The sequence below is a fragment of the Kineococcus sp. G2 genome (assembly GCF_037154035.1).
Lineage (GTDB): Bacteria > Actinomycetota > Actinomycetes > Actinomycetales > Kineococcaceae > Kineococcus.
On the sequence record NZ_JBBBEM010000030.1, the window covers coordinates 1 to 57,671 of the forward strand.

The following is a 57,671-nucleotide window of genomic DNA, read 5'->3' on the forward strand; positions in this document are numbered from 1 at the left end:
GTGACGGCGCGACGAACCCCCGCCCGGGGCACCCGGGCGGGGGTTCGTCGCGTTCACCCGCCGGCCCGGCCGGTGGCCGGGTTCGGCAGGGGTTGCTCAGCCGTGCTCGACGGCGCGGCGCGCGTCGGGGTTCAGCACGCCCCAGGCGATGAACTCGTCGCACAGGGTGGTGGCCGGCACGTCGTAGATGACGGCCAGGGTGCGCAGGTCGTCGGCGCGGATGCTCAGCACCCGGCCGTTGTAGTCGCCGCGCTGGGACTGGATGGTCTTCGCGTAGCGGTCGAGGGGCCCGGCCTTCTCGGCGGGCACCTCCTGGAGCCGCTCGAGGTCGAGCACGAGCCGCGCGGGCGGCTCGGTGCTGCCCTGCGGGGCGCCTTCGGGGAGGAGGGCCGAGACCGGGACCCCGTAGAAGTCCGCGAGCTCGGCGAGCCGCTGGACGGTCACCGCACGGTCGCCGCGCTCGTAGGAGCCGACGACGACGGCCTTCCACCGTCCCTCGGACTTCTCTTCGACGCCGTGCAGGGACAGCCCCTGTTGGGTACGGATCGCGCGGAGGCGCGATCCGAGTGCGCGGGAGTAGTCCGATGCCATACGAGAATGCTCACGGAGCGTGAACACCTTCGTCAAGCTGACCCGCCGTCTCCTGGGCCTGTCCAGGGACTTTCCACTCTCTCGGCACCAAGTTCATTACTCCGTGTGAGCGTTTGACCTCACAACGACAGTGCGGGTGGGCGGGTCCGCGGCCCCGCACCGGCCGCAGGGGCGCACGCGCGCCACCTGTAGGGTGGCGCTGACCGCGGCCCGCTCCGGCGCGCCGCGCCAGACGTCCTTTAAGGATCCGTCCCGTGAGGCGGGGAAGGAGGTCGGTGGTGACTGCTGCCCGGCGTGTCCTGCTCGAAGGAGCGGACGTCCAGCGGGCGCTGACGCGCATCGCCCACGAGCTGCTCGAGGCCAACAAGGGGGCCGCGGACCTGGTGCTGCTGGGGATCCCGCGGCGCGGGGTGCCCCTGGCGCGGCGCCTGGCCGCCCGCATCGCCGAGGTCGAGGGCGTCGAGGTCCCCGTCGGCTCGCTCGACGTGACCATGTACCGCGACGACCTGCGCCGCCACCCCACCCGCACCCTGCTGCCCACCGAGCTGCCCGCCGGCGGCGTCGACGACAGGGTCGTCGTGCTGGTGGACGACGTCCTCTTCTCCGGCCGCACCGTGCGCGCCGCCCTCGACGCCCTGAACGACCTGGGACGCCCCCGCGCCGTGCGCCTGGCCGTCCTCGTCGACCGCGGCCACCGCGAGCTGCCCGTGCGCGCCGACCACGTCGGGCGCAACCTGCCCACCTCCTCCGCCGAGCGCGTCGGGGTCCTGCTCACCGAGACCGACGGGCGCGACGCCGTCGAGATCAGCACCCCCGGCGCGGCCGGGTCGGGGGGTGCGCCGTGATGCGCCACCTGCTGTCCGCGGCCGACCTCGACCGCGACGCCGCCGTGCGGGTCCTCGACGTCGCCGAGCAGATGGCGCTCACCCAGCGCCGCGAGATCAAGAAGCTGCCCACCCTGCGCGGGCGCACCGTGGTCAACCTCTTCTTCGAGGACTCCACCCGCACCCGCACCTCCTTCGAGGCCGCCGCCAAGCGCCTGTCGGCGGACGTCATCAACTTCTCCGCCAAGGGCTCCAGCGTCTCCAAGGGCGAGTCCCTGAAGGACACCGCGCTGACCCTGCAGGCCATGGGGGCCGACGCGGTCGTCGTGCGGCACCCCGCCTCCGGCGCCCCGCACCGCCTGGCGCACGCCGGCTGGACCCGCGGCGCCGTCGTCAACGCCGGCGACGGCACCCACGAGCACCCCACCCAGGCCCTCCTGGACGCCTACACGGTGCGCCGGCACCTGCGCCCCGGCCCGGGCGGCGCCGGGCTCGGCGAGGACCTCGCCGGCGTGCACGTCACGGTCGTCGGCGACGTCCTGCACTCGCGGGTCGCCCGCTCCAACGTGCTGCTGCTGCACACCCTGGGCGCCCGCGTCACCCTCGTCGCCCCGCCCACCCTGCTGCCCGTGGGCGTGGGCACCTGGCCGTGCGCGGCCTCCCACGACCTCGACGACGCGCTGCGCTCCGGCGCGCCGGACGCGGTGATGATGCTGCGCGTGCAGGCCGAGCGGATGACGACCGGCGGGGGAGGCTTCTTCCCCTCCGCCCGCGAGTACAGCCGCCGCTACGGACTGGACCGCCGTCGCGCCGCCCTGCTGCCCGACCACGCCCTCGTCATGCACCCCGGCCCGATGAACCGCGGGCTGGAGATCTCCGCCGACGCCGCCGACAGCGCCCGCTCCACGATCGTGGAGCAGGTCGGCAACGGCGTCGCGGTGCGCATGGCCGTGCTCTACCTGCTGCTGGCCGGCGAGGCGCCGGACGGCCGGACCGACGGAGGCGACTCGTGAGCTGCACCCTCATCACCGGAGCGCGCCCCCTGGGCGGCGAGCCCACCGACCTGCTGCTGCGCGACGGCACCGTCGCCGAGGTCGGCACCGGCCTGGCCGCCCCCGAGGGTGCCGACGTCGTGGACGCCACCGGCCTGATCGCCCTGCCCGGCCTGGTGGACCTGCACACCCACCTGCGCGAACCCGGCCGCGAGGACGCCGAGACCGTGGAGTCCGGCACCCGCGCCGCCGCCGCCGGCGGCTACACCGCCGTCTTCGCCATGGCCAACACCTTCCCCGTCGCCGACACCGCCGGCGTCGTCGAGCAGGTGCAGCGCCTGGGGGAGGAGGCCGGCTGGGTCCAGGTGCGGCCCGTCGGCGCCGTCACCACCGGGCTGGCCGGGCAGCAGCTCGCCGAGCTGGGCGCCATGGCCGACTCCGCCGCGGCCGTGCGCGTCTTCTCCGACGACGGCCACTGCGTCTCCGACGCCGTCCTGATGCGCCGGGCGCTGGAGTACGTGCGCGCCTTCGACGGCGTCATCGCCCAGCACGCCCAGGAACCGCGCCTGACCGAGGGCGCGCAGATGAACGAGGGCGTCGTCTCCTCCGTCCTGGGCCTGCGCGGCTGGCCCAGCGTCGCGGAGGAGGCGGTGATCGCCCGCGACGTGCTGCTGGCCGAGCACGTCGGCTCCCGGCTGCACGTGTGCCACCTGTCCACCGCCGGCTCCGTGGAGATCGTCCGCTGGGCCAAGGCCCGCGGCGTGCAGGTCACCGCCGAGGTCACCCCGCACCACCTGCTGCTCACCGACGAGCTGGTGCGCGGCTACGACCCCGTCTACAAGGTGAACCCGCCGCTGCGCACGCGGGCCGACGTGGAGGCCGTGCGCGAGGGCCTGGCCGACGGCACCATCGACGTCGTCGCCACCGACCACGCCCCGCACCCGGTGGAGGCCAAGGACTGCGAGTGGGCCGCCGCCGCCATGGGCATGACCGGCCTGGAGACCGCCCTGCCGGTCGTGCAGGCCACCATGGTCGACACCGGCCTGCTCACCTGGGCCGAGGTCGCCGACCGGATGTCCACCGCGCCGGCGCGCATCGGCCGCCTCACCGGGCAGGGCGAACCGCTGGCCGCCGGCAGCACCGCCAACCTGGTGCTCGTCGACCCCGCCGCCCGCTGGACGGTCGACCCCACCGCGATGGCCACCGCCGGGCGCAACTCGCCGTTCCGCGGCACCGAATTGCCCGGCCGGGTCGTGGCCACGTTCTTCCGCGGGCGGCCCACCGTGCTCGACGGGCGACCGGTGCACCGCGACGGGCGGGGGGCGACGCCGTGAAGATCGTCTGGACCATCCTCCTGCTCATCGCCCTGCTGCTGCTGTGGCGCATGATGTTCACCGGCTACCGCGGACGTGCGCTGCGGCAGAAGACCCTGCCGCGCCCGATCGGCTCCAAGGACTGGCAGGGCCTGCGCGACGCGGTCGAGGGGATCTACGTGTCCACCACGGACGCGGAGAACTCCCTGGACCGCATCGCCGCCCACGGCCTGGGCACCCGCAGCGCCGTCGCCGTCGGCTTCGTCGACGAGGGCGTCGGGTTCCTGCGGCAGGGCGCCCGCTCGTTCGTGGTGCCCACCGCGGACATCGTCGGCGTCGGGCACGGACCCGGCATGGTCGGCAAGTGGATGGGCCGCGGAGACGGCCTGGTGATCCTGCGCTGGCGGCTGGGGGACCGCGTCGTCGACACCGGCGTCAAGCCCCGCCACCCCGAACAGGGGGCGCGGTTCGCCGAACAGGTGGAGGAGCTCGTGCGCGCAGCGCGCCGGGGCGAGGACAACGGAGGTGCTCAGTGACCACGACGGACAGGCAGGAGCGGGGGACGCGCGTCCCCGCGGTCCTCGTGCTCGAGGACGGACGCACCTTCCGCGGCCGCGCCTACGGCCGCGTCGGCGAGACCGTCGGCGAGGCGGTGTTCTCCACCGGCATGACCGGGTACCAGGAGACCCTCACCGACCCCAGCTACCACCGCCAGGTCGTCGTCATGACCGCCCCGCACGTCGGCAACACCGGCTACAACGACGAGGACCAGGAGTCCTCGCGCATCTGGGTCGCCGGCTACGTCGTGCGCGACCCCGCCCGCGTGCCCTCGAACTGGCGCTCGCAGCGCTCCCTGGAGCAGGAGCTGGACGCCCAGGGAGTCGTCGGCATCTCCGGCGTCGACACCCGCGCCCTGACCCGGCACCTGCGCGAGCGCGGCGCCATGAAGGTCGGCGTCTTCTCCGGCGAGGCGGCGCAGCGCCCCGAGGCGGAACTGCTGCGCGCCGTGCACGAGGCCCCGGACATGGTCGGCACCGACCTCGCCTCCCTCGTCAGCACCCCCGAGCCGTACACGGTGCCGGCCCTCGGCGAGCGGCGCTTCACGGTGGCCGCGGTGGACCTCGGCATCAAGTCGATGACCCCGCAGCGCCTGGCCGAGCGCGGCGTGGAGGTCACCGTGCTGCCCTCCACCGCCTCGCTGGAGCAGGTGCTCACCTCCGGCCCCGACGGCGGCGCCCCCGACGGGGTGTTCTTCTCCAACGGCCCCGGCGACCCCGCCGCGGCCACCCACGAGATCGAGGTCCTGCAGGGCGTGCTCGAGCGCCGCATCCCGTTCTTCGGGATCTGCTACGGCAACCAGCTCCTCGGCCGCGCCCTCGGGTACGGCACGTACAAGCTCAAGTACGGCCACCGCGGCATCAACCAGCCCGTGATGGACCTGGCCACCCGCAAGGTCGAGGTGACCGCCCACAACCACGGCTTCGCCGTGGACGGGAAGGCCGGCGAGGTCCGCGACACCCCGTACGGCCGCGCCGAGGTCAGCCACGTCGGCCTCAACGACGGCGTCGTGGAGGGCCTGCGCTGCCTGGACGCGCCCGCGTTCAGCGTGCAGTACCACCCCGAGGCCGCCGCCGGCCCGCACGACGCCTCCTACCTGTTCGACCGGTTCCTCGCCCTCATGGAGGGCGTGCCCGCCGCGCAGCTCGTGGACGACACGGGCGTCGCGGACACCACCGAGAACCCCGCCGCCACCGGCGCCACCGAGAAGGACGCCTGATGCCCCGCCGCACCGACATCTCCTCGGTCCTCGTGATCGGGTCCGGCCCGATCGTCATCGGCCAGGCCGCGGAGTTCGACTACTCCGGCACCCAGGCGTGCCGGGTGCTCAAGGCCGAGGGCCTGCGCGTGGTCCTGGTCAACTCCAACCCCGCCACGATCATGACGGACCCGGAGATGGCCGACGCCACCTACGTCGAGCCCATCACCCCCGCCACCGTCGAGGCGATCATCGAGCGGGAGAAGCCCGACGCGCTGCTGGCCACCCTCGGCGGGCAGACCGCGCTGAACACCGCCATCGCGCTGTTCGAGTCCGGTGTGCTGGACAAGCACGGCGTGGAGCTCATCGGCGCCGACGTCGACGCCATCAAGCTCGGTGAGGACCGGCTGCTGTTCAAGGGGGTCGTGGAGCGCTGCGGCGCCGAGTCCGCCCGCAGCCACCTGTGCCACTCCATGGACGAGGTGCTCACCGCCGCGGCCGACCTCGGCTACCCGGTCGTGGTGCGCCCCAGCTTCACCATGGGCGGCCTCGGCTCCGGCTTCGCGTACGACGAGGAGGACCTGCGCCGCATCGCCGGGCAGGGCCTGCACCACTCCCCGGTCACCGAGGTCCTCCTGGAGGAGTCCATCCTCGGCTGGAAGGAGTACGAGCTGGAGCTCATGCGCGACCGCGCCGACAACGTCGTGGTCGTCTGCTCCATCGAGAACTTCGACCCCATGGGCGTGCACACCGGCGACTCCATCACCGTCGCCCCCGCCATGACGCTGACCGACCGCGAGTACCAGCGCATGCGCGACATCGGCATCGCCGTCATCCGCGAGGTCGGCGTGGACACCGGCGGCTGCAACATCCAGTTCGCCGTCAACCCCGACGACGGGCGCATCATCGTCATCGAGATGAACCCGCGCGTCTCGCGCTCGTCCGCCCTGGCCTCGAAGGCCACCGGGTTCCCCATCGCGAAGATCGCCGCCCGCCTGGCCGTGGGCTACACCCTCGACGAGATCCCCAACGACATCACCCGCTCCACGCCCGCCAGCTTCGAGCCGACGCTGGACTACGTGGTCGTCAAGGTGCCGCGGTTCGCGTTCGAGAAGTTCCCCGCCGCGGACCCCACCCTGACGACGACGATGAAGAGCGTCGGCGAGGCCATGGCCCTGGGCCGCAACTTCACCGAGGCGCTGCAGAAGGCGCTGCGCAGCACCGAGAAGCGCGGGGCGGCGTTCAGCTGGGCCGGCGACCCCGGGGACCTGCGCGACCTGCTGCGGCGCGTGAAGCAGCCCACCGACGAGCGCATCGGCCTCGTCATGCGCGCGATCCGCGCCGGTGCCACGCCCGAGGAGCTGTTCGAGGCCACCCGCATCGACCCGTGGTTCCTCGACCAGCTGTTCCTCCTCGACGAGATCGCCGTGGAGGTCCGCGAGGCCGACGAGCTCACCGCCGACCTGCTGCGCCACGCCAAGCGGCACGGGTTCTCCGACGTCCAGATCGGCGAGCTGCGGCACATGGACGAGGCCGTCGTGCGCGGCGTGCGGCACGCGCTGGGCGTGCGGCCCGTCTACAAGACCGTCGACACCTGCGCCGCGGAGTTCGCCGCCGCGACGCCGTACCACTACTCCAGCTACGACGAGGAGGACGAGACCCGCCCGCGCACCAGGCCGGCGATCGTCATCCTCGGCTCCGGCCCCAACCGCATCGGGCAGGGAGTGGAGTTCGACTACTCCTGCGTGCACGCCAGCTTCGCGCTGCGCGAGGCCGGGTTCGAGACCGTCATGGTCAACTGCAACCCCGAGACGGTCTCCACCGACTACGACACCTCCGACCGGCTGTACTTCGAGCCGCTCACCCTCGAGGACGTCCTGGAGGTCGTGCACGCCGAGACGCGCTGCGGCCCCGTCGCCGGCGTCATCGTCCAGCTCGGCGGGCAGACCCCGCTGGGTCTGGCGGCGAAGCTGGAGGAGGCCGGCGTCCCGATCATCGGCACCTCCCCGGCCGCCATCGACCTCGCCGAGGAGCGCGGCGCGTTCGGCCGCGTCCTGGAGCAGGCCGGGCTGGTCGCCCCCAAGCACGGCACCGCCGCCTCCTTCCCGGAGGCCAGGGCCATCGCCTCCGGCATCGGCTACCCCGTGCTCGTGCGCCCCAGCTACGTCCTCGGCGGGCGCGGGATGCAGATCGTCTACGACGAGGCGTCCCTGGAGGAGTACATGGCCACCGCCACCGAGGTCTCCCCGGAACGGCCGGTGCTCGTGGACCGCTTCCTCGACGACGCGATCGAGATCGACGTCGACGCCCTGTTCGACGGGGAGGACACCTACCTCGGCGGGATCATGGAGCACATCGAGGAGGCCGGCATCCACTCCGGCGACTCCGCGTGCGTCATCCCCCCGGCCACCCTGGGCCGCGCCGAGCTGGAGCGGGTGCGCCGCGCCACCGAGGCCATCGCCCGCGGCGTGGGCGTGCGCGGCCTGCTCAACGTGCAGTTCGCCCTCGCCGCCGGCGTGCTGTACGTGCTGGAGGCCAACCCGCGCGCCTCGCGCACCGTGCCGTTCGTCTCCAAGGCCACCGGTGTGCCGCTGGCCAAGGCCGCCGCCCGGCTCATGGCCGGCACCCCCATCCGCGAGCTGCGCGCCGAGGGCCTGCTGCCCGCGCGAGGCGACGGGGGAGTGCTGCCGCCGCAGGCGCCGGTGTCGGTGAAGGAGGCCGTGCTGCCCTTCGCCCGGTTCCGCACCGCCGCCGGGCACGTCGTGGACTCCCTGCTGGGGCCGGAGATGCGCTCCACCGGCGAGGTCATGGGCATCGACGTGGACTTCCCGACCGCGTTCGGCAAGGCCCAGACCGCCGCCTACGGCGGGCTGCCCGCCTCCGGGACCGTCTTCATCTCGGTCGCCGACCGCGACAAGCGGGCGATGATCTTCCCCGTGAAGCGCCTGGCCGACCTCGGGTTCACCCTGCTGGCCACCGAGGGCACCGCCGACGTGCTGCGCCGCAACGGCATCGCCTCCACCGTGGTGCGCAAGCACTCCGAGGGCACCGGCGAGCACGGCGAGCTGACGATCGTGGGGCAGATCGCCGCCGGCCAGGTCGCGATGGTCGTCAACACCCCCTCGGGCAACCAGGCCCGCGCCGACGGCTACGAGATCCGCGCCGCCTCCACCGCGGTCGGTGCGCCCATCATCACCACGGTGCAGGAGCTGGCCGCCGCGGTGCAGGCCATCGAGGCGCTGCGGGCCGGGCAGGGCACCTCGGTGGCGCCGCTGCAGGAGCACACCGCGAGGCTGGCCGCCGCCTGGGACGGGTTCCGCGCGTGAGCGGTGCCGCGGCGGCCGGGGTCGCGGCGGGGGAGCGCTTCGGCGCCCGCCTCGCCGCGGCCGTCGCCGAGCACGGCCCCCTGTGCGTCGGGATCGACCCCCACGCCCCGCTGCTGGCGGCGTGGGGGCTCGACGACGACGCCGCCGGCGTGGAGCGCTTCGCCCGCACCGTCGTCGAGGCGCTCGCCGGCCGGGTCGCCGCGGTCAAGCCGCAGGTGGCGTTCTTCGAGCGGCACGGCTCGTGCGGCGTCGCGGCGCTGGAGCGGGTCGTCGCCGACGCCCGCGACGCGGGGCTGCTGACGGTGGTCGACGCCAAGCGCGGCGACATCGGCTCCACGATGGCCGCCTACGCCGACGCGTTCGCCGGCGACTCCCCGCTGGCCGGGGACGCCGTGACCGCCTCCCCGTACCTGGGGTTCGGTTCGCTGCAGCCGCTGCTGGACGTGGCCGCCGAGCACGGCCGCGGCGTGTTCGTCCTGGCGCTGACCTCCAACCCCGAGGGCCCCGGCGTGCAGCACGCGCGCGGCGCCGACGGGCGCTCGGTGGCGCGCGCGGTCGCCGAGGCCGCCGCCGCGGAGAACGCCGGCGTGCCGCCGATGGGGGACGTCGGCCTCGTCGTCGGCGCCACCGTGGGCGCCGCCGTGCGCGACCTCGGCATCGACCTGGCCGCTGTCAACGGGCCGCTCCTGGCGCCGGGAGTGGGGGCCCAGGGCGCCACCGCCGAGGACCTGCGCACCGTCTTCGGCGACGCCCGCCGGTACGTGCTGGCCGCCAGCTCGAGGGAGGTGCTGGCCGCCGGCCCGGACCCGACCGCGCTGCGCGAGGCGGCGCGGCGCTCGGCCGAGGCGGTGCGCACCGCGCTGGCCGACGGCTGACGGTGATCGGTGGTGCCCCCGTCGGCCGCCCGCCCGCTGATTCGATGTAACTTCTGCTTATCGCGGGTAATATTGATCAAAAACCAGAAGCTCCGTCCGCTGCGCGGAACAGCAGTCAGGCACCACCCGTCCCCGGTGACCCGTGCACCAGCACCAGGACGAGGCCTCCGACGCCCAGCACCGTGCAGGCGCCGGCCGTCAGGGCCAGCAGGCCGCCCGCGACCCCGGTGTCGTCCAGGTCCCCTTCGCGCAGCAGGCGGGAGGTCTGACGCCGGGAACGGCGCAGGGCCAGCACGTGCACCGCGACGCCGACGCCGATCCCGGCCAGCGCCAGAGCCACGGCGCCCGGTCCCAGCGCAGGCGGCAGCAGGCGGGCGGCGGCCAGCGAGACGACGACGAGCGAGAGCGCGGTGCGGCGCCAGGCCAGGGCGGTGCGCTCGGGCTGCAGGCCCGGGTCGAAGACGGCGGGCCGGGGGCCGTGCGGCGTCCGTGCACCGGGAACGGCGGCCGGGTCACCGTGGGCGGGGCCGGTCACCGCAGCAGCACCCCCAGCAGCACGAGCACCCCGGCTGCGGCGGTGCCGGCGGCCAGCGGCGCAGCCAGCGCGGGAGCGGCCAGCGGCCGACCGAGGCGCATGGCGCGCTCGTCGCGCGCCCAGCCGCGCCACGCCTGCAGCGGAGCGGTCAGGCCCAGCACGATGAGCAGGACGGAGGCGGCCAGGCGCAGCTGCGGCTGCAGGGGCAGCGCCAGCCCCTCCAGCGCGACACCGGCCGCGAGCAGGGCCAGCGAGGTGCGGATCCACGCCAGGAACGTGCGCTCGTTGGCCAGGGAGAAGCGCGGGTCCGGTTCGGTGCCGTGCTCGTACACCGAGGCGGGGAAGCGGGAGCGGCGCCGTCGCTGAACCATCGGGCCCCCTCCTGCGGTGCGGTCGCGCCGATGCTACGGACCGGTGCGCTTCCCAGCCGCCCCGGGGACGGGTGGTGCGCTCCCGCGCTGGGGCGGGCGCGGTTAGGGTCGCCTCCCGTGACCCCCTCGCGCCGGCTGCTGGCCGACGTCCTGCGCCGCCGCCGGCGCCCCGCCCTCGTCGGGTGCCTGGCCTCCACCGTGCACCAGACGTGCGAGGCGCTCGTGCCCGTCGCCATCGGCCTGGTCGTCGCCCGCGCCGTCGCCACCGGCGACACCACCGCGATCGCGTGGTCGGTGGCCGGGGTGCTGGCCCTGTTCGCCGTGCTCACCACCGCCGGCGCCTACGCGTTCTGGACGATCGAGGGTGCCCAGCTGCGCGAGGCGCACCACCTGCGGGTGGCGGTCCTGCGCGCGGTCCTGCACCGCCCGCCGACGGCCCCGGAGCTGCGCGACGGCGACGTCCTCAGCGTCGCCACCTCCGACACCCGCCACACCGGCGCGGTCCTCGCCCTGCTGGGGTACCTCATCTCCGCCAGCGTCGGGATGGCCGTCTCCGCGGTGGTGCTGCTGCGCGTGGACGCCCTGCTGGGGCTGGGGCTGCTGGTGGCGGTGCCGCTGCTCGTCCTGGGCCTGCAGCGCCTGGCGCCGCGGCTGGAGCGGCGCGTGCGCACCCGGCAGGAGGCCGCGGGGCTCGCGGCGGCCACCGCCGCCGACCTGCTCGCCGGGCTGCGCCCGCTGCGCGGCTTCGGCGGCGTGCCCGAGGCGGTGTGCCGCTACCGCACCGCGAGCCGGACCTCCCGGGACGCGGCGGTCGGCGCCGCCGGCGCCACGGCCGCGGTCGTCGGCGCCGGCACGCTGGCCACCGGCCTGCTGCTGCTGGGCACCGCCGCGGCAGCCACGGCGCTGGCCGTGCGCGGGCGCATCGGCATCGGCGAGCTCGTCACGGTCGTCGGTGCCGCCGCGTTCCTCGCGGACCCGGTGCGCACCATCACCTCCTGCGTGCAGGGCCTGGCCGTCAGCCGCGCCAGCGCCGCGCGCGTGGCCGCCCTGCTCGCCGACGGGCCCGGCGACGTCCCGGGACCGCGCACCGCGACCGGCACCGGGGAACCCGCCGCGCCGGGCCCGGCCGCCCCGCTGGTGCTGGAGGGCGTCAGCGCCGGCCCGCTGCGCGGACTGGGCCTGACGGCCGCCCCCGGCGAGCTGCTCGGCGTGGTCACCACGGACACCGCGCTGGCCGACGCCCTCACCGGTGTGCTGGGCGGTCGGCGCACCCCCGAGGAGGGCACCGTGCGCCTGGGCGGGCTCGACCCCGCCCGCGACCCGGCCACCGCCGGCAGGCTGCTCGTCGAGCCGCACACCGTGCACCTGCTGGGCGGCACCCTGCGCGAGGCCCTGAGCACCGGCGCCCCCGGTGGTCGAGGTGGGCCCGGCGGGCGGGGACCGGCGCTGCTGGAGCGGGCGCTGACCGCCTCGGCCGCCGACGAGGTCGTGCGCACCCGCCCCGCCGGGCTGGACGCCGAGCTCCTCGAGCGCGGGGCGAACCTGTCCGGGGGGCAGCAGCAGCGCCTGGCGCTGGCCCGGGCGCTGGCCGCCGACCGGCCGGTGCTCGTCCTGCGCGACCCCACCACCGCCCTGGACGCCCTCACCGAGGACGCCGTCGCCGCGGGCCTGCGCACCCTGCGCCACGACCCGGGCGGCCCCGGGGACCGCACCACCGTGGTGCTGACGACCTCCCCGCTGCTGCTGGCGCGCTGCGACCGCGTCGTGCTGCTCACCCCGGCCGCCCCCCGCACCGGCGCCCTCAGCGGCACCCACGCCGAGCTGCTGGCCGAGCCCGCCTACGCGGCGGCGGTGCTGCGGTGAGCGCCGCTCCCGGCGCCGGCGCCGCGCTGCCCGTCGCGACCGCCCGGCGCACCGGCGCCGTCCTGGTGGCCGCCGCGCGCGCCCACCGGCGCACCCTCGTCCTCGCGCTGGTCACCACCACCGTCGCCAGCGCCGGCCTGGTCCTGGTGCCGCTGCTGCTCGGGCGCGTCGTCGACGCCGTCACCGTCGACCTCGGCGTCGCAGGGGGAGCGGGGCGGCAGGGGCGGTTGTGGCTGCTGTTCGGCCTGCTCGCCGCGGCAGCCGCCGGCACCGCGGTCTTCGCCGCCCTCGCCCGGGCGCAGAGCGAGCGCCTGGGCGTGGAGGTCGCCGCCGACCTGCGCGAGCAGGTCGTGGACCGGTCCCTGCGCATGGACGCCGAGCGCCTCGAGCGCGCCGGCGGCGGCGACGTCGCCTCGCGAGTGACCGAGGACGTGGAGCTGTTCACCTCCTCCACCGAGCTGGTCGCCACCGTGCTGACGTCCCTGGTGACCGTCGTGCTCGCCGCGGCCGGCTTCGCCGCCCTGGACTGGCGCCTCGCCCTGGCGTTCTGCACCGTCTTCCCCGTCTACGCGCTCGCGCTGCGCAGCTACCTGCCGCGCGCGGCCCCCCTGTACGCGCGCGAGCGCGCCGTGGCGGCCGAGCGCTCCCGGGTGGTGCTGGAGTCGCTGCACGGCGTGCGCACCGTGCAGGCGTACGGCGCCCAGGACCAGCAGACCGCCCGCGTCGGGGTGGCCTCCGAGCGCGGGGTCGGTGCCGCGCTGGACGCGCTGCGCACCTTCACCCGGCTGTCGGTGTCCATGAACGCGGCCGAGGCGATCGGCCTGTCGGCGCTGCTGCTCACCGGTTTCCACCTCGTGCGCGCCGGTGCCGTCAGCGTCGGCGACGTCACCGCCGCGGCCCTGCTGTTCCACCGCCTCTTCGGCCCGCTGGGCGTGCTGCTGCTCAGCTTCGACGACGTCCAGCGCGCCGGCGCCGCCCTGGCCCGCCTCGTCGGCGTCGCCGACACCGAGCCGCCGCCCGTGCAGCCGCGCCGGGACGTCCGCCACCCCGCGGCGCTGAGGGCGCAGGGCCTGGTCCACGCCTACGCGCAGGGCGCGCCCGTGCTGCAAGGCGTCGACCTGGAGGTGCCCGCCGGCGGCACCCTGGCGGTGGTGGGGGAGTCCGGTGCCGGCAAGTCCACGCTGGCGGCCCTGCTCGGCGGGGTGCTGGCGCCGGCCGGCGGGCGCGTCCTGCTGGACGGGGTGGACCTGGCGCTGCTGGACCCGCAGCAGGTGCGCGAGCACGTGGCCGTGGTCACCCAGGAGGCGCACGTGTTCACCGGCACCCTGCGCGAGGACCTCACCCTGGCCGTTCCCGCCGCCGGCGACGCCGAGCTGGTGGCGGCGCTGGACGCCGTGGGCGCCGGCGCCTGGGCCGCCGCGCTGCCGCACGGGCTGGACACCCGCGTCGGCGCCGGGGCGCACCCGCTGACCGCCGCGCAGGAGCAGCAGCTCGCGCTGGCCCGGGTCGTGCTGCGCGACCCGGCGCTGGTGGTGCTGGACGAGGCCACCGCGGAGGCCGGCAGCGCCGGTGCGCGCGAGCTGGAGGACGCGGCCCGCGCCGTCCTGACCGGTCGCACCGCCGTGGTGGTGGCGCACCGCCTCACCCAGGCGCGCACCTGCGACCGCATCGCGGTGCTGGAGCGCGGCCGGCTGGTGGAGCTGGGCACCCACGAGGAGCTGGTCGCCGCCGCCGGGCGCTACGCGCGGCTGTGGCGCACGTGGAGCGCGAGCGGTTCCGCGGCCGAGGCGGTGGGGAACCCGCGCGTCACCTGACGTTCACCTGCGGCGGTGCCCGTGCGAGGCGTCCCGTCGCCGGGGGCGGTTAGCTTCTGCGGGTCCGTGTGCCCGTCCGGAAGGATCCCCCGTGCTCCACCGCTCCCGCGCGACGCGCCTGACCGGCGGCTGCGCCGCCCTCGGTGTCGCCGGCGCCGCGCTCACCGCGCTCGGTCTGCCCGCCGCCTCCGCCGCGGAGCCGACCGCTGCGTTCGTCTCCGAGATCCACTACGACAACGATGGCGACGACACCGGGGAGTTCGTCGAGGTGCAGCTGCCCGCCGGCACCAGCTCGGCGGGGCTGTCGATCGTCGCCTACAACGGCAACCGCGGCACGCAGTACGGCGCGCGCGCTCTGCCGTCCGTCACCGCTCCTGCCGACGGCCCGGCCGTCGCCGTCGTCGAGTTCCCCGGCCTGCAGAACGGCGCGCCGGACGGCATCGCCCTCGTGCGCGGCGACGAGGTGCTCGAGCTCCTCTCCTACGAGGGGACGTTCACCGCCGAGGACGGCCCCGCCGCCGGCCTGACGAGCACCGACATCGGTGTCAGCGAGGCCGGTGGCACACCGGCCGGGCAGTCGCTGCAGCGCGCCCACGACGCCGCCGCCGACGCACTGGTGTGGTCCGGCCCCGCGGTCGCCAGCCGCGGCGCGGTGAACGGTTCGCCCCCCACCGACCCCGCGCCGCCCGCACCGGGGGAGCCGGTCGAGATCGGCGCGGTCCAGGGCACCACGGGCACGAGCCCGTTGGTGGGGCAGCGCGTCACCGTCACCGGCGTGGTCGTCGGCGACACCCCGGGCCTGGACGGGTTCTACCTGCAGGACCGCGACGGCGACGGCGACGCCGCCACCTCCGACGGCGTCTTCGTCCTCAGCCCCGACGCCGCCGTCGACCTCGGCGACACCGTCACCGTGACCGGCGAGGCGCAGGAGCACTACGCGCAGACGCAGGTCTCCGCGCCCGGCGCCGTCACGGTCGTCACCGAGGGCGACGCCTCGGACCTGCCCGCCCCCGCCGCGCTGGACCTGCCCGCCGGCGACGACGCCCGCGAGCGCCACGAGGGGATGCTGGTGGCCCCGGCGGACACCCTCACCGTCAGCGAGGTGTACGCGCTGACGACCTACGGCGAGCTGACGCTGTCCGAGGGCGGGGTGCTCGTGCAGCCCACCGAGCTGGCCCGCCCCGGGGACGCCGCCGAGGCGATCGCCGCGCAGAACGACCGGCGCAGCATCGTCCTGGACGACGCGTCGACCGCCCGTCGCAGCACGGGCGACCGCCCGTACCTGAGCCCGGACAGCCCCGTGCGCGTCGGCGACGAGGTGACGTTCACCGAGCCGCTGGTGCTCGGGTACGGGTTCGGCGCGTGGCGCCTGCAGCCGGCCGACGGCAGCGCCGACGGCGTGTTCGCTGCGCAGGACACCCGCCCGGCCGCGCCCGAGGACGTCGGCGGCGACGTGCAGGTCGGTGCCTTCAACGTCCTGAACTACTTCCTCACCTTCGGCGGCGTCGGTCGCGGCGCCCCGGACCAGGCCGAGCTCGAGGAGCAGGCCGGCAAGATCGTGCCCGCGATCCGCGCGCTGGGCGCCGACGTCGTCACCCTCATGGAGATCGAGGACACCGACTCCACCGGCCTGACCCCCGGGAACGCCGACACGGCGCTCGCGGACCTCGTGCGGCGGCTGAACGCGGCCGCCGGGAGCGAGGAGTGGGCGTACGTGCCGATGCCGGACGAGCTGTACGCGGTGGACCGCGACGTCATCCGCAACGCGATCATCTACCGGGAGGACGTGGTGCAGCCCGTCGGGGACCCCGTCGGCCTGGTCGACGAGTCGGTGTGGTCCAACGCCCGTGAGCCGATCGCGCAGACGTTCGTCAAGGACGGCGACGCGTTCACCGTGGTGGCGAACCACTTCAAGTCCAAGGGCGGCGGGGACGACGCCAGCGGTGACAACACCGACACCGGGCAGGGCGCCTACAACGGCGACCGCGTCCGGCAGGCGCGCTCCCTGGCGGAGTTCCTGGAGCGGCTGCGCGAGCGCAGCGGCGACGCGGACGTGGTGGCGCTGGGCGACTTCAACGCCTACACCCAGGAGGACCCGATCGAGGTCCTGCGCGACGCGGGGCTGACCGACCTGGGCAGCGAGTTCGACGAGGGCCGCTACAGCTACGTCTTCGACGCGCTGTCCGGTTCCCTGGACCACGCGCTGGCCACCGCGGAGCTGACCGCGAAGGTGACGGACGCGACCCACTGGAACATCAACTCGGTGGAGTCCTTCGCCTACCAGTACGCCGGTGACCCGGCGCTGTACGCGGCGAACCCCTACCGCTCCAGCGACCACGACCCGATCGTGGTCGGCATCGACCTGGACGAGCGCTGCCAGGGCCTGGTGCCCACCATCCGCGGCACCGCCGGGAACGACGTGCTGAAGGGCACGAACGGCCGCGACGTCGTCGTGGGCCTGGGCGGGGACGACGTCATCACCGGCGGCAACGGCGAGGACGTCCTGTGCGGCGGCGCCGGTGACGACCGCCTCGCCGGCGGCAACGGCGACGACGCGCTGCTCGGCGGGTTCGGCGCGGACCGCCTCGCCGGCGACAACGGTGCCGACACCCTCGTCGGCGGCCCCGGCACCGACGCCCTGGACCAGGGGCGCGGCAAGGGCAGCGAGGAGCAGGGCGGCGCGGAGTCCTGATCCGGCGAACCCCCGGCCCCGGGGGGCGCGGCACTGCACCGGTGATCGGCAGCACGTCGGGCGGGTGGGTGGCCGTCGGGCCACCCACCCGCTCCGCCATCGGCTCGCCGGGGCGTGTCCGCGACGTGGAGCGGGAGTCGCCGCACAGCCCCGACCTGCCCCGTCGGGTCGGGGCGCGGACTCGCCGGCGCCCGACTCCCGTGCGGGATGAGCGCCGTCCTCCCTGCGAGCGGTGGACGGGTTCCTCAGCGCGTCGACCCGCCACCGATCACCTCGCGAGCTCGCGCCGGCAGCGCTGGACCCGTCGGAACGGTCAGCACCGGACGGGCCAGTCGCACCGCCAGGGCGTGCACCGTGGGGAACGGCAGCAGGTGTTCCACCGACAGGCCTTCGTCGGCCCGGCAGACCACCACGTCGGCGCGCGCCACCGCGCGGGTCGTCCCCTCGCCGCCGGTGCGGACCAGCTGCGACCGCCCGCCGGTGCGCGCCAGCTCAGGGCCAGGGCGGTCTCGTCCCAGCCGGCCGCCCACTCGTGCCCGGGCCCGCGCGCGCCCACCGTCAGCAGCCGCGCGCCGCGCGCAGCCGCCAGCACCGCCGGCAGCACCGGGCCCGGGGCGAGGGGCAGCACCGTCGCCGCCGCCGGGGCCGCTTCGCGCACCTCCTCCTGCGCGGCGTCCAGGAGCAGCCCCACGGCGGTGGTGCCGCCACCCGGCGCGGCCGGGGGCAGCACCACCACGTGCACGTCCGAACCGGTGCGCGCGGCGTCCAGCGCCCCCAGCCGCAGCGCCGCGGCGCTGTCGGGGGAGCCGTCGTGCACCACGACCACCGGGCGCGCGTCGTCCCGCGCCGCCGGGGACGACCGGCGGGGACCACCCAGCGGGGTGGTGCACCGGGTGTCGGGGCGCGGGGCGCCGCGTCGACGCGTGGGTGCTCGCCCGGTGCCTCGTCGCGGTGCGCTCCTGCGCGGGGTGTCCTGTCGCACGGTGCCCTCCCGGCCGCCTCGTCCTGTCCTCCCAGCACACCCCCGAGGCGCCGGTGGTCCCAGGGCCCTGGGTCCCGCTGTCGCCGGGGTGCCGCGCGCGGCACCCTGGGAGCACAACGGGCGAGGAGGCGGTGGACGTGAGCGGCGGCGACGGGGGTGTCGGCAGCGGGGGCGTCGGCGACGCGGGGGAGCGCTCGCGCGGCGCGGTGGTGGTGGGGGTGCAGGAGGCCGCCGAGTCCGCACCGGTGGTGCGCTGGGCCGCCGCCGAGGCCGCCCGTCGCGCGGTGCCGCTGCGCCTGGTGCACGCCGAGCAGTTCCCGTTCGGCGCGGACGCGGTGGGGGCGGGCTGGGCCGGTGAGCTGACCGAGCAGCTGGACCGCGAGGCGCTGGAGGGCCTGCGGGAGCTGGCGCAGCTGGCGCGCGCGGCCGTGCCCGGCCTGGACGTGCGCACCGAACTGGTGCACGACCACCGCCGCCACGCGCTGCTGCGGGCCGCCGAGGGGGCGTGCCTGGTGGTCACCGGCCCGGGGCGGTGCGGCGGTGCGCTGGGGGAGGTGCTGCTGGGCTCCACGAGCCTGTTCCTCGTGGCGCACGTGCCCTGCCCGGTCGCGGTGGTCCGCGAGCGGCCGGCCGGGAGCGAGGGTGCCGGTGTGGTGGTGGGTACCGACGGCTCCTGCGCGGCGCGGGCGGCGGAGCACTTCGCGGCGGCCCACGCGCGGGCCACGGGGCAGGAGCTGACGGTGGTGCGCGCGTGGTGCGCGCCGGCGGCGGGGCGCCACCAGGTGCGGGTCCAGGCGCTGGACCGGGTGCGGGAGGAGGCCGGGCGGGGGGTGGCCGAGACGGTGCGGCGCGTGGGCGAGGGGCACCCGGAGCTGCTCGTGCGGCAGGTGCTGGTCCAGGACCCCTCGCCGGCGGCGGCGCTGCTGGCCGCCGGCGCCGGGGCGCGGCTGCTCGTCCTGGGTTCGCGCGGGCGCGGTGCGTTCGCCAGCGCCCTGCTGGGCTCGGTCAGCCACGAGGTGCTGCACCGCGCCGCCGGCCCGGTGGTGGTCGTCCCGGACGCCCGCAGGCACCACCCGGTGCGGGAACCCGTGTGAGCAGGGGCACACGCGGCGCAGGTGGTCAGCCTCCGGTCAGGGAAGGCTAAGCTTGCCGGTGTCGGCCCTCGTGGTTCCACGGGTGCCGTCCTCCCGTTCCTGCGTGAAAGGCGTTGCCGTGAACCACCTCCTGCCCCGGCGCACCGCGGCCGGTCTGGCCCTCGGACTCGTCGCGTGCCTCGGTCTCGCGTCCTGCTCGAGCGAGGCGGAAGCGGACACCGAGGCGGGCGCCGCCGAGACCCGCACCGTGCAGACCGCCGACGGTGCCGTGGAGATCCCGGCCGAGCCGGTGCGCGTGGCCGCTCTGGACAACACCTCCTTCGCCACCCTGAAGGCGTTCGGCATCACCCCCGTCGCCGTGCCCAAGCCGCTGCTGCCCTCCGAGGGCTACGACGACTGGGCCTCCGACGAGTCCATCGCCGACGCCGGCAGCCACCGCGAGCCGGTGCTGGAGGCCGTCAGCGAGGCCGACCCGGACCTCATCATCGGCGGTTACCGCTTCGCCGAGCAGACGGAGGAGCTGTCGAAGATCGCCCCCACCATCGACATCTCCCCCTCCGCCGAGGCCGAGGGCGGATTCGTGGAGAGCCTGAAGACCCAGACCACCACCCTGGGCGAGATCTTCGGCGAGGAGGAGAAGGCCGCCGAGCTCGTCGCCGCGCTGGAGGAGGCGCAGGAGAGCGCCGCCGCCGAGACGGACGGGGAGTCGGTGTTCCTCGCGGTGGCCAGCGGCGGGCACATCGACAACGGTTCCGAGCGCCTGGGCCGCATCACCGAGCCGCTGGGCCTGACCAACGTGCTCGAGGCCGAGGGCGACTCCATCCACAACGACTCCGGCCTGGCGCCGGAGACCATCGCCCAGCTGAACCCCGACTGGATGATCGTCCTCGACCGCGACGCCGCCACCGGCACCGAGGGCGCCTCCCCGGCGCAGCAGCTGGTCTCCGAGCAGGAGGCGTGGAAGGACACCACGTTCATCACGCAGGACCACGTGATCTACCTGCCGGCGATGTTCTACGTCACCGAGGGCATCCAGGCCTACACCGAGGTGTACGGGCAGATCGCGGACGCGTTCTCCGCGGCGTGAGCACCCCCACCCGCCCGGCGGGCACGGCCGCACCGGCCGTGCCCGCCGGGCCGCCGCCGCCGCGCCGAGCACCCCTGCGCCGGGTCCCCCTGGCCGCGGGGGTCGTCGTCGTGCTCGCCCTCGTCGCGGTGTCGCTGGCGGTGGGCGGCTACGACATCACCGTCGAGACGTTCCTGCACGACGAGGCCGCGCGCGAGATGTTCTTCATCAGCCGCGTCCCGCGCACCCTGGCCCTCGTGCTCGCCGCCGCCGCCATGGGCGTCTCCGGCGTCGTGATGCAGGTCCTCGTGCAGAACAGGTTCGTCGAGCCCACCACGACCGGGTCCAGCCAGTGGGCGGCCCTGGGCATCGTGGTGCTCGCCGTCGTGCACCCCGGCGCCCCCACGGTCGTGCGCATGGTGGTCGCGAGCCTGCTCGCCCTCGTGGGCACCCTGGTGTTCCTCGGCGTCCTGCGGCGCGTCTCGCTGCGCTCCTCGGTCGTCGTGCCGCTGGTCGGCATCATGCTCGGTTCCGTCGTCGGCGCCGCCACCACCTACCTCGCCTCGGACAACGACCTGCTGCAGATGCTGGCCGCGTGGCGCTCGGGCGGCTTCAACGACATCGTGCGCGGCCGGTACGAGCCGCTGTGGATCGTCGGCCTCGTCGTCGTCGCCGTGTACGTCACCGCCGACCGCTTCACCATCGCGGGCCTCGGCCGGGACGTGGCCACCAACCTCGGCCTGCACCACGGCCGCGTGGTGTTCACCGGCACCGCCATGGTGGCGCTCGCCACCGGCGTGACGACCGTGGTCGTCGGTTTCGTGCCGTTCCTGGGCCTGGTCGTGCCCAACGCGGTGTCCCTGCTGCGCGGCGACGACGTGCGCCGCAACCTGCCGTGGGTGGTGCTGGCCAGCGTGGCGCTGATGGTGGTGTGCGACCTCGTCGGCCGCACCGTCGTGTTCCCGCTGGAGGTGCCCGCCTCCGTGGTGCTGGGGGCGGTGGGCGCCACCGGGTTCGTCGTGCTGGTCCTGCGCCGGAGGGGGTCGCTGCGTGGCTGAGGACACCACCGTGCGGGCGGTTCCCGCCCCGCGCCCCGCGCGCACGGGGAACCGCCCGCACCGGGCGGTGCGTCGCGACGGCGCTGTGCGGACGCCCCGGACCGCGCGCCCCTGGCTGCGCGTGGCGGTCGTCGGGGCCCTGGCCGCCGTGGCCGTGCTGTGCTACCTGTTCCTGTTCCTGCGCGGCTCCTTCGAGTTCGCGATCGAGCGGCGCCTCACCGCCGTGGGCGCCATGGTGCTCGTCGCGTTCACCCAGGGTGTGGCGACCCTGCTGTTCCAGACCGTCACCCAGAACCGGGTGCTCACCCCGTCCATCATGGGTTTCGACTCCGTGTACACGCTCGCCCAGACCGCCATGGTCGTGGCCTTCGGCGGTGCGGTGCTGGCCGCCACCGACGGCGTGGGCAAGGTGGTGGCCCAGACGCTGCTCATGGTGGCCTTCGCCACGTTCCTGTTCCGCTGGCTGTTCTCCGGCCGCCACGCCAACCTGCACGTGCTGCTGCTGGTCGGTGTCGCGATCGGCATGGCGTTCGACAGCGTCGCCACCTTCGGCCAGCGCGTCCTGGCACCCGCCGACTACGACCTGCTGTCCGCGCGGCTGTTCGGCCGGCTCACCGCCGCCGAGCCCCACGTCCTGGCGCTGGCGGCGGTGGTGTGCGTGCTCGTCGGGATCGTCGTGGTGCGCCGGCACGCCCGCCTGGACGTGCTCCACCTGGGCCGCGACGTGGCCACCAACCTCGGCGTCGACCACCGCCGCGAGCTGACCGTGGTGCTGGTGTGCGTGTCGGTGCTCGTGGCGATGTCGACCGCCGTCGTGGGGCCCCTGACGTTCTTCGGGTTCCTCGTCGCGGTCCTCACCCACCAGGTCGCCGGCACCCACCGGCACGCCGTGCTGCTGCCCATGTCGTTCCTGCTGGGCGTCCTCGTCCTGGTGGGCGGGCAGTTCGTCATGGAGCACGTCTTCTACGCCACCGGGATGCTCACGGTCGTCCTGGAGTTCGTCGGCGGCACCGTCTTCCTCGTCCTGCTGCTGCGGAAGGGCACCCTGTGATCACCGTCGACGCCGTCACCAAGGCCTACGGCGACACCCCCGTCCTCGGCCCGGTCAGCGAGGTGCTCGCCGACCGCGGCATCACCTCCGTCATCGGGCCCAACGGCGCCGGCAAGTCCACCCTGCTGACCATCGCCGGTCGCCTGGCCGAACCGGACTCCGGCGCGGTGCGCGTGCGCGACGGCGACACCGCGGGTGCCGCCGAGCTGGACGTGCACCGGGCCCGCTCCGCCGACGTCGCCAAGCTCGTCGCCGTGCTGCGCCAGGAGAACCACTTCACCGCCCGGCTCACCGTGCGTGAACTGGTCTCCTTCGGCCGCTTCCCGCACAGCCGCGGCCGCCTGACCCCCACCGACGTCGCCGCCGTCGACGAGGCGCTCGGGTTCCTGGACCTGACCGGCCTGCAGGAGCGCCACCTCGACGAGCTCTCCGGCGGGCAGCGCCAGCGCGCCTACGTCGCCATGGTCCTGGCCCAGGGCACCCGCCACGTCCTGCTCGACGAACCCCTGAACAACCTCGACATCCGCCACGCGGTGCGGATGATGCGGCTGCTGCGCCGCGTCGCCGACGACCTCGGCCGCGCCGTCGCCCTCGTCGTGCACGACGTGAACTTCGCCGCCGCCTGGTCCGACCGCATCGTCGCGGTGCGCGACGGCCGCGTCGTCGCCCAGGGCACCCCTCAGGAGGTCGTGCGCGAGGACGTGCTGCGCGAGGTGTTCGACACCCCGGTGCGCGTGCACGTGCTCGACGGGGTGCCCACCGCGGTGTACTTCCGCTGAGCCGGTGCCCCGGACGCGGGCCGGTCGGCAGGCTCAGTAGGAGGGGCGTTCCGCCTCGTCGCGGGCGGTGGTCGTGAACTCGGCCGCGAGCGCCTCCGATCCCCGGGCGACGAGGGCGACGTCCGCTCCCACGAGCACGAACCGGGCGCCGGCGTCGACGTAGCCGCGGGCGACGGCGGGGTCGAACGCGTTCACGCCCACCGGAGTGCCGGTGGTGCGGACGGCGTCCAGGGCGCGCCGCACCGCGGCGACGACGTCCGGGTGACTCTGCCGGCCCAGCAACCCCATCGACGCGGCCAGGTCGCTGGGGCCGACGAAGACGCCGTCGATCCCCTCGGTCGCGGCGATCGCCTCCGCGTTCTCGACGCCCTCGACGGTCTCGACCTGCACGAGCACGCACACGTGCTGCGCCGCGTCCGCCAGGTAGCCCTCGACGCGGTTCCAGCGGGCCGAGCGCGCGAGCGCGCTGCCGACGCCGCGGCGCCCCCGGGGCGGGTACTGCGTCGCCTCCACCACGGCCCGCGCCTGCTCGGGAGTGGAGACCATGGGGACGAGCACCGTCTGGGCGCCGAGGTCGAGGACCTGCTTGAGCACGACGTCGTCGGCGGTGGGGACCCGCACGACCGGGGTGACGGGGTACGCGGAGACGGCGTACAGCTGGGCGAGGGTGGACTCCAGACCGTTGGGCGCGTGCTCCATGTCGATGAGCACCCAGTCCAGGCCGGACCCGGCCATGACCTCGGCGACGACGGGGGAGCCGGAGCAGATCCAGCCGCCGAACAGGGCGCGGTCGCTGCCGGCGAGGCGCTCGCGCAGCGTGGGGTGCAGGCGAGTCACTGGAAGCGGCACGAGATCGTCCCCAGCCTTCCGTAGTCGGCGAGGACGGTGTCCCCGGGGTGGACCCACATCGGCCGGGTGAACGAACCGGCGAGGACGACCTCTCCGGCCGCCAGGTGGTCGTCGTGCTGGGCGAGCTTCTGCGCCAGCCACGCGACGCCGCTGGCCGGGTGGTTCAGGACGGCCGCCGCGACGCCCGACTCCTCGATCGTCTCGTTGCGGTAGAGCAGCGCCGAGACCCAGCGCAGGTCGACGGCGTCGGGGGCCACCGGGTTGCCGCCGACCACCATGCCGCCCATGGCGGCGTTGTCGCTGATCGTGTCGACGATGGTGCGTCCCTGCATCTCGATGCGCGAGGAGAGGATCTCCAGGGCGGGGACGACGTACTCGGTGGCGCGCAGCACGTCGAAGATCGAGACGTGGGGTCCGGAGAGCGGCTCGCGCAGGACGAACGCGAGCTCGACCTCGATGCGGACGTTGGAGAAGCGGGCGTGCTCGATGACGCTGCCGTTCTCGAACACCATGTCGGCGAAGATCGCGCCGTAGTCGGGTTCGGTGATGCCGGTGGCCACCTGCATGACCTTCGACGTCAGGCCGATCTTGCGGCCCACCGGTCGCCTGCCCGCCGCGGTGCCGCGGCGGCGCCACTCGTTCTGCACGGCGTAGGAGTCCTCGACGGTCATGCCGGGGTGGCGGGCCGTGAGCAGGGGCACCGTCGTGCGATCGCGTTCGGCGGCGGCGAGCTCGTCCGCGATCGCGGTGATCGTCTCGGGGGGCAGCATCGACGTTCTCCTCGGGGTCGGCGTTCGGGGGACCGGCCGGATCAGCCCTGCCCGTCGCGGGCGGCGTACTTCGCGCGCCACTCGGCGTCCATCGGGAAGAGCCCGTGCACCGGGTGGCCCGCCGCGACCTGCTCGGCGATCCAGGCGTCCTCCTCCTCCTGCGCGAGGGCGGCGTCCACGACCTCCTCGACGAGGGCGCGGGGGATGACGATGACGCCGTCGGAGTCGCCGACGATCACGTCCCCCGGCTGCACCGCGGCGCCGCCGCAGGCGATGGTGACGTCGACGTCCCACGGGACGTGCTTGCGGCCCAGGACGGCGGGGTGGGGCCCGCGGGAGTAGACGGGCAGGCCCACGGCGGCGACGGCGTCGTGGTCGCGGACACCGCCGTCGGTCACGATCCCCGCCGCTCCCCGGGCGTGGGCGCGGATGGCGAGGATGTCGCCGAGCGTCCCCGAACCGGCCTCGCCCCGGGCCTCGATGACGAGGACCTCGCCGGGCTCGACGGCGTCGAAGGCCCGCTTCTGGGCGTTGAAGCCACCGCCGTGCGAGGCGAAGAGGTCCTCGCGGTTCGGCACGAACCGCAGCGTCTTCGCCGTGCCGACGAGCTTGCGCTCCGGGTGGTTCGGGCGCACGCCGTCGATGCTCACGTTGTTCAGGCCGCGCTTGCGCAGCTGCGCCGACAGGGCGGCCACCGGGGCCCGCTCCAGCTTGGCGCGCAGGTCGTCGCCGAGCCCGGGCGGGGCGGCGGGTTCCAGACCGGCGGCCTCGCGCGAACCCCAGGCCTCCTCGCGCTGCTGGTCGTCGACGGCGGGCAGCGAGCCGAGGTCGGCGTCGAAGGCGTGCTCGCCCTGCACCACCGTCGTCACCAGCCGGCCGGAGGTGGCGCCGGCCCGCGCACCGCTCACGACGTCGACCTCGACCTCGACGACGTCACCGGGGACGACGACGCTGGAACCGGCGGGCGTCCCGGTGAGGACCACGTCCCCGGTCTCGAGCGTGAAGTGCTGGGAGAGGTCGGCGACGATCTGCGCCGGCGAGAACAGCACGGCGGCGCTCGTGTCCTCCTGGACCAGGGTGCCGTTCACCCACGTGCGCACCCGCAGCGCCGCGGGGTCGACGTCCGAGGCGTCGATGAGCTGCGGCCCGAGGGGGGTGAAGCCGTCGCCGCCCTTGGAGCGGACGTTCGACCCCTTGTCGTTGGCGCGCAGGTCGTACAGGCCGAGGTCGTTGGCGGCGGTGACGTGCGAGACGTGGCGCCACGCCTGCTCGAGGGGCACGCGTCGAGCGGGTTCGCCGATGACGAGGGCGATCTCACCCTCGAAGGCGAGGAGTTCCGTGCCCGCCGGTCGCTCGACGGTGCCGCCGCCGGCGGCCACGGAGCTGGAGGGCTTGAGGAAGTAGGAGGGCGCGGCGGGGCGCCGACCGCGCTGGTCCGCCCGGGAGGCGTAGCTGAGGTGGACGGCCACCACCTTGCCGGGGCGACCGGCGGGCAGGGCGGCGAAGCGCGGGTCCTGGTCGGGCTGGGTCATCGTCGACTCCCTCTGGCGTGGTATTCAAAACTGTATACGATCCGCGATCGAGGCGTCGAGGCCCTTGTCGGGACGCTCTCGCGGGTCTACGGTGTACGTTAAGATATATGATCTAGAGCCCGCTGGCTGCCCTGACGATGACGTGGAGGCGACGCTGATGACCCCTGGACCCGTGGCCGGTGCCGCCACCTCCAAGGTCGAGGCGGCGTACCAGCTCATCCGCGAGCGCATCCACTCCGGGGAGTACACGCCCGGGTACCGCCTCGTCCTGGGGGCGCTGGCCAAGGAGCTCGGCTCCTCCTCCGTCCCGGTGCGCGAGGCGATCCGGCGCCTGGAGGCGGAGCACCTCGTGGAGTTCGAGCGCAACGTCGGAGCGACCGTCCGCGGACTGGACCCGGTGGAGTACCGCTGGACCATGGAAACCCTCGCCGTCGTCGAGGGAGCGGCCGTCGGGCAGGCCGTCCCGCTGCTGACCGCCTCCGACCTTCAGGAGGTGCGCCGGCTCAACGAGCTCATGCGCGCCGAGCTGCACGGGCTGGACCGCGGCGACTTCGACACCCAGCGCTTCAGCCAGCTCAACCAGCGCCTGCACCGCGCGCTGGCCGCGCCCTGCCCCAACCCGCACCTGCTCGACCTCGTCGACCGCGGGTGGCGCCGCCTCAGCACGCTGCGCACCAGCGTCTTCTCGATGGTCCCCGAACGCACCCACCAGTCCGTCGCCGAGCACGACGGGCTCATCGGGCTCATCGCCTCCGGGGCCGATCCCGCCGCCGTCGAGCAGGCCGCCCGCGCGCACCGCACCGCCACCCTCGCGGCGGTGCTCGCCCACGAGGCCGCCCAGCCCCTCGACGGCTCCCCGCGCGGCTGACCGGCCACCACCACGACGATCCCCGACGACCAGGAGGAAACCGTGACCACCACCGCGTCCGAGGCGACCACCCGCCACGTGCCCGACGGATTGCCCACCCACCTGCAGCACTTCATCGACGGCGAGCTGCGCGACTCCGTCGGCGGTGAGACCTTCGACGTGCTCGACCCGGTCTCGAACGAGAACTACGCCACCGCCTCGGCGGGGCAGGCCGCCGACGTCGACGCCGCCGTGCGGGCCGCCGGCCGCGCCTTCGAGGACGGCCCCTGGCCGACGATGGCGCCCCGCGCCCGCGCTCGCGTCCTGAACAGGATCGCCGACCTCGTCGAAGCGTCCGACGCCCGCCTGGCCGAGCTGGAGACCTTCGACACCGGCCTGCCCATCACCCAGGCCCTCGGGCAGGCGCAGCGCGCGGCGGAGAACTTCCGCTTCTTCGCGGACCTGATCGTCGCCCAGACCGACGACGCCTACAAGGTGCCCGGCAGGCAGGTCAACTACGTCAACCGCAAGCCGGTCGGCGTCGCCGGGCTCATCACGCCGTGGAACACCCCGTTCATGCTGGAGAGCTGGAAGCTGGCCCCCGCCATCGCCTCCGGGTGCACCGTGGTCCTCAAGCCCGCGGAGTTCACCCCGCTGTCGGCGAGCCTGTGGGCGCAGATCTTCACCGAGGCCGGACTGCCGAAGGGGGTCTTCAACCTCGTCAACGGGATCGGCGAGGAAGCCGGCGACGCGCTCGTCAAGCACCCGGGCACCCGCCTGATCTCCTTCACCGGTGAGACCACCACCGGGCAGCTGATCTTCCGCAACTCCGCGGCCCACCTCAAGGGCATGTCGATGGAGCTGGGCGGCAAGTCGCCGGCGGTCGTCTTCGCCGACGCCGACCTCGAGGCCGCGCTGGACTCGACGCTGTTCGGGGTCTTCTCCCTCAACGGCGAGCGCTGCACCGCCGGCTCGCGCATCCTGGTCGAGCGCAGCGTCTACGACGAGTTCGTCGAGCGCTACGCCGCCCGGGCGAAGAACATCGTCGTCGGGAACCCGCACGACCCGGCCACCGAGGTCGGCGCGCTGGTGCACCCGGAGCACTACGAGCGCGTCCTGGGGTACGTCGAGGTCGGCAAGACCGAGGGCCGCCTCGTCGCCGGCGGTGGCCGCCCCGAGCACCTGCCCGTCGGCAACTACCTGGCGCCCACCGTCTTCGCCGACGTCCCCTCCACGGCCCGGATCTTCCAGGAGGAGATCTTCGGCCCCGTCGTGGCGATCACCCCCTTCGAGGACGAGGCCGACGCGATCCGTCTGGCCAACGACGTCAAGTACGGCCTGGCCGGGTACGTGTGGACCTCCGACCTGCAGCGCGGGCACCGCGTCGCGCACTCCATCGAGGCCGGCATGGTGTGGCTGAACTCCCACAACGTGCGCGACCTGCGCAGCCCCTTCGGCGGGGTCAAGGCCTCCGGGCTCGGCCACGAGGGCGGCTACCGATCCATCGACTTCTACACCGAGCAGCAGGCCGTTCACATCACCCTGGGCGACGTGCACACCACCCGCTTCGGCGCCCGCGCCGCCAGCGAGATCGACTACTGAGACCCCCCTTCTCGACGAGGAGAAACCCGTGAACGACGCCCTGCCCACCCCGCCCGACGTCATCCGCTGCGCGTACGCCGAGCTGGTCGTCACCGACCTCGAGCGCTCCAAGTGGTTCTACACCGAGCTGCTCGGCCTCGTGGTGACCGCCGAGACCGAGGACGCCCTGTACCTGCGGGCCTTCGAGGAGTACCTGCACCACTCCCTGGTCATCCGCAAGGGGCCCGTCGCGGCGTGCGCCAAGCTCGCCTACCGGGTGCGCACCCCGCAGGACCTCGACCTGGCCGAGGACTACTACCGCGCCCTGGAAGTGCCGGTGCGCCGCGTGCCGGCCGGCACCACCAGGGGCATCGGCGAGGCCGTGCAGGTGGTGGACCCGCTGGGCTTCCCCGTGGAGTTCTTCCACGACGCCGAGCACGTCGAGCGCTTCACCCAGCGCTACGACCTGCACGGCGCCGGTGCGATCTCCCGGCTGGACCACTTCAACGTCGTCACCCCGGACGTGCCTGCCGCGCGGGAGTACTACGAGGGCCTCGGCTTCAAGGTGTCCGAGGACATCGAGGACGAGGAGGGCACCGTCTACGCGGCGTGGATGTACCGCAAGCCCACCGTGCACGACGTGGCGCTCACCGGTGGCGACGGCCCCCGGATGCACCACATCGCGTTCGCCACCCACGAGCGCAGCCAGATCCTGCACCTGTGCGACCACCTCGGTGCGGTCCGCCGCTCCGACCAGATCGAGCGCGGCCCGGGCCGGCACGGCGTCTCGAACGCGTTCTACCTGTACCTGCTCGACCCGGACGGGCACCGCATCGAGATCTACACGCACGACTACTACACCGGTGACCCGGACAACCCGGTCGTCACCTGGGACGTGCACGACAACCAGCGCCGCGACTGGTGGGGCAACCCCGTCGTGCCCTCCTGGTACAGCAACGCCTCCACGGTGCTCGACCTCGACGGCGACCCCCGCGAGGTCGTCGAGCGCGAGGACGACCGCGAGGCCGACGTGACCATCGGCGCCGACGGGTTCTCCTACACCCGCAAGGACGAGGTCGAGCAGGGGTTCAAGGTCGGCCACCAGGTCTGAGCAGCGGCGCAGGGCGCGAGGAGGAGGACGCATGACGAGCACGACGACGGGCGGCGCGACCAGCGGTGCGGGCAACTCCGTGAGCGGTGGTGCCGAGCGCGAGCAGCGGCTGCTGCGGGACGTGCCGACGCAGCTGTTCATCGGGGGCACCTGGCGCGACGGCAGCGCCGGCACGCTGACCGTGGAGGACCCCTCCACCGGGCAGGTGCTGACCGGCATCGCCGACGCCTCGGTCGAGGACGGCACCGCCGCCCTCGACGCCGCGGTGGCCGCCCAGCACGACTGGGCGCGCACCCCGCCGCGGCAGCGCGCGGAGATCCTGCGCCGCGCCTTCGACGCGGTCACCGAGCGCGCGGAGGACTTCGCGCTGCTCATGACGCTGGAGATGGGCAAGCCGCTGGCCGAGGCCCGCGGCGAGGTCGCCTACGGCGCGGAGTTCCTGCGCTGGTTCTCCGAGGAGGCCTCGCGCATCTCGGGGCGCTACGCGCAGAACCCGGCCGGTGGCTCACGGATGCTGACGATGAAGCAGCCGGTGGGCCCCTGCCTGGCCATCACGCCGTGGAACTTCCCGCTGGCGATGGGCACCCGCAAGATCGGCCCCGCCCTGGCGGCGGGCTGCACCGTCGTGGTCAAGCCGGCCACCCAGACGCCGCTGACGATGCTGGCCCTGGCGCGGGTGCTCCAGGAAGCCGGTGTGCCCGACGGGGTCCTCAACGTGGTCACCACCTCGCGCACCAGTGAGGTGATGGCCCCGCTCATCGCCGACCCGCGACTGCGCAAGCTGACGTTCACCGGCTCCACGCCGGTGGGGCAGGCACTGGTGCGCCAGTCGGCGGAGCGGCTGCTGCGCACCTCCATGGAACTGGGCGGCAACGCGCCCTTCCTCGTCTTCGACGACGCCGACCTGGACGCGGCGGTCGAGGGCGCGATGGCCGCGAAGATGCGCAACATGGGCGAGGCGTGCACCGCCGCGAACCGCTTCTACGTCCAGCGCGGCGTCGCGGAGGAGTTCTCGCACCGCCTGGCCGAGCGGATGGGGGCGCTGCGGGTCGGGCGCGGCACCGAGGAGGGCGTGCAGGTCGGCCCGCTCATCGACGCGCGCGCCTGCGAGGACGTCGCCGGCCGCGTCAGCGAAGCCGTGCAGGCGGGTGCGCAGGTGCTCACCGGTGGCCGGGGCGTGGGGGAGGCGGGCTACTTCTACGCCCCCACCGTCGTCACCGGCGTGCCGGCCGGTGCCCGGCTGCTGACGCAGGAGACCTTCGGCCCGGTGGCCCCGGTGGTCGCCTTCGACACCGAGGAGGAGGGCGTGGCGCTGGCCAACGACACCGAGTACGGCCTGGTCGGCTACGTCTTCACCGAGGGCTTCTCGCGCGGGATGCGGGTGGCCGAGGCGCTGGACACCGGGATGGTGGGCCTGAACGCCGGGGTCATCTCGAACGCCGCCGCGCCGTTCGGCGGGGTCAAGGCCTCCGGGTTCGGCCGCGAAGGCGGCTTCGAGGGCATCGAGGAGTACCTCGAGACCAAGTACGTCGGTTTCCCGATGTGATCGACTCGGGCCCGATCGACCGGGAGGACCCCGTGAGCACTGACGCGGACGGTGTGCCGACCACCCCCGCGGGTGTGGTCGCCGACCTGGTTGCGGCGATGCCGCACCGGGTGCGGACCTCGCCGGCGGTGCTGGAGCAGTACCGCCGGGACCGCTCCGGCCGGGTGAGCGACGGTGCCCCGCTGTGCGTCGTCGAGGCCGGCTCGATCGCCGACGTCCAGCACACCTGCCGCACCGCCAGCGCCCACGGCGTCCCCGTGGTCACGCGCGGGGCGGGCACCGGCCTGGTCGGCGGGGGGATCGCCGGGCCCGGGGAGATCGTGCTGTCCACGCGCGCCATGGACCGCGTGCTGCGGGTCTCACCGCAGAACCGCCTGGCGGTGGTCGAGCCCGGTGTCCTCAACGCCGAGCTGAACCGCCTGCTGGCCGGGGAGGGGCTGTGGTGGGCCCCCGACCCGGCCAGCCGGGAGATCTCCACCGTCGGCGGCAACATCGCCACGAACGCCGGCGGTCTGCTCTGCGCCAAGTACGGCGTGACCCGCGACGCCGTGCTGTCGCTGAAGGTGGTGCTGGCCGACGGCCGGCTCATCAGCGTCGGTCACGACACCGTCAAGGGGGTCACCGGCCTGGACCTGTGCGCGCTGCTGGTCGGCTCCGAGGGGACGCTCGGGGTGATCGTCGAGTGCACCCTGAAGCTGCGCCCGCTCGTGCGCGGCGAGGTCGCCACGATCAGCGCGTCCTTCCCCTCCGTCGAGCGGGCCGCGGCGGCGGCCGCGAGCGTCGTGGCGGCCGGGTGGACGCCGGCGGTCATGGAGCTGATGGACCGCCGCACCCTGGAGTGCGTCAGCCGGTACAGCGGCGTCGACCTGCTCTCCCGCGGCGACGCGCTGCTGCTGGTGCAGACCGACGGCACCGGCGCCCTCGAGGAGGGACAGGCGGTCCTGGACCTCGCCACCGCCGGCGGCGGCGACGCGGAGCTGACGACGGACCCCGAGCGGGGTGCCCGGCTGATGGCCGTGCGCCGGCAGGCGTTCCCGGCCATCGAGACCCTGGGGACGTTGCTGGTGGAGGACGTCGCCGTCCCGCTGGAGGCGATGAGCGCGGTGTTCGCGCGGGTGCGCGAGCTCGAGGAGCGCTACGGCCTCGTCATCCCGACCGCCTGCCACGCCGGGGACGGCAACCTGCACCCCACCTTCGCCTTCCGGGGCGAGGAGGTGCCCGAGGCGGTCTGGCGGGCGGCCGGGGAGCTGTTCGAGTTCGCCCTCGAGGTGGGCGGGACCCTGTCCGGCGAGCACGGCATCGGCCTGCTCAAGCGCCGGTGGCTGGGGGACGAGCTGGGTGCGGACCAGCTCGACCTCCAGCGGCGGATCAAGGAGGTCTTCGACCCCGCGGGCATCCTCAACCCGGGCAAGGTCTTCGCTCCGGAACCCTGATCCGGTGAGGGCGCGCGACCGGCACGACCGCTCCCGACGGGCTTCCCGCGCGCGGGTTCCCGTCCTAAGGTGGTGCCGTCCGGGTGACGTTCCCGGTGCCCGCAAAAGGGGCACGAAGCGGTGGTGCCGCGAGACACACATGGAAACCTCCCGCACCGTCGCCCCGGAGTCCACGTGTCCACGACGTCCGCCCTGGTCGCCCACACCCTCGCCCCGCACGTCACCGACGCCTTCGGCCTGATGGGCAACGGCAACGCCCGCTTCATCGACGCCCTGCACACCGCGGGACGGGTGCGGTTCACCGCGGTGCGCCACGAGGCGGCCGCGGTCGCCGCGGCCGACGCGTACTGCCGCGCGAGCGGCCGGATCGCCGTCGCGACCACCACGTACGGCGCGGGTTTCACCAACGCCGTCACCCCGCTCGCCGAGGCGGCGCAGGCGCGCGTCCCCCTCGTGCTCGTCGTGGGCGAGCAGCCCACGACGGGTCCGCGACCGTGGGACGTCGCCCAGGGGGCGATCGCCGCCGGGGTCGGTGTGCGCACCTTCACCGTGAGCCCGGACGACGCGGTCGCCGTGACGACCGCGGCGTTGCAGCACGCCCTGAGCGAGCGCACCGCGGTCGTCGTGGCGATCCCCTACGACGTCGCGGCGCGGGAGGCCGGTGGGGCGCCCGGTGCCGGGGAGCTGCCGGCGCTGGAACCTCCGGTCCCGGTCGACGTGGACCTCGTCGCGGCCGCTGCCGCGGCGACGGACCTGGCCTCCGCCCGGCGACCGTTCCTGCTGGCCGGGCGCGGTGCCGTCCTGGCCGGAGCCGGTGCCGCCCTCGGGGAGCTCGCGCAGGCCCTCGGTGCCGTCACGGGCACCACGGCGACGGCGCGCAGCGTCTTCCCCGACCCGCGCTTCGACCTGGGCGTCACCGGGGGCTTCGGCGACGAGGAGGCGATGGCGCTGGTGGGCGAGGCGGACGTCGTCCTCGTCGTGGGTGCCGGCCTGAACCAGTTCACGACGCGTTTCGGTCGCCTCTTCGGTGCCGGCACCCGGGTCGTGCAGATCGACGAGGCGGAGGAGCCCACGCACCCGGTGGTGACGCGGTTCGTCCGGGGCGGTGCCGCCGGTGCCGTGCGGGCCGTGCTCGACGCCCTGCCTGCTCGGACGAACGCGGTCCCCGGGTGGCGCGCCGCGGCCGCTGCGCTGACGCGCCGCGGACTGCACCGCCGGCACCCGGGTTCCGGGCTCGCGCCCGACGGGCGGTTGGACCCCCGCAGCGTGGCCGCGCGCCTGGCGGAGGTGCTGCCCGAGGACCGCGTGGTCGTCTCCGACGGCGGGCACTTCATCGGCTGGGCGAACACGTACTGGCCCGTGGCCGAGCCGCACCGGATGCAGATGGTCGGCACCGCCTACCAGAGCATCGGTCTGGGCCTGGCCAGCGCCGTCGGCGCGGCACGCGCCTGCCCGGGCTCCACGATCGTCCTGTCGACGGGCGACGGCGGCTGCCTGATGGCGCTGGCCGACCTGGAGAGCGTGGTGCGCACCGCGCGCCGGGGCGTGGTCGTCGTCTGGAACGACGCCGCGTACAACGCCGAGGTGAGCCTGTACGGCTCGCAGGGCCTGGCGCTGGAACCGATGCTGATCCCCGAGGTGGACTTCGCCGGCCTGGCCCGCGCCGTGGGTGCCGAGGCGGCGGTGGCACGCACCGTGGAGGACCTGGAACGCCTGACCGAGTGGCTCGCCTCCGGGCGCGAGGGCGTCTTCCTCCTCGACTGCCGGATCAGCGCGAGCGTCGTGGCGCCCTACCAGGAGGAGATCATCGCGGTGAACACGGCCGCGAAGTAGGCCAGGAGCACCGGCCACCGTCCCGAGCGGGGCGGTGGCCGGTGCCGGGTTCAGCCGCGGTGGGTCACCGGCAGGCGCAGCAGCGGCGCGAAGTAGGCCGCCAGCTCCGCGTGCGCGTCCAGCGGCAGCACGTTCGCCACGTACTGGTCCGGGCGCACCACGACGACGGCGCCGCCGCGGTCCACACCGCGCAGCTCGAAGACGTCCGACGCCGGATCGGCCGCGTACACCTTCTCGTAGTCGATCAACCCGAACGGGCCGGTCCGGGGCTTGAACACCTCCGGGACGGCGGTGATGTCGACCTCCGGGTGGGCCTGCTGGTAGACCACCTTCACGTCGAACCACGCGTCCAGGTCGGCGTCCGGGGGAGTGGCGGCCAGCGGGGAGCCGGCGGCGTCGGTGAGCCACTGCGCGAGCCGGTCGGTGGCCGAGCCCTCGCCGGGACGGGCCGCGTCGGCGAAGACGTAGATCCGCCAGCGCCCGTCGGCCGTGGCGTGGTGGCCGAGGTGGACGGGGTTCCCGTCGCAGACGCGGACGACGGGCGCGGACTTGAAGCGCCTGCCGACGGGGAAGCCCGCGGCGAGCTGCTGGTGGACGGGTTCGGCCACCAGTTGCGAGGGGGCGTACTGGACCGCGAGACCGGCGAGGTTCTCGGCGGTGCGGACGTAGTACCTCTCCAGCTCGCCGGGGTCCGCCATCTCCTCGGGCTTCTTGGCCATGAGCGTGGACCACTCGCGGTCGAAGTCGATGAGGGCCTGGGCGGCGACCTGCCGCTCGGCCGAGTAGGTGCTCAGCAGGTTCTCCGGGCTGCGGCCCTCCAGCACGTGCCCGAGCTTCCAGGCCAGGTTGAAACCGTCCTGCATGGACACGTTCATGCCCTGCCCGGCCTTGGCGCTGTGGGTGTGGCAGGCGTCGCCCATGATGAACACGCGCGGGCTGCGGCTTCCCGCCTCCTCGGGCAGGACGTCGTCGAAGCGGTCCGTCAGGCGGTGGCCGACCTCGTACACGCTGTGCCAGGCGACGTCGCGCACGTCGAGGGTGTACGGGTGCAGGATCTCCTGCGCGGTGGCGATGATCTGCTCGATCGTGGTGCTGCGCACCGCGCTGCTGCCGCCCTCGGGGACCTCGCCGAGGTCGACGTACATGCGGAACAGGTGCCCGCCCTCGCGCGGGATGAGCAGGATGCTGCCGCCGGTGGCGGACTGGATGGCGCACTTGCGCCGGATGTCGGGGAAGTCGGTGACGGCCAGGGCGTCCATGACGCCCCAGGCGTGGTTGGCCGCGGCGCCGGCGAGCGTGCAGCCGATCGAGGCGCGCACCTTGCTGCGGGCGCCGTCGGCACCGACGACGTACTTCGCCCGGACGGTGCGGGTTCGACCGGCGCGCTCGCCCGCCGTGTGGACGAGGGTGACCTCGACGGGGTGCTCCCGGCCGTCGTGGACCTGCAGGTCGCTGAACTCGTAGCCGTAGTCCGGGCGCATCCGGGTCGGTGAGTTCGCCATGAACTCGGCGAAGTAGTCCAGCACCCGGGCCTGGTTGACGATGAGGTGCGGGAACTCGCTGATGCCCGAGGGGTCGTCGGGCGTCAGCGCGGTGCGGGTGATGCGGGCCGGGTCGGCGGGGTCCGGCTTCCAGAACGCGGTCTCGGTGATCCGGTACGCCTCGGCGGTGATCCGGCCGGCGAAGCCGAACGCCTGGAACGTCTCCACGCTGCGCGCCTGGATGCCGTCGGCCTGGCCGATGGCGAGGCGGCCGTCGCGCCGGTCGACGATCCGGGTCACCACGCCGGGGAAGCGGGAGAGCTGCGCCGCGGTGATCATCCCGGCCGGGCCGGTCCCGACGATCAGGACGTCGACCTCGTCGGGCAGGTCGTCCGGGCGGTCGAGCCCGACGCCGGCTGCCGGCTGCACCCGGGGGTCCCCCGAGACGTATCCGTGGTGGTGGAACTGCACGGGCTGTGCCCACCTCTCTGTGGCCGCCTGCGCCCTCGCCGGCGCGTTCGATATGAGAGCATCAAACTCTGATGCAGAACAACCGTAGGGACGCCTGCCGGAACCGTCAAGGCCGGCGTCTCGGTAGGGTCTGCGGCGAGCACCGGTTCGGCGAGGGGGAGGACGTGGCGGTCGAGGGAGCGCTGTCGCAGACGCTGTCGCGCGGGTTGCGCGTCCTGGAACTGCTCGCCGCGGCGGAGCGCTCCCTGAGCGTCGACGACGTCGCCGCCGGTCTCGGGTTGCACCGCTCCATCGCCTACCGGCTGCTGCGGACGCTGGAGGCCCACCGCCTCGTCGACCGGGACCCGGCCGGGCGCTACCGCCCCGGCGTCGGCCTCGCCGTGCTGGCGCGCTCGGTGCTCCCGGACCTGCGCACCGCGGCCGAACCGGTGCTGGAGGCCGTCGCCGCCGACCTGGGCGTCACCGCCTTCGCGGTGGTCGCCCGCGGCGAGGACTGCGTGACGCTGGCCAGCGTGGAACCCCGGCGACCCGGGGCGAGCCTCGCCCAGCGGCCCGGGACCGTCCACCCCCTGCAGCGGGGCGCGCCGGGCCTGGCGCTGCTCGCCGCCCGCCCCGCGACGGCCGGGGCTACGCGTGCCGCCGAGGTCGCCGCGGTGCGCCGCCGCGGCTGGGCGACCTCCCACGACGAGGTGATCCCCGGCCTGCGGGCCGTCGCGGTCCCCGTCCCGGCGCACCTGGAGGAGCCGTGCGCCCTCGCGGTCGTCTACATCGACGGCACCGTGCTCGACGAGGCGCACCTCGCCGCGCGCCTGACCGCGGCGGCCGGGGAGCTGTCCGCGGTCCTGGGGCGGGCGGGTGGGGCGGGCGGGTGGGGCGGGCGGCGCGCTGGGGTGAACGGCCCGGCCCGCGCCCGCCCGGCCCGGTTAGCATCGAGCGGCCGCCACGGTGCCGTGACGGCGGACCGGAGAGGAGAGCCGTGACGTCCGCACCTGAACCGGCACGCACCGGCGGGCTGGTGCACCTGCAGGGCATCGACGCGTTCCGCGACGCGGTCTCCTCCACCTTCGTGCCGCTGCGGGTCAGCACGAGCACCCCCGACCGCTTCCGCGCGCACCTGCGGTCCTCGGGAGCGGGCGGTGTCGAGGTGGTCGAGATCGCCGCCCGCCGCCAGCTGGTGGAACGCACCCCGGCGCTCGTGGAGCACGGCGACCCTCCCCGCTTCAAGGTGAGCGTGCAGCTGGAGGGCAGCTGCCTGCTCGTGCAGGGGGATCGCGAAGCGGTCCTGGGCGCCGGCGACCTGGCGGTCTACGACACCTCCCGGCCGTACTCCATGGCCTTCGACGACGACTTCCGCGCGGTGATCCTCATGTTCCCGCACGCCCAGGTGGGCCTGGCGCCCGAGCAGGTCCGCGAGGTGACGGCGACCCGGTTCGACGGCGGCGACGGCCTGGGGGCCGTGGTGGCGCCCTTCCTCACGCACGTGGCCGACCAGCTCGATCGGCTGCCGGGCCCGGCCCGCGCTCGGCTGACCACGCACGCGCTGGACCTGGTCACCACCCTGGTCTCCGCGGAGCTGGACGTCCGCTCCAGCGCGGACGCCCGCCGGCGCGCGCTGCTGGCGCGCATCCACGACCACGTCGAGGCCCACCTGGGCGATCCCGGGTTGACGCCCGCCGGCATCGCCGCGGCCCACCACGTCTCCACGCGGCACCTGCACGGGTTGTTCCGCGCGGAGGGCGCGACCGTCTCCGGCTGGATCCGGCAGCGCCGCCTGGAGCGGTGCCGGCGCGACCTCACCGACCCCCGCCTGGTGGGCGTGCCCGTCGCCGCCATCGGCGCCCGGTGGGGTTTCCACGACCCGGCGCACTTCTCCCACGTCTACAAGGCCGCCTACGGCGAACCGCCGTCGGGCACCCGCAGCGCGCTGCGGCGGGGCTGAGGCGCCGGGCTCGCGGTGGGGGTGCGGGGCCGGGACCCGCGGGTGACCCGGGCCCCGCCGCGTTCAGCCGACCAGGCTCGCCGCGGCCTTCTCGCCGATGAGGATGCTGGGCGCGTTGGTGTTCCCGGAGGTGATCCTCGGCATGATCGAGGCGTCCGCGACGTGCAGGCCCGCCAGGCCGTGCACCCCCAGCCGCTGCGGGTCGACGACGGAGAGCTCGTCGTGACCCATGCGGCAGGTGCCCACCTGGTGGTGGTACGTGATGACGGTGCGCCGCACGTAGTCGCGCAGCTCCTCGTCCGTGCTCACCCGCGGGCCCGGGTAGAGCTCCTGCGCGCCCCACTCCTCGGCCAGGGCCGGGGCGGCGCCGATCTCGCGGCACTGGCGCACCGAGAACACCAGTGCTTCGAGGTCGCTCTCCTCGGCCAGCGCCGCCGGGTCGATGAGCAGTTCGTCGTCGGGGGAGGGGCCGGACAGCCGCAGCTCGCCGCGGCTGGCGGGCCGGACGATCCCGGCCTGCAGGGTGAAGCCCGTCGCGGGCCCCTGCATCCCCTCCTGGTACATGGGCACGCTGAAGTTGATCGGCTGGGTGTCCGGCACGTCCAGGCCGGGACGGCTGCGGGCGAACAGGTGCGTCTGGGTGATCGAGGCGCCGCCGGTGGGCGGGGCGATCTCCCGGCGGGTCGTGGTCAGCAGCACCGGGGACAGGAAGTGGTCGTGCAGGTTCTTGCCGACCCCGGGCAGGTCCAGGACGGGGCGCACCCCCACGGCCTCCAGCTCGGTGGCCGGCCCGATGCCGCTGAGCAGCAGCAGCCGCGGCGAGCCGATGGCCCCGGCGGCGAGCACGACCCGACCGGCCTCCTGGCGCACCAGCTCCCCGCCCGCCTCGTACTCCAGGCCGACCACGCGCCCGCCCTCCACGAGCAGGCGGTGCACGTGGGCTCCGGTGACGAGGTCCAGGGCCGGCGAGCCGAGCACCGGGCGCACGTAGGCGGTGAACGTGGTCAGCCGCCTGCCGTCGCGCACGGTGACCTGCTGCTGGGAGATCCCGTCCAGCTCACCGGCGTTGTAGTCGGGGTTCACCGGGATCCCGACCTGCTGGGCGGCCTCCACGATCGAGGCCTGGATCGGCGCGAGCGGGTAACCGCCGACGACGTCGAGCGGGCCGCCCTCGCCGCGCAGCTCGCTCGCCCCGCCGTCGTAGTCCTCGATGGCCTTGAAGACCGGCAGCACGTCCTGCCAGGACCAGCCCGCGCAGCCCGCGGCGGCCCACGCGTCGTAGTCCGAGGCGTGCCCGCGCACGTAGATGGCCGCGTTGAGCGAGTGCGATCCGCCGACCACCTTGCCCCGCGGCAGGTGCAGCCGGCGGTTCGCGGCGTGCGGCTGGGGGGTGGTCCAGTAGCCCCAGTCGTCCGGGCTCAACCACAGCTCCCCGAGGCGGCCGACGTCGTGGATGGCGGGGTTGAGGTCGTCGCCGCCGGCTTCCAGCAGGAGGACGCGCTGACCGGCGTCCACGAGGCGGCGAGTGATCACGGAACCGGCGGAACCGGCACCGACGACGATGGTGTCGTAGGACAAGGTCGTCTCCTTCGACGGGCTGCTGCGCTGCAGGGTCCTCCGGGAAGACTGGACCGTGCCGGAGGCGCCGGTCACCGGGGGAGCGGTCTTCGTGCGCTTCTGGACAAGGACCTCGCGCTGACGGCCAAGGCCCCCGGCCTCCCCCGGGTGATGCTGGAGCCCGCCACCGCGGTCCGCTCACCGAGGAGCCCGCGGAGAGGACGAGGAGGAGCACCTGATGACCGACACCACGACGGCCCCCGCCGCCCACGAGGAGCTGCTGGCCCGCGTCGCCGCCCCGCAGGGCCAGGGCCGCGAGATCCGGGAGCCCGCCACGGGCGCGGTGCTCGGCCACGCTCCCGTGCACACCGTCGAGGACCTCGAGGCGGCCGTCGCCGCCGCCCGCGCCGCCCAGCCCGGCTGGGCCGCCCGCGGCCACGAGGAGCGCTCGCAGGCGCTGCTGCGCATGGCCGACCGGATCGACGCCCTGGCCGAGCCGCTGGCGCAGCTGCTGGCGCGCGAGCAGGGCAAGCCGCTCAACGGCCCGAACGCCCGCTTCGAGATCGGTGCCTGCTCGTCGTGGCTGCGCGCCACCGCCGGCACGGTGCTCGAACCGCAGGTCGTCGTCGACGACGGCACCACCCGCGCCGAGCTCGTCTACCGGCCCGTCGGGGTCGTCGGGGCGATCGGCCCGTGGAACTGGCCGCTCATGATCTCGATCTGGCAGATCGCGCCCTCGCTGCGGATGGGCAACTCGGTCGTGGTCAAGCCCTCGGAGTTCACGCCCCTCAGCGTCCTGGCGCTCGTGTCGATCCTGAACGAGGAGCTGCCGGAAGGCGTCCTGACCGCCGTCTCGGGCGAGCGGGAGGTGGGCGCGCGCCTGTCCTCGCACCCCGACGTGGACAAGGTGATGTTCACCGGCTCCACCGCCACCGGGCGCAAGATCATCGAGAGCTCGGCCGGGAACCTGGCCCGCCTCACCCTGGAGCTGGGTGGCAACGACGCCGGGATCGTCCTGCCCGACGCCGACCCCGAGGCGATCGCCGAGGGCCTGTTCTGGGGCGCCTTCATCAACACCGGCCAGACCTGCGCGGCCCTGAAGCGGCTGTACGTCCACGACTCCCTCTACGACCGGGTCGTCGACGCCCTCGCCGAGGTCTCGCGGAAGATGCCCATGGGGCCGAGCCTGGACGAGGCCAGCGTGCTGGGCCCGCTGCAGAACAAGCAGCAGTTCGACATCGTCGCCCGGCTCGTCGAGGACGCCAAGCAGCGCGGTGGCCGGGTCGTCACCGGTGGCGAGCCGGCGACCGAGCTGGGGGAGCTGTTCTTCCCCATCACCCTCGTCGCGGACCTGCACGACGGCGACCCGCTCGTCGACGAGGAGCAGTTCGGCCCCGCGCTGCCGATCATCCGCTACAGCGACGTGGAGGAGGCGATCGCCAGCGCCAACCGCCTCGACGTGGGGCTCGGCGGATCGGTGTGGTCCTCGGACCCGGCGGCGGCGCGCGCCGTCGCCGAACGCATCCAGGCCGGCACCGTGTGGATCAACTCGCACGGTTCGGTGCACCCCATGATGCCGTTCGGCGGCGTCAAGAGCTCCGGCTACGGGCTGGAGTTCGGGGTGGAGGGCCTGAAGGCCGTCGCCGTCCCGCAGGTGATCAGCGGCGCCTCGCCGACCGTCGCGCCGACGGCCTGAGACGTCCTGACGGACCCGCCCGCACCCGGGCGGGTCCGTCCAGCACCTCGTGGTGCGAAACAGGCGGTGCGAAACAGGCAGGTAACGAGATCTTCTCACCGGTGCAACTCGCCCCTGCCCCGGTGGTTCTACGGTCGGAGACTCAAAGAGGAGTTCCACGACAGGAACTCCGGTGAGGAGTGGTAATCGTGCGACGAGCGACCCTGGTGATGCGTGGCGGCAAGGTCTTCACCGTCGACGCCGATTTCACGACCGCCTCGGCGGTGGCGATCCTCGACGACCTCGTGGTGGCCGTCGGCAGCGACGAGGAGATCGGGGAGTGGATCGGCCCGGAGACGGAGGTGGTCGAACTCGCGGGGCGGTCCGCGCTGCCCGGCATCAACGACTCGCACCTGCACGCCATCGCCTTCGGCCTGGACTCCCCACCGCTGTCCCTGGACCTCGCCCACCCCACCGTCACGTCCATCGCGGACATCCGCGAGGCCGTGCGGGAGGCCGTCGCGGCCGCCGCGCCGGGGGAGTGGATCGTGGGGACGGGGTGGGACGACGGCTACCTGGCCGAGTGCCTGGCGGAACCGGGCCGCCTGCCCCACCGCGACGACATCGACGCGGTCAGCCCGGACAACCCCGTCTTCCTGCAGGACTACTCCCGGCACACCTCCTGGGTGAACTCGGCGGCCCTGCGGGCTGCGGGCGTCGACGAGTCCACCCCGGTACCCGACGGCGGGTACGTCGACGCCGGCGCGGACGGCCGGCTGACCGGTGTCCTGCGCGAGGGGGCGCAGGCCCTCGTGCAGGGGGCGCTGCCGGCGCTGACCGCCGAGCGGCGGGAGCAGGCGATCCGCTCCGCGGTCCGGAAGCTGCAGGAGCTGGGCATCACCAGCATCACCGACCCGGCCCTCGGACCCGGCGGCGAAGCGCTCGCCGGTGGTGCCATGGGCACCGAAGGGCTGGCCGTCTACGCGCGACTGGCGGCGGCCGGCGAGCTCGGCGTCCGGGTCAGCGCGCTGCTGCTGCCGACCGGGATGTCCGGCTCGGCCGAGGAGTTCCGCGAGAACCTCGGCACCGAGCTGCCCGAGCAGCCGGACCCCCGCCGCTTCCAGGTCCTCGGCGTGAAGGTGTTCGCCGACGGCATCCCCCCGAGCGGGACGGCCTGGATGCACGAGGAGTACGTCGGCGGCGGGTGCGGCTCCCTGTGCGTGGGCGGCGCCACCGACGAGCAGCGGGTGGAGACGCTGCGGGAGATGGTGCTCGCCGGCCACGAGGCCGGCCACCAGCTCGGCATCCACGTCACCGGTGACCGGGCCATCGACGCGGTGGTCGACGCCATCGTCGCCGCGCAGGAGGCGCACCCCCGCCCGGACGCCCGTCACTACCTCATCCACGGCGACTTCGTCAGCGCCGCGACGCTGGCGCGGATGGCCGAGCACGGCATCGGGGTCAACATGAACCCCACCATCAAGTGGACGATCGCCGACCTCGAGGTCGGCGTCGTCGGCGCCGAGCGCGCCTCCTACGAGTGGCCCTACCGCCTGGCGGCCGAGTCCGGGGTCCACCTCATGAGCAGTTCCGACGCCCCCGTCACCGTTCCCGACTGGCGTCAGGGGCTGTCGACCATGCTGCTGCGCGAGGGCAAGGCGAGCGGTGAGGTCAGCGGGCCGGACCAGCGCATCGACCTCGCGACGGCGCTGCGCACCTACACCAGCAACCCGGCGTGGCAGGACTTCGCCGAGGACTGGAAGGGGACGCTCGAGGTCGGGAAGGTGGCCGACCTCGTGGTGGTCGGCACCGACCTCGAGACCATCGACCCCCACGACCTGCCCACCGTGACGGTCGACCTCACCGTCCTCGGTGGCCGTGTCGTCCACCGGCGGGCCGAACCCGCCGTCGTCTGACGGTGCCACTGCGACCACGGGAGAGACCTTGACCACCGGATACCTCTGGCACGAGCTCTACGGGTGGGGCGACACGGGCAGCGCTCCGCTGTTCCCGGCCGACCCGGGCATCGGGCTGCAGCCGATCTCCCACCACGTCGCGCACGCCGACACCAAGCGGCGGATGCACGAGCTCGTCGTCGTGTCGGGACTCATCGACCACCTCCACCGCCTCCAGCCCCGGCACGCCAGCGAAGAGGAACTGCTGCGCGCGCACACCCCCGAGCACGTCGAGCGCATCCAGCGGGAGAGCCGGCAGCCCAAGGGCGGTGACGCCGGTGACGGGATCTCCCCGTTCGGCAAGGGTGGCTACGAGATCGCCACCCTGGCCGCCGGCGGAGCCATCGAGGTGGTCGACGCGGTGGTGCAGGGCCGCATCGACAACGGCTACGCGCTGGTCCACCCCTGTGGTCACCACGCACCGGCGCACACCGGGATGGGGTTCTGCGTCTTCAACAACGCGGCCGTCGCCGTCAAGCGGGCCCGCGAGGTGCTCGGCGTGCCGAAGGTGGCCGTCGTGGACTGGGACGTCCACCACGGCAACGGCACCCAGTCCATCTTCTGGGACGACCCGTCGGTCCTCACGATCTCCCTCCACCAGGACCGCTGCTTCCCGCCGAACTCCGGGTTCGGGTCCGAGCGCGGTGAGGGGGCGGGCCACGGGTACAACCTCAACATCCCCATGCCCCCCGGCACCGGTGACGGCGGGTACCTCTACGCCACCGAGAACGTCATCGTCCCGGCACTGCGCGCCTTCCAGCCGGACCTGGTCGTCGTCGCCTCGGGCATGGACCCCAACGCCATGGACCCGCTGGCACGCCAGCTCGTGACCTCCAGGGGCTTCCGGGGCATGACCCAGCTGGTGCTCGACGTCGCCCGGGAGGTGTGCGGGGGCAAGGTGGCGATGGTCCAGGAGGGCGGCTACTCCCCGTACTACGTCCCCTTCTGCGGTTACGCGTGCATCGAGACCCTGGCGGGGGTGCAGCTGATGGAGGACCCGCTGTTCCCCGTGGTGGGCGGCATGTACGGCCACGACCTGGAGCCGCACCAGAAGGCGGCGTGCGACCAGGCCGCCGAGCTGGTCGCCGGCATCGGCTGACGGTCGGCGTTCCGTCGCTGGGAGTGCGCCCTCGCCGGTCCCGCCTGCGCGTGCCGCCGCCGCCGGTGCGAGGCTGTGCCCACCATGCCCAGGCTCGTCGACCACGCCGAACGCCGCCAGCGGATCATCGAGGCCGCCTGGCACCTCATCGCCGACCGCGGCCTGGAGGCCGCCACCATGCGGGAGATCGCCCGTGCGGCCGGGTACGCCAACGGGGCGCTGACGCACTACTTCGCGGACAAGGAGGCCCTGCTGCGCGCCGTCTACCAGCACGTGTACGCGGCCACCAACGACCGCGCGGCCGAGGCCGTCGAGGGCCTGCGGGGCGTCGACGCGCTGCGCGCCTTCTGCCGGCAGGTCCTGCCGCTGGAGGAGCTCACCCTCGACGAGGCCCGCGCGGTGCTCACGGTGTGGGGGCGCCTCCCGGCCGACGAGGACCTCGCCGGCCTGCACGCCGAGTCGATGCGAGCCTGGCGCACCTCGATCCGCGGCTGGCTCGCCGAGGGGCGCTCGCTCGGGCAGGTCCGCACCACCAGCACCGACGACGTCCTCGCCGATCAGCTGCTGGCGCAGTTGATGGGGTCGCAGGTCATGGTCCTGGCCGGTGACGTCAGCGGACCGGCGTCCCAGGAGGCCGCCCTGGAGGACTGGATCTCCCGGTTGAACCGCTCCTGAGCGGGTCCGGTCCCGAGCGACCGCTGAGGGAGCCGGCCGAACTCCGGCCTGCCGGGCGAGAGCGCGAAACAACACCGTAACGGGGTCTTCTCAAGGGAGAAACCTACGGGTTACGGTTGGTTCTACAGTCGGAGACTCAACGAGGAGGTCCCGCATGAGCACGACCGTGCCCGCACCCGTCCTGACCACCACCGGTCGCCACCCCCTGTCGTCGCTGACCGCTCAGGAGATCGCCTCGACGCGCGAGGTGCTCGTGAGCGCCGGCCTCGTGCACGAGGGCACCCGTTTCGTGTACGTCGGGCTCCAGGAGCCCACCAAGCCGGAACTGCGCGAGGCCCGGGACGGGGGCACGACCCCCGTGCGCCGCGCCCGCGTCCTGCTGCACGACGTGCGCGTCGTGGAGGCGAAGGACGTCATCGTCGACCTGGACGCGCGCAGGATCGAGTCCACCACCGAGCTGGACGCCGAGGCCGACGGGCAGCTGCCCATCCTCGACGAGGAGTTCGAGCTCGTCGAGCAGCTGCTCGCCACCGACGAGCGCTGGCTGGCGGCGCTGGCCGCGCGGGACCTCGACGTCGCCGACGTGCGCGTCGCGCCGCTGTCGGCCGGCGTCTTCGAGGACATCGAGGGCGAGGTCGGCAAGCGCATCCTGCGCGGCCTGGCCTTCCGCCAGGACCACCCGGAGGACCACGCCTGGGCGCACCCGATCGACGGCCTCGTCGGCTACGTCGACGTGATCGCCCGCGAGGTCACCCAGGTCGTCGACCTCGGGGTCGTCCCCGTGCCGCAGGGTTCGGGCAACTACGACGACCCGGCGGTGCGCGGGGAGTACCGCACGAGCCAGAAGCCGATCTCGATCACCCAGCCCGAGGGCCCGTCCTTCACCCTCGACGGCGACCTGCTGCAGTGGGAGAACTTCTCGGTGCGCGTGGGTTTCGACGCCCGCGAGGGGCTCGTGCTGCACGAGATCTCCTTCTTCGACCGCGACCAGGAGCGCCAGCGCCCGATCATCCACCGGGCCTCCATCGCCGAGATGGTCGTGCCGTACGGCGACCCGTCGCCGGTGCGCAGCTGGCAGAACTACTTCGACACCGGTGAGTACCTCATCGGTCGCTACGCCAACGCCTTGGAGCTGGGCTGCGACTGCGTGGGGGAGATCACCTACCTGGACGGTGTGATCGCCGACGAGACGGGCAACCCGCAAGTGCTGCCGAACGCCGTCTGCATCCACGAGGAGGACTACGGCATCCTCTTCAAGCACACCGACCTGTGGGCGGGGAAGTCCGCCGTGCGCCGGCAGCGCCGCCTCGTGATCTCCTTCTTCACCACCGTCGGCAACTACGACTACGGCTTCTACTGGTACCTCTACCTCGACGGGACCATCGCGTTCGAGGCCAAGGCCACCGGCATCGTCTTCACCTCCGCCTACCCCGGCGAGGGCTACCCGTACGCCTCGGAGATCGCGCCCGGCCTGGGTGCCCCTTACCACCAGCACCTGTTCAGCGCACGCCTGGACATGGCGGTGGACGGTGACACCAACCTCGTCGAGGAGGTCGACGTCCAGCGGGTGCCGACCGGTCCGGACAACCCTCGCGGCAACGCGTTCACCACCTCCGTCACCCCGTTGCGCACCGAGCTCGAGGGCGTGCGCAAGGCGAACCCGGCCCTGGCGCGGGTCTGGCACATCAGCAACCCGAACCGCGAGAACGCGCTGGGGCGCCCGGTGGCCTACGCGCTGTTCCCCGAGGGGCAGCCGACGCTGCTGGCCGCGGACGACTCCTCGATCCGGAAGCGTGCGGCGTTCGCGGCCGAGCACCTGTGGGTCACCCGCTACGACCCGGCCGAGCGGTACTCCGCCGGCGACTTCGTCAACCAGCACTCCGGCGGTGCGGGCCTGCCGGCCTACGTCGCCGACAACCGCGACATCGACGGGCAGGACGTCGTCGTGTGGCACACCTTCGGCCTGACGCACGTGCCCCGGCCCGAGGACTGGCCGATCATGCCGGTGGACTACACCGGCTTCAAGCTCAAGCCAGTCGGCTTCTTCGACCGCAACCCCGCCCTCGACGTCCCGCCGACCTCCTCCGGGCACTGCTCCGCAGGCGCGGCTGCGGACGGCGACGGTGCGAGCGGCGGTTCCTGCCACGGCGGGCAGGCTGGTCGTGGCTGAGGCGGTGCGTGCCGGTGGCGGCGAGCGCCACGGGCTGCGCGGCACCATCGGCGTGCCGGGGATCGTGTTCCTCGTCGTCGCCTCCGCCGCCCCGCTGACCGCCATCGGCGGCGCGCTGCCGGTGATGCTCGCCATCGGCAACGGGGCGGGCGCCCCGTCGGCGTACCTCGTCGTCGCGCTCGTCCTGCTGCTGTTCAGCGTCGGCTACGCCGCGATGAGCCGCCACGTCACGGACACCGGCGCGTTCTTCGCCTTCGTCACCCGCGGCCTGGGTCGGCGCGCCGGGCTCGGTTCGGCCGGTCTGGCGCTGCTGACGTACACGGCCATCCAGGCCGCCGTCTACGGCCTGGCCGCCGCGACCCTGCAGGGCCTGGTCGTGCAGTACGGCGGCCCCGACCTCCCCTGGTGGCTGTGGGCGCTCGTGCTCGTCGCGGTCGTCGCGGTGCTCGGTTACCGCAACATCGACCTGGGCGCCCGGGTCCTCGGGTTGCTGCTGGTGCTGGAGATCGGGATCATCGCCGTCCTCACCGTCGCGATCTTCGTGAAGGGCGGGCCGGAGGGGACTTCCCTCTCCTCCTTCGACCCCTCGACCTTCACGAGCGGCTCCCCGGGCATCGCCCTGATGTTCGCCATCGCCTCCTTCATCGGTTTCGAGGCCACGTCGATCTACGGCGAGGAAGCCCGCGACCCGCGCAGGACGGTGCCGATCGCCACCTACGTCGCGGTCGTCCTCATCGGGGTCTTCTACGCACTGGCCAGCTGGGCGATCGTGACGGCGGTCGGCCCGTCGCAGGTGGTCTCCATCGCCGGGGAGCACCCGGCGGACCTGGTCGTCGGCGTCGTCAGCGGGCAGTACCTCGGTTCCTTCGGCGACCACGTCCTGCCGGTGCTGCTGTTCACCAGCCTCTTCGCCGCCCTGCTGTCCTTCCACAACGCCATCTCGCGCTACTTCTTCGCGCTCGGCCGCGACGGTGCGCTTCACTCCGTCCTGGCCCGCACCCACGGGCGGCACGGCTCCCCGCACACCGGTTCCCTCGCGCAGACCGTCACGGCCCTGGTCGTCCTGGCGGCCTTCGCGCTCGCCGGCGCCGACCCGGTGGCGCAGTTGTTCACCTGGATGTCCGGCCTGGCCACCGTCAGCGTCGTCACGCTCATGCTGCTGGCGTGCACGGCCGTGCTGGTGTTCTTCGCCCGAACCCGCCTGGACCGCCGGGCGTGGAACACCCGCGTCGCCCCCGCCCTGGGGGGGATCGGCCTGCTGGGCATCCTGGTGACGGTGCTGGCGAACTTCACCACGCTCATCGCCGGTTCCGCCGCCCTGGCAGGGTTCTTCATCGCCCTGGTGGTGCTGGCCTTCGTCGCGGGGTGGCTGCTGTCGCTGCGTTCGCGACCGGAAGGTGCGGCGCCCACCGCCTCCCCGGCGGTCGAGGACCTGGCGCAGCGGTGAGCGCAGTCGTCCACGTCGCCGCGGGTGCGGCGGGGCTGGCCGCGGCCGCCGGTGGACTGGTCGGCAGCGCCCGCCGGCGGGACCGGGACATCGCGGCGCACGCGGTGATGACCGGAGCCATGGCGTTGTGCCTGGCGGCGGCGCTGGGGGTGGGCGTTCCCGTGGAACTGCTGCTGCTGGCGGCCGTGGCCTCGTGGATCGGCGCCTGGACCGGGGCCGCCGCGGACCGCCGCGCCGGGCAGCGGTCCGGTCTGCCGCTGGACCTGGTGGCCACCGGGGCGCTGCTGCTGCTCATGCCGATGGGGCACGCAGCGGCTCCCGGACCGGTCGGCGGTGCGCACCTGCACTCCACGGGAGCCTCGTCCACCGCTCTGCTGGCACTGGTGGTGGCCGTCTCGTGGCTCGTGGTCTCGCTGCTGCGCTGCCGCCCGGGACGCACCGGAGGCGCGGCGCACGGGAGCGGCCTGCTGCCCTCGGTGTGCGCGGCGGGCATGGCCGGCAGCATGGTCGTCATGGCGGCCGTCGTGGTTTGACGTCTCACGTCGCGAAGAACTCTGTGCCGCAGGTGCTCCCGGAGCACCTGCGGCACTTCGCGTCTTGACCGGTCCTGGCTGGCGTGTCAGTGTGCGGGAACTCACAGCTGCCGCACCGGTGCCTGCGGGTCCACCCTCCGTCGAGGTCGACGGTGCAGGAACCCCCCGGTGCGACTGCACCCGAAACCCTCCTGGAGGCCTCGTGGCCCACCACTCGTTCTCGCGCCGCCGCGTGCTGCAGACCGGTGCCGCCGGTGCCGCAGTCGTCGGGCTCGCACCCCTCACCGCGTCGCCGGCCTCGGCCGGTTCCGGTTCCTCGTCCGGTGGACGCAGGAAGGCGGACACCGTCCTGGTCAACGGCCAGGTCGTCACCCTCGACGGCTGCAGCTCGATCGTCTCCGCGCTGGCCGTGCGCGGTGGTGAGGTCGTGCACGTCGGCGACGACGCCTCCGTCCGCCGCTGGATCGGCCGTGGCACGCAGGTCGTGGACCTGCGGGGGCGCACCGCGGTCCCCGGCATCAACGACTCCCACGTCCACCTGCTGCGCACCGGGCTGGCGATGCCGCCGCGCACGATCGACGTGGGCGGGCGGTCTCCGCGTCCATCGCAGCCGTGGCCGACGCCGTGCGCCGGGCTGCCGCGACGACCCCGCCGGGGGCGTGGATCCGCGGCAAGGGCTGGAACGAGGAACTGTTCGCCGAGGGGCGCGTCCCCAGCCGGACCGACCTCGACGCCGCCGCCCCCGACCACCCCGTCGTCCTGCTGGACTGGTCGAACCACCAGGCGTGGGTGAACTCCAAGGCGCTGGAGGTCACCGGGATCACCGCTTCGACGCCGGTCCCGGCGGGTGGCGTCGTGGTCCTCGACGCCTCGGGGCAACCCTCCGGGGTGTTCCACGAGACGGCCATGGCGCTGGTCAACGACCAGGTTCCCGCATTCACCCGAGCCGAGCAGCAGGCCGCCATCGAGGACGCCGCCGCGGTGCTCCTGCAGTTCGGCATCACCAGCGTCACCGAACCCGGCATCGGAGAGGTTCCCCGCTCGATCTACGAGGAGCTCGCCCGCGCCGGCGACCTGCCGCTGCGGGTCACGGCGCTTCTCAGCCGCCCCGACGACACCTACCCCGTCAGCGCCGCCCACGTCCGCGAGATCCTCGACGGGTACGAGGCCGCCGACGGCGTCGACCCGCGCTCCTTCTCCATGCGCGGCGTCAAGCTGCGCGCGGACGGCGTGCCCATCGGCAGTCGCACGGCGTGGATGCGCGAGGCGTACGTCGGGGGCGGGAGGGGCAGCCTGGTCACGGTCGGCGAGGACGACGCCGCGAAGGTCGCCGAACTCACCGAGATGGTCCGCCTCGTGCACGACGCCGGGTGGCAGATCGGCACCCACGCCACCGGCGACGCGGCCGTCGACGCCGTGGCCGCCGCCTACGCCGCCGCCTACGCCGCCTACGCCGCCGCCCACCGCCGGCGCCGGGGACGCGACCAGCGCCACTACGTCATCCACGGCGACTTCGCCCGGCCCGAGGCGCTGGCGCTGCTGGCGCGCCTCGGCTGCGCGGTGAACTTCAACCCCGCCATCCGACGGCTCATCGCGGACACGCAGCCCGCCGTCGTGGGCGCCGAGCGCGCCGCCTACGAATCGCCGATGGCGACCGCGCTGCGCGCCGGCGTCGTCGTGACGGCGGCGTCCGACTCGCCCAACGTCTCCCCGGACTGGCGCATCGGGGTTCAGGCGGCGATGACCCGCCAGGGGACCTCGGGAGCCGTCACCGGCGCCGAGGAGGCCATCGGCTTCGAGGACGCGCTGCGGGCCTTCACCACGGCGGGCGCCTGGCAGGACCACGCCGAGCGGTGGAAGGGGTCGCTGGAGACCGGGAAGGTCGGCGACGTCTGCGTGCTCGGCGAGCGGATCCTCGACGACGAGGGGGGCCTGCGGGTGCCGGCCGAGGAGTTCAGCACGGTCCCGATCGCCCTCACGCTCCTCGGCGGGCGCGTCGTGCACGACGCGGACGACTCCGCACGGGCAACTGCCGCGGCACCGGCGTCCTTCGTGGCCTCGCCGTCGCCCGACGCGATGTGCTCGCACTGCTGAGTCCTGGCGGCGAGCCCTGCTCGGCGGTGTGGCGACTGCCGTCGGCGTCGCCACCCAGGCTCGGACCGCCCGGGTAGAACCACCGCCGGCCGTCGGCGGTGCCGTGCCGATCGCCGCGGGTGGTTCTCGTCCAGGCAGCATCGTCGCTTTCGACGCAGCGGACCTGTCCAGGGCGATCCGTCGCCGCCAGGTCTCCTGCGTCGAGGTGATGACGGCGTACCTCGACCACATCGATGCGCTGAACCCCCTCGTCAACGCCGTCGTCAACCTCCGCCCGCGCTCGGAACTGCTGGCCGAGGCGGCGGAGAAGGACCGGCTGCTGCGCTCAGGAACCCGCCAGGGCTGGATGCACGGCTTCCCGCACGCGGTGAAGGACCTCGCCAACGTCGCGGGGATGAAGACGACCTCCGGCTTCTTCAGGCCACCGTTCGAGGCCCCGGTGGCGACCACTGACGCCCTGATTGCCGAGCGGATGCGGTCCGCCGGGGCGATCTTCATCGGCAGGACCAACACGCCGGAGCTCGGGCTGGGTTCACACACCTACGACGAGGTCTTCGGGACGACCCTCAACGCCTACGACCAGACCCGGTCCGCGGGTGGCAGCAGCGGTGGGGCCGCTGTCGCCGTGGCGCTGCGCATGGTGCTCGTCGCCGACGGCAGCGACTCCTTCGGCTCGCTGCGCAACCCCTCGGGTGGAGCAACGTGCCCGGCAACGAGGACCTGTGGCCGCTGCGGCTGGTGCACCGGCACTGGCTGATCGGCGGGATCCTCGCGCCGCTGCACGCGGACCCCGGGTACCGCGCGGCGATGAAGCCGGAGGCGCTGTACGAGGTGGAGGGGTTGCTGACGGGTGCCGACGGCAACCCTCCCATCACCGGGCTGGACGTCCACAACGCGTCGGTCAAGCGCACGGCCATGTACGAGACGTTCAGGCGGCTCTTCGAGGACGTGGACTTCGCGGTCCTGCCGACGACCCAGGTGTTCCCCTTCGACGCGTCGCTCACCTGGCCCCGTTCCATCGACGGCGTGCCCATGAGCTCGTACCGCCGCTGGATGGAGGTCACGGCGATCGGGACGCTGCTGGGCTGCCCGACCATCGCCCTGCCGGCGGGTCTCGACGCCCGCGGGCTGCCGATGGGGATCCAGGTGATCGCGCGGAACCACGACGACCTGTCCCTGCTGCAGCTGGCCCGCTCCTGGGAGAGGGCGACCGGCCGGGTGCAGCAGCACCCGCCCTCCCTGCTGGGTTGAACGGCGGGTTCCCGCACCACCCCCGGTGCAGCGGGCGCTGATCAGCGCCCGCTGCACCGGGGGTGGTTTCAGGCGTCGCGGGGCGTGCGGCCGGCGCCGGAGGGCTGGTCCTCGCCGTCGGTCACGTGCAGGTCGTTCCCGCGCGTCTCACCGGCGATCGTGACCGCCGCCCCCGAGATCAGGCACAGCACCATGACGTAGACGCCCACGGCCACCGAGGTCCCGGTGGAGCGGATGAGCAGTTCGGCGATGGTGGGGGCGAAGGCGCCTCCGAGGATGGCGCCCAGCGCGTAACCGATGGAGACGCCGGAGTAGCGCACCGAGGTGGGGAACATCTCCGCGTACATCGCCGACATGGGGCCGTAGGACAGGCCCAGTCCGATCGTCAACACGAAGATCGAGGCGCCGAACATCCAGATGTTGGCCGTCTCGATGAGCAGGAACATCGGGATGAGCCAGACGAACATGAGCGCGTACCCGGCCTGGAAGGTGCGCACCCGGCCGATGCGGTCCGACAAGGCACCGCCGTACAGGGTGAAGGTGAACCAGCCCAGCGAGGCGAAGACGGTCGCCAGCAGGACCGGCGGGCGCTCCATGCCGAGCGTGCCGGTGGCGTAGGTGATGAAGAAGACGATGACGAGGTACCCGGCGGCGTTGTTGGCGACGAAGATCAGCGCTGAGAGCAGCACGCCACGGGTGTTGCGGCGGAACAGGTCGCGCAGCGGGGTGGCTGACTCGCGCTTGCGCTGCAGCATGTCCTGGAAGACCGGGCTCTCCTCCACCGAGCGGCGGATGACGTAACCGACGGCGATGAGGACCACGGAGAGCAGGAACGGCACCCGCCAGCCCCACGACTCGAACTGCGCGGGGGTGGTGGAGGTGGTCAGCACCCACAGCACGGCGGTCGCCAAGATCAAGCCGAGCGGCACCCCGACCTGCGGGTAGGCGCCGAAGAGCCCGCGCCGGCCGACCGGGGCGTGCTCCACGGACATCAGGGCCGCCCCGCCCCACTCGCCGCCCGCGGAGAACCCCTGCAGGACGCGCAGCAGCACGAGCAGGACCGGGGCGGCCACGCCGATGCTCGCGTAGGTGGGCAGCAGGCCGATGAGGGCGGTGGCCGAGCCCATCAGCAGCAGGGTCAGCACGAGCATCTTCTTGCGGCCGAGGCGGTCGCCGAACCGGCCGGCGAGGACGGCGCCCAGCGGGCGGAACAGGAAGCTGATGCCGATGGTGGCCAGCGAGACGACGGTGGCGAGGCCGGGCGAGGAATCGCTGAGCGGTGCCAGGAACAGCGGTGCCAGCACGAGGCCGGCCGCCTGGGCGTACACGAAGAAGTCGTACCACTCGATGGTGGTGCCGGCGAGGGTGCCGGCGAGGACCCTGCGCTCGTCGGGGGTGAGGCGCCGGCGTGCGGCGGTGTTCGTGGTGGTTGCCATGGGAACTCCATCGTCCTGTAGGCGGTGTCGTCGTCGGGTGCGGCGGTGGTGCTGTCGGGCCGGGGAACGCCCCGGTGCTGCGCGGCACGGGCCGTCGTGCTCCGACAGTCAACCAGAGGGGCTGCGGGCTCGTGGCGCGTGGAACGGCACTGCGAGGGACGTCGTCCGCGGTCGCTGTGCCCGGGCGCCGGTCGCGCCGTAGCGGCCGGGGTCCGTGGACCTCAGGAACCGGTGAAGACGGGTACCCGCTTGGCCTGGAAGGCGGCGAAGCCCTCGCGGTAGTCGGCGCCGCTGCTGGCCTCGCGCTGGGCCTGCGCCTCCAGGGACAGCACTTCCGGCAGCGGTAGCGCCTCGTCGCGGATGCGCGCCAGCAGCCGCTTGCTCGCGGTGAAGGCCGCGGTGGGGCCGGCGGCCAGGGCGCCGGCGAGCTGCTGGGCCTCGGGCAGCGCGGTGCCGGGGGCGACGGCGCGGGTGATCAGGCCCCAGGCGGCGGCCTCGGTCCCGCTGAGCAGGCGCGCGGTGTAGATCAGTTCCAGCGCGCGGGCGCGTCCGATCCGCTCGGTCAGCAGCAGGTGCCCACCGGAGTCCAGGACGGCGCCCAGGCGCGCGAAGGGGGAACCGAGCTTGGCGTCCTCGCCCGCCAGGACGAGGTCGCACGCCAGCGCCAGGCCCAGCCCGACACCCAGGGCGGGGCCCTCGACGGCGGCGAGGGTGGGCACGGGCAGGTCGGTCAGGCGCTGCACGAGGGGGTTCAAGACCTCCTCGAGCACGGCACCGGCGTCCTCGGCGGCGGGGTCGACGCCGGAGATGTCCCGTCCGGCGCAGAAGGCCCCGCCGGCACCGGTGAGCACCAGCGCGCGCACCTCGCCGGAGCCGGTGCGCGCCTCGACGTCGCTCAGGGCGTCGGCGAGCTCGGCCGCTGCGTCCAGGTCCAGGGCGTTGCGGCGCGCGGGACGGTCCAGGGTGAGCACGGCGGCGCCGGCCTCGACGGTGAGCGAGACCACCGGGGAGGCGGCCGGTTCGGGCGGGGTCGTCCCGCTGGGCACGCTCACGCCTTCGGGCGCAGGTCGACGATGCGGCGCATCTTGCCGACGGAGCGCTCGATGCCGTCGGGGTCGACGACCTCGACCTTCACGGTCACGCCGATGTTGTGCTTGATCAGCTTGCACAGCAGCGTGCCGGCGGCCTCGGCGGTCTCGGCGGCGCAGTCCTCGCGCCGCTCCACGCGCACGACCATCTCGTCCATGCGGCCCGGGCGCACCAGCACGCACTGGAAGTGGGGGGACAGCTCGGGCGTGCGGAGGATGAGCTCCTCGATCTGGGTGGGGAAGACGTTCACGCCGCGCAGGATCATCATGTCGTCGGTGCGGCCGGTGATCTTCTCGATGCGGCGGAAGCTGCGCGCGGTGCCCGGCAGGATGCGCGTCAGGTCGCGGGTGCGGTAGCGCACCACCGGCATGGCCTCCTTGGTGAGGGAGGTGAACACCAGTTCGCCGTACTCCCCGTCGGGCAGCACCGCACCGGTCATGGGGTCGATGACCTCGGGGTAGAAGTGGTCCTCCCACACGTGCAGGCCGTCCTTGGTCTCCACGCACTCGCTGGCCACGCCAGGGCCCATGACCTCCGAGAGGCCGTAGATGTCCACGGCGTGCATGTCCAGGTTGCTCTGCACCTCCTGGCGCATCTGGTCGGTCCACGGCTCGGCGCCGAAGACGCCGACCTTCAGCGAGGTGCTGCGCGGGTCCACGCCCTGGCGGCGCATCTCGTCGAGGATCGCCAGCATGTAGGTGGGGGTGACCATGATGACGTCGGGGGCGAAGTCCTGGATCAGGCGCACCTGCCGCTCGGTCTGGCCGCCGGAGACGGGGATGACGGTGCACCCCAGCGCCTCGGCGCCGTAGTGGGCGCCCAGCCCGCCGGTGAAGAGGCCGTAGCCGTAGGCGACGTGGACCTTGTGCCCGGGGCGGGCGCCGGCCGCGCGCAGGGAGCGGGCCACCACCTGCGACCAGTTGCGGATGTCACCGGCGGTGTAGCCGACGACGGTGGGCTGGCCGGTGGTGCCGGAGGAGGCGTGGATGCGGGAGACCTGCTCCTGCGGGACGGCGAACATCCCGAACGGGTAGTTGGCCCGCAGGTCCGCCTTCATCGTGAAGGGGAACTTCGACAGGTCCGCCAGTTCCTGCAGGTCCTTGGGGTGCACGCCGAGCGCGTCGAAGGCGTCGCGGTAGTGGGGGACGTTCTCGTAGGCGTGCTGCAGGGACCACTGCATCCGCTGCAGCTGCAGCGCCTCGATCTCGTCGCGGGAGGCGGTCTCGATCGGCTCGAGGTCGCCGGGGCGGGGGTTGAGGTTGTCCACGGGAGGGCTCCAGGTCGACGGTGACGGGCTGGTGGGGACGGGGACTGCGGGGGCGTGCGTGCTCGCTCGGCCGGGCGGCGCTTCAGACTGCGCCGAGGAGCACCGAGATCCCCTGGCCGACACCGACGCACATGGTGGCCACGGCGTGCCGGCCGCCTCGGCGCTGCAGCTCGCGGGCGGCGGTCAGCACCAGCCGCGAGCCTGTGGAGCCCAGCGGGTGGCCCAGCGCGATGCCGCCACCGTGGGGGTTGACGTGCTCGGCGTCGTCGGGCAGCCCGAGTCGGCGCAGCACGGCCAGGGCCTGGGCGGCGAAGGCCTCGTTGAGCTCGAGGACGTCGACCTCGCCGATGCTCAACCCCGAGCGCTTGAGCAGCTTCTCGGTGGCGGGGACCGGCCCGAGCCCCATGGTGCGCGGGTGCACGCCCGCGGTGGCGGCGCTGAGGACCCGGGCGACGGGCTGCAGGCCGTAGCGGCGCACCGCGTCCTCGGAGGCGATCAGCAGCGCCGAGGCGCCGTCGTTGACGCCGGAGCTGTTGCCCGCCGTGACGGTGCCGCCGGGCCGGAACGCCGGGCGCAGCCCGGACAGCGCCTCGAGCGAGGTCTCGCGCGGGTGCTCGTCCTGCGCGACGACCGTCTCGCCCCGCTTGCCGGGGATCGTCACGGGGGTGATCTCCTCGGCGAAGACGTCCCGGGAGGCGGCGGCGCGCTGCTGGCTGCGCAGCGCGAAGGCGTCCTGGTCCGCGCGGGAGACCCGGTCGTCCTCGGCGACGTTCTCGGCCGTCTCGCCCATGGAGTCCGTGCCGTACGCGGCCTCCAGCGCCGGGTTGACGAACCGCCAGCCGATGGTCGTGTCGTGCACCTCCACCGCGCGGGAGAACGCCTTGTCCGCCTTGGGCATGACGAACGGCGCGCGCGACATGCTCTCCACCCCACCGGCGACGACGAGGTCGGCCTCACCGGCGGCGATGCTGCGCGCGGCGATCGCGACGGCGTCCGCGCCGGAGCCGCACAGCCGGTTCACCGTGGTGCCGGAGACGGTGTGCGGGTA

Annotated in this window: 45 protein-coding genes and 1 pseudogene (1 of these 46 running past the window's edge); 33 read left to right on the forward strand and 13 right to left on the reverse strand. The window is 74.1% G+C overall.

Going from position 1 to position 57,671, the window contains the following annotated elements; translation table 11 throughout:
- Window positions 1–96: 96 nt before the first annotated feature.
- On the reverse strand, window positions 97–591 hold the full coding sequence (gene bldD, locus V9U69_RS06070; protein WP_166609695.1) for a transcriptional regulator BldD: 495 nt from the start codon (window positions 589–591) through the stop codon (window positions 97–99).
- 278 nt (window positions 592–869) lie between these two features.
- Here bldD and pyrR point away from each other — a divergent pair, with 278 nt between their 5' ends.
- Genes pyrR through pyrF form a run of 7 tightly spaced genes read left to right on the forward strand, consistent with a single transcriptional unit; the run spans window position 870 to window position 9,677 of the window.
- On the forward strand, window positions 870–1,436 hold the full coding sequence (gene pyrR / locus V9U69_RS06075) for a bifunctional pyr operon transcriptional regulator/uracil phosphoribosyltransferase PyrR (protein WP_337060460.1): 567 nt from the start codon (window positions 870–872) through the stop codon (window positions 1,434–1,436).
- Complete coding sequence (locus V9U69_RS06080) at window positions 1,436–2,428, forward strand: aspartate carbamoyltransferase catalytic subunit (protein ID WP_337060680.1); 993 nt, start codon at window positions 1,436–1,438, stop codon at window positions 2,426–2,428. The genes pyrR and V9U69_RS06080 overlap by 1 nt, the downstream gene beginning before the upstream one ends.
- Window positions 2,425–3,741, forward strand: a complete 1,317-nt coding sequence (locus V9U69_RS06085; RefSeq protein ID WP_337060462.1) for a dihydroorotase — start codon at window positions 2,425–2,427, stop codon at window positions 3,739–3,741. The genes V9U69_RS06080 and V9U69_RS06085 overlap by 4 nt, the downstream gene beginning before the upstream one ends.
- Window positions 3,738–4,256, forward strand: coding sequence for a PH-like domain-containing protein (locus V9U69_RS06090; RefSeq protein ID WP_337060464.1), 519 nt, complete (start codon window positions 3,738–3,740; stop codon window positions 4,254–4,256). Before V9U69_RS06085 ends, V9U69_RS06090 begins: the two co-directional genes overlap by 4 nt.
- Window positions 4,253–5,497 carry a glutamine-hydrolyzing carbamoyl-phosphate synthase small subunit gene (gene carA, locus V9U69_RS06095; RefSeq protein WP_337060465.1) on the forward strand — a complete coding sequence of 415 codons (1,245 nt, stop codon included), beginning with the start codon at window positions 4,253–4,255 and terminating at the stop codon, window positions 5,495–5,497. The genes V9U69_RS06090 and carA overlap by 4 nt, the downstream gene beginning before the upstream one ends.
- Window positions 5,497–8,802, forward strand: a complete 3,306-nt coding sequence (carB, locus tag V9U69_RS06100; RefSeq protein WP_337060467.1) for a carbamoyl-phosphate synthase large subunit — start codon at window positions 5,497–5,499, stop codon at window positions 8,800–8,802. Before carA ends, carB begins: the two co-directional genes overlap by 1 nt.
- Window positions 8,799–9,677 (forward strand): orotidine-5'-phosphate decarboxylase, encoded by an 879-nt coding sequence (gene pyrF / locus V9U69_RS06105; protein ID WP_337060469.1) that lies wholly within the window; start codon window positions 8,799–8,801, stop codon window positions 9,675–9,677. Before carB ends, pyrF begins: the two co-directional genes overlap by 4 nt.
- A 115-nt stretch (window positions 9,678–9,792) precedes the next feature.
- Here the strand turns inward: pyrF and V9U69_RS06110 are convergent, their stop codons facing one another.
- Window positions 9,793–10,212 (reverse strand): DUF202 domain-containing protein, encoded by a 420-nt coding sequence (locus tag V9U69_RS06110; protein ID WP_337060470.1) that lies wholly within the window; start codon window positions 10,210–10,212, stop codon window positions 9,793–9,795.
- Window positions 10,209–10,583, reverse strand: a complete 375-nt coding sequence (locus V9U69_RS06115; RefSeq protein ID WP_337060472.1) for a YidH family protein — start codon at window positions 10,581–10,583, stop codon at window positions 10,209–10,211. Before V9U69_RS06115 ends, V9U69_RS06110 begins: the two co-directional genes overlap by 4 nt.
- Before the next feature lie 117 nt (window positions 10,584–10,700).
- Here V9U69_RS06115 and V9U69_RS06120 point away from each other — a divergent pair, with 117 nt between their 5' ends.
- From V9U69_RS06120 to V9U69_RS06130, 3 genes are all read left to right on the forward strand, one after another.
- Window positions 10,701–12,446, forward strand: a complete 1,746-nt coding sequence (locus V9U69_RS06120; protein ID WP_337060474.1) for an ABC transporter ATP-binding protein — start codon at window positions 10,701–10,703, stop codon at window positions 12,444–12,446.
- Window positions 12,443–14,260 (forward strand): ABC transporter ATP-binding protein, encoded by a 1,818-nt coding sequence (locus V9U69_RS06125; RefSeq protein WP_337060475.1) that lies wholly within the window; start codon window positions 12,443–12,445, stop codon window positions 14,258–14,260. The genes V9U69_RS06120 and V9U69_RS06125 overlap by 4 nt, the downstream gene beginning before the upstream one ends.
- 91 nt (window positions 14,261–14,351) lie before the next feature.
- On the forward strand, window positions 14,352–16,952 hold the full coding sequence (locus V9U69_RS06130; protein ID WP_337060476.1) for an ExeM/NucH family extracellular endonuclease: 2,601 nt from the start codon (window positions 14,352–14,354) through the stop codon (window positions 16,950–16,952).
- A gap of 313 nt (window positions 16,953–17,265) precedes the next feature.
- On the opposite strand, the gene V9U69_RS06135 is transcribed toward V9U69_RS06130, so the two are convergent.
- The gene (locus tag V9U69_RS06135) at window positions 17,266–17,778 is read right to left on the reverse strand and encodes a hypothetical protein (RefSeq protein WP_337060478.1); all 513 of its coding nucleotides are present in this window, start codon (window positions 17,776–17,778) and stop codon (window positions 17,266–17,268) included.
- Between the two features lie 293 nt (window positions 17,779–18,071).
- Here V9U69_RS06135 and V9U69_RS06140 point away from each other — a divergent pair, with 293 nt between their 5' ends.
- The 5 genes from V9U69_RS06140 (at window position 18,072) to V9U69_RS06160 (ending at window position 22,982) form a co-directional block, all read left to right on the forward strand.
- The gene (locus tag V9U69_RS06140; protein ID WP_337060480.1) at window positions 18,072–19,028 is read left to right on the forward strand and encodes a universal stress protein; all 957 of its coding nucleotides are present in this window, start codon (window positions 18,072–18,074) and stop codon (window positions 19,026–19,028) included.
- Window positions 19,029–19,146: 118 nt separating this feature from the next.
- On the forward strand, window positions 19,147–20,115 hold the full coding sequence (locus tag V9U69_RS06145; protein WP_337060482.1) for a siderophore ABC transporter substrate-binding protein: 969 nt from the start codon (window positions 19,147–19,149) through the stop codon (window positions 20,113–20,115).
- Between the two features lie 74 nt (window positions 20,116–20,189).
- On the forward strand, window positions 20,190–21,152 hold the full coding sequence (locus tag V9U69_RS06150) for an iron chelate uptake ABC transporter family permease subunit (RefSeq protein ID WP_442907626.1): 963 nt from the start codon (window positions 20,190–20,192) through the stop codon (window positions 21,150–21,152).
- Window positions 21,153–21,267: 115 nt separating this feature from the next.
- Window positions 21,268–22,203, forward strand: a complete 936-nt coding sequence (locus tag V9U69_RS06155) for an iron chelate uptake ABC transporter family permease subunit (protein WP_442907627.1) — start codon at window positions 21,268–21,270, stop codon at window positions 22,201–22,203.
- Window positions 22,200–22,982, forward strand: a complete 783-nt coding sequence (locus V9U69_RS06160) for an iron ABC transporter ATP-binding protein (protein ID WP_337060487.1) — start codon at window positions 22,200–22,202, stop codon at window positions 22,980–22,982. Before V9U69_RS06155 ends, V9U69_RS06160 begins: the two co-directional genes overlap by 4 nt.
- Window positions 22,983–23,015: 33 nt before the next feature.
- On the opposite strand, the gene V9U69_RS06165 is transcribed toward V9U69_RS06160, so the two are convergent.
- From V9U69_RS06165 to V9U69_RS06175, 3 genes are read right to left on the reverse strand one after another with little or no spacing between them, the layout of a single operon-like run.
- Complete coding sequence (locus V9U69_RS06165; RefSeq protein WP_337060488.1) at window positions 23,016–23,831, reverse strand: HpcH/HpaI aldolase family protein; 816 nt, start codon at window positions 23,829–23,831, stop codon at window positions 23,016–23,018.
- A complete protein-coding gene (gene hpaH, locus V9U69_RS06170; protein WP_337060489.1) occupies window positions 23,816–24,601 on the reverse strand; it encodes a 2-oxo-hept-4-ene-1,7-dioate hydratase in 786 nt (261 codons plus the stop codon). The genes V9U69_RS06165 and hpaH overlap by 16 nt, the downstream gene beginning before the upstream one ends.
- Before the next feature lie 41 nt (window positions 24,602–24,642).
- Entirely contained in the window at window positions 24,643–26,133 is a 1,491-nt protein-coding gene (locus V9U69_RS06175) for a fumarylacetoacetate hydrolase family protein (RefSeq protein WP_337060491.1), read from the reverse strand.
- Between the two features lie 157 nt (window positions 26,134–26,290).
- Here V9U69_RS06175 and V9U69_RS06180 point away from each other — a divergent pair, with 157 nt between their 5' ends.
- The 6 genes from V9U69_RS06180 to V9U69_RS06205 all read left to right on the forward strand — a co-directional run bounded on the left by V9U69_RS06180 (window position 26,291) and on the right by V9U69_RS06205 (window position 34,484).
- On the forward strand, window positions 26,291–27,001 hold the full coding sequence (locus tag V9U69_RS06180) for a GntR family transcriptional regulator (protein WP_337060492.1): 711 nt from the start codon (window positions 26,291–26,293) through the stop codon (window positions 26,999–27,001).
- Between the two features lie 42 nt (window positions 27,002–27,043).
- A complete protein-coding gene (gene hpaE, locus V9U69_RS06185; protein ID WP_337060494.1) occupies window positions 27,044–28,582 on the forward strand; it encodes a 5-carboxymethyl-2-hydroxymuconate semialdehyde dehydrogenase in 1,539 nt (512 codons plus the stop codon).
- A 28-nt stretch (window positions 28,583–28,610) separates the two neighbouring features.
- On the forward strand, window positions 28,611–29,672 hold the full coding sequence (gene hpaD / locus V9U69_RS06190; protein ID WP_337060496.1) for a 3,4-dihydroxyphenylacetate 2,3-dioxygenase: 1,062 nt from the start codon (window positions 28,611–28,613) through the stop codon (window positions 29,670–29,672).
- Between the two features lie 31 nt (window positions 29,673–29,703).
- Complete coding sequence (locus tag V9U69_RS06195; RefSeq protein ID WP_337060497.1) at window positions 29,704–31,218, forward strand: NAD-dependent succinate-semialdehyde dehydrogenase; 1,515 nt, start codon at window positions 29,704–29,706, stop codon at window positions 31,216–31,218.
- Between the two features lie 98 nt (window positions 31,219–31,316).
- Entirely contained in the window at window positions 31,317–32,651 is a 1,335-nt protein-coding gene (locus tag V9U69_RS06200; RefSeq protein ID WP_442907628.1) for an FAD-binding oxidoreductase, read from the forward strand.
- Between the two features lie 174 nt (window positions 32,652–32,825).
- Entirely contained in the window at window positions 32,826–34,484 is a 1,659-nt protein-coding gene (locus V9U69_RS06205; protein WP_337060499.1) for a thiamine pyrophosphate-binding protein, read from the forward strand.
- A gap of 50 nt (window positions 34,485–34,534) precedes the next feature.
- On the opposite strand, the gene V9U69_RS06210 is transcribed toward V9U69_RS06205, so the two are convergent.
- Complete coding sequence (locus V9U69_RS06210; protein WP_337060501.1) at window positions 34,535–36,436, reverse strand: FAD-binding monooxygenase; 1,902 nt, start codon at window positions 36,434–36,436, stop codon at window positions 34,535–34,537.
- Window positions 36,437–36,600: 164 nt separating this feature from the next.
- Here V9U69_RS06210 and V9U69_RS06215 point away from each other — a divergent pair, with 164 nt between their 5' ends.
- The gene (locus V9U69_RS06215) at window positions 36,601–37,416 is read left to right on the forward strand and encodes an IclR family transcriptional regulator (protein ID WP_337060502.1); all 816 of its coding nucleotides are present in this window, start codon (window positions 36,601–36,603) and stop codon (window positions 37,414–37,416) included.
- Complete coding sequence (locus tag V9U69_RS06220) at window positions 37,413–38,375, forward strand: helix-turn-helix domain-containing protein (protein WP_337060503.1); 963 nt, start codon at window positions 37,413–37,415, stop codon at window positions 38,373–38,375. Before V9U69_RS06215 ends, V9U69_RS06220 begins: the two co-directional genes overlap by 4 nt.
- Before the next feature lie 63 nt (window positions 38,376–38,438).
- Here the strand turns inward: V9U69_RS06220 and V9U69_RS06225 are convergent, their stop codons facing one another.
- The gene (locus V9U69_RS06225; protein ID WP_337060504.1) at window positions 38,439–39,953 is read right to left on the reverse strand and encodes a GMC family oxidoreductase; all 1,515 of its coding nucleotides are present in this window, start codon (window positions 39,951–39,953) and stop codon (window positions 38,439–38,441) included.
- A gap of 217 nt (window positions 39,954–40,170) precedes the next feature.
- On the opposite strand from V9U69_RS06225, the gene V9U69_RS06230 reads away from it, so the two are divergent.
- The 10 genes and pseudogenes from V9U69_RS06230 (at window position 40,171) to V9U69_RS06275 (ending at window position 52,831) form a co-directional block, all read left to right on the forward strand.
- A complete protein-coding gene (locus V9U69_RS06230; protein ID WP_337060505.1) occupies window positions 40,171–41,628 on the forward strand; it encodes an aldehyde dehydrogenase family protein in 1,458 nt (485 codons plus the stop codon).
- Window positions 41,629–41,837: 209 nt separating this feature from the next.
- Entirely contained in the window at window positions 41,838–43,523 is a 1,686-nt protein-coding gene (locus V9U69_RS06235) for an amidohydrolase (protein ID WP_442907629.1), read from the forward strand.
- Between the two features lie 28 nt (window positions 43,524–43,551).
- On the forward strand, window positions 43,552–44,661 hold the full coding sequence (locus V9U69_RS06240) for a class II histone deacetylase (RefSeq protein ID WP_337060507.1): 1,110 nt from the start codon (window positions 43,552–43,554) through the stop codon (window positions 44,659–44,661).
- Window positions 44,662–44,745: 84 nt separating this feature from the next.
- Complete coding sequence (locus V9U69_RS06245; protein ID WP_337060508.1) at window positions 44,746–45,336, forward strand: TetR/AcrR family transcriptional regulator; 591 nt, start codon at window positions 44,746–44,748, stop codon at window positions 45,334–45,336.
- Window positions 45,337–45,490: 154 nt separating this feature from the next.
- Window positions 45,491–47,506: a primary-amine oxidase gene (locus V9U69_RS06250; RefSeq protein ID WP_337060509.1), complete on the forward strand. Its 2,016-nt coding sequence runs from the start codon at window positions 45,491–45,493 to the stop codon at window positions 47,504–47,506.
- Entirely contained in the window at window positions 47,499–48,953 is a 1,455-nt protein-coding gene (locus V9U69_RS06255; RefSeq protein ID WP_337060510.1) for an APC family permease, read from the forward strand. The genes V9U69_RS06250 and V9U69_RS06255 overlap by 8 nt, the downstream gene beginning before the upstream one ends.
- Window positions 48,950–49,486 carry a hypothetical protein gene (locus V9U69_RS06260; RefSeq protein ID WP_337060511.1) on the forward strand — a complete coding sequence of 179 codons (537 nt, stop codon included), beginning with the start codon at window positions 48,950–48,952 and terminating at the stop codon, window positions 49,484–49,486. Before V9U69_RS06255 ends, V9U69_RS06260 begins: the two co-directional genes overlap by 4 nt.
- Before the next feature lie 603 nt (window positions 49,487–50,089).
- A complete protein-coding gene (locus V9U69_RS06265) occupies window positions 50,090–51,580 on the forward strand; it encodes an amidohydrolase (RefSeq protein ID WP_337060682.1) in 1,491 nt (496 codons plus the stop codon).
- Window positions 51,581–51,683: 103 nt separating this feature from the next.
- A pseudogene (locus V9U69_RS06270) lies at window positions 51,684–52,271 on the forward strand (amidase family protein); the annotation flags it as partial.
- Window positions 52,272–52,282: 11 nt separating this feature from the next.
- On the forward strand, window positions 52,283–52,831 hold the full coding sequence (locus tag V9U69_RS06275) for an amidase family protein (RefSeq protein ID WP_337060514.1): 549 nt from the start codon (window positions 52,283–52,285) through the stop codon (window positions 52,829–52,831).
- Between the two features lie 68 nt (window positions 52,832–52,899).
- Here the strand turns inward: V9U69_RS06275 and V9U69_RS06280 are convergent, their stop codons facing one another.
- The 4 genes from V9U69_RS06280 to pcaF all read right to left on the reverse strand — a co-directional run.
- A complete protein-coding gene (locus V9U69_RS06280; protein ID WP_337060515.1) occupies window positions 52,900–54,267 on the reverse strand; it encodes an MFS transporter in 1,368 nt (455 codons plus the stop codon).
- A gap of 221 nt (window positions 54,268–54,488) precedes the next feature.
- Window positions 54,489–55,313 carry an enoyl-CoA hydratase/isomerase family protein gene (locus tag V9U69_RS06285; RefSeq protein ID WP_337060516.1) on the reverse strand — a complete coding sequence of 275 codons (825 nt, stop codon included), beginning with the start codon at window positions 55,311–55,313 and terminating at the stop codon, window positions 54,489–54,491.
- A gap of 2 nt (window positions 55,314–55,315) precedes the next feature.
- On the reverse strand, window positions 55,316–56,623 hold the full coding sequence (paaK, locus tag V9U69_RS06290) for a phenylacetate--CoA ligase PaaK (RefSeq protein ID WP_337060517.1): 1,308 nt from the start codon (window positions 56,621–56,623) through the stop codon (window positions 55,316–55,318).
- Between the two features lie 82 nt (window positions 56,624–56,705).
- Window positions 56,706–57,671, reverse strand: the 3' portion of a protein-coding gene (pcaF, locus tag V9U69_RS06295) for a 3-oxoadipyl-CoA thiolase (RefSeq protein WP_337060519.1). 231 nt of this gene lie beyond the right edge of the window; the window shows 966 of its 1,197 coding nt (coding positions 232–1,197); its start codon lies beyond the right edge, outside the window; the stop codon is at window positions 56,706–56,708.

Bases quoted from the DNA above. Each gene is read 5' to 3' on its own strand.
- bldD (WP_166609695.1), bottom strand. From the start codon at position 591: ATGGCATCGGACTACTCCCGCGCACTCGGATCGCGCCTCCGCGCGATC.
- V9U69_RS06080 (WP_337060680.1), top strand. From the start codon at position 1,436: ATGCGCCACCTGCTGTCCGCGGCCGACCTCGACCGCGACGCCGCCGTG.
- carB (WP_337060467.1), top strand. From the start codon at position 5,497: ATGCCCCGCCGCACCGACATCTCCTCGGTCCTCGTGATCGGGTCCGGC.
- V9U69_RS06115 (WP_337060472.1), bottom strand. From the start codon at position 10,583: ATGGTTCAGCGACGGCGCCGCTCCCGCTTCCCCGCCTCGGTGTACGAG.
- hpaH (WP_337060489.1), bottom strand. From the start codon at position 24,601: ATGCTGCCCCCCGAGACGATCACCGCGATCGCGGACGAGCTCGCCGCC.
- V9U69_RS06175 (WP_337060491.1), bottom strand. From the start codon at position 26,133: ATGACCCAGCCCGACCAGGACCCGCGCTTCGCCGCCCTGCCCGCCGGT.
- V9U69_RS06180 (WP_337060492.1), top strand. From the start codon at position 26,291: ATGACCCCTGGACCCGTGGCCGGTGCCGCCACCTCCAAGGTCGAGGCG.
- V9U69_RS06195 (WP_337060497.1), top strand. From the start codon at position 29,704: ATGACGAGCACGACGACGGGCGGCGCGACCAGCGGTGCGGGCAACTCC.
- V9U69_RS06200 (WP_442907628.1), top strand. From the start codon at position 31,317: ATGCCGCACCGGGTGCGGACCTCGCCGGCGGTGCTGGAGCAGTACCGC.
- V9U69_RS06230 (WP_337060505.1), top strand. From the start codon at position 40,171: ATGACCGACACCACGACGGCCCCCGCCGCCCACGAGGAGCTGCTGGCC.
- V9U69_RS06235 (WP_442907629.1), top strand. From the start codon at position 41,838: ATGCGTGGCGGCAAGGTCTTCACCGTCGACGCCGATTTCACGACCGCC.
- V9U69_RS06245 (WP_337060508.1), top strand. From the start codon at position 44,746: ATGCCCAGGCTCGTCGACCACGCCGAACGCCGCCAGCGGATCATCGAG.
- V9U69_RS06250 (WP_337060509.1), top strand. From the start codon at position 45,491: ATGAGCACGACCGTGCCCGCACCCGTCCTGACCACCACCGGTCGCCAC.
- V9U69_RS06280 (WP_337060515.1), bottom strand. From the start codon at position 54,267: ATGGCAACCACCACGAACACCGCCGCACGCCGGCGCCTCACCCCCGAC.